This is a genomic window from Streptosporangium sp. NPDC002524, assembly GCF_040295985.1.
Classification (GTDB): Bacteria; Actinomycetota; Actinomycetes; order Streptosporangiales; family Streptosporangiaceae; genus Streptosporangium.
In genome coordinates this window covers 57,672-114,259 of the sequence record NZ_JBEOWK010000003.1, presented here as the reverse complement: position 1 = coordinate 114,259, position 56,588 = coordinate 57,672, and the positions used below count along the sequence as shown (strand labels likewise).

52 protein-coding genes (1 of these 52 only partly in view) are annotated in these 56,588 nt (G+C 71.1%); 25 read left to right on the top strand and 27 right to left on the bottom strand.

Features of this window, described 5'->3' with window-relative positions; all coding sequences use genetic code 11:
* Positions 1-16 precede the first annotated feature (16 nt).
* From ABT053_RS05380 to ABT053_RS05320, 13 genes are all read right to left on the bottom strand, one after another.
* On the bottom strand, positions 17-2,947 hold the full coding sequence (locus ABT053_RS05380; RefSeq protein WP_350967638.1) for a helix-turn-helix transcriptional regulator: 2,931 nt from the start codon (positions 2,945-2,947) through the stop codon (positions 17-19).
* 384 nt (positions 2,948-3,331) lie between these two features.
* Positions 3,332-5,020: a phosphoenolpyruvate--protein phosphotransferase gene (ptsP, locus tag ABT053_RS05375; protein ID WP_350967637.1), complete on the bottom strand. Its 1,689-nt coding sequence runs from the start codon at positions 5,018-5,020 to the stop codon at positions 3,332-3,334.
* Positions 5,013-5,360, bottom strand: a complete 348-nt coding sequence (locus tag ABT053_RS05370) for an HPr family phosphocarrier protein (RefSeq protein WP_350967636.1) — start codon at positions 5,358-5,360, stop codon at positions 5,013-5,015. Before ABT053_RS05370 ends, ptsP begins: the two co-directional genes overlap by 8 nt.
* 289 nt (positions 5,361-5,649) lie before the next feature.
* Complete coding sequence (locus ABT053_RS05365) at positions 5,650-6,681, bottom strand: zinc-dependent dehydrogenase (protein ID WP_350967635.1); 1,032 nt, start codon at positions 6,679-6,681, stop codon at positions 5,650-5,652.
* Positions 6,681-7,136, bottom strand: a complete 456-nt coding sequence (locus tag ABT053_RS05360; RefSeq protein WP_350967634.1) for a PTS mannitol transporter subunit IIA — start codon at positions 7,134-7,136, stop codon at positions 6,681-6,683. Before ABT053_RS05360 ends, ABT053_RS05365 begins: the two co-directional genes overlap by 1 nt.
* Positions 7,129-7,437: a PTS sugar transporter subunit IIBC family protein gene (locus ABT053_RS05355; RefSeq protein WP_350967632.1), complete on the bottom strand. Its 309-nt coding sequence runs from the start codon at positions 7,435-7,437 to the stop codon at positions 7,129-7,131. Before ABT053_RS05355 ends, ABT053_RS05360 begins: the two co-directional genes overlap by 8 nt.
* 3 nt (positions 7,438-7,440) lie before the next feature.
* The gene (mtlA, locus tag ABT053_RS05350) at positions 7,441-8,556 is read right to left on the bottom strand and encodes a mannitol-specific PTS transporter subunit IIC (RefSeq protein ID WP_350967631.1); all 1,116 of its coding nucleotides are present in this window, start codon (positions 8,554-8,556) and stop codon (positions 7,441-7,443) included.
* A 63-nt stretch (positions 8,557-8,619) separates the two neighbouring features.
* Positions 8,620-9,561, bottom strand: coding sequence for a 1-phosphofructokinase (gene pfkB, locus ABT053_RS05345; protein WP_350967630.1), 942 nt, complete (start codon positions 9,559-9,561; stop codon positions 8,620-8,622).
* Between the two features lie 121 nt (positions 9,562-9,682).
* Positions 9,683-10,444, bottom strand: a complete 762-nt coding sequence (locus ABT053_RS05340; protein WP_344744161.1) for a DeoR/GlpR family DNA-binding transcription regulator — start codon at positions 10,442-10,444, stop codon at positions 9,683-9,685.
* Between the two features lie 241 nt (positions 10,445-10,685).
* The gene (locus ABT053_RS05335; RefSeq protein ID WP_350967629.1) at positions 10,686-11,228 is read right to left on the bottom strand and encodes an RNA 2'-phosphotransferase; all 543 of its coding nucleotides are present in this window, start codon (positions 11,226-11,228) and stop codon (positions 10,686-10,688) included.
* A gap of 270 nt (positions 11,229-11,498) precedes the next feature.
* Complete coding sequence (locus ABT053_RS05330) at positions 11,499-11,942, bottom strand: type II toxin-antitoxin system PemK/MazF family toxin (protein WP_350967628.1); 444 nt, start codon at positions 11,940-11,942, stop codon at positions 11,499-11,501.
* A gap of 288 nt (positions 11,943-12,230) precedes the next feature.
* Positions 12,231-12,434, bottom strand: coding sequence for a DUF5302 domain-containing protein (locus tag ABT053_RS05325; protein WP_350967627.1), 204 nt, complete (start codon positions 12,432-12,434; stop codon positions 12,231-12,233).
* Between the two features lie 195 nt (positions 12,435-12,629).
* Complete coding sequence (locus ABT053_RS05320) at positions 12,630-12,812, bottom strand: hypothetical protein (RefSeq protein ID WP_350967626.1); 183 nt, start codon at positions 12,810-12,812, stop codon at positions 12,630-12,632.
* Between the two features lie 88 nt (positions 12,813-12,900).
* Between ABT053_RS05320 and ABT053_RS05315 the strand changes: the two genes are divergently transcribed.
* Both ABT053_RS05315 and ABT053_RS05310 read left to right on the top strand, forming a co-directional pair.
* Entirely contained in the window at positions 12,901-13,338 is a 438-nt protein-coding gene (locus tag ABT053_RS05315) for a MarR family winged helix-turn-helix transcriptional regulator (RefSeq protein ID WP_350967625.1), read from the top strand.
* A gap of 49 nt (positions 13,339-13,387) precedes the next feature.
* Positions 13,388-13,615 carry an HGxxPAAW family protein gene (locus ABT053_RS05310; RefSeq protein WP_350967624.1) on the top strand — a complete coding sequence of 76 codons (228 nt, stop codon included), beginning with the start codon at positions 13,388-13,390 and terminating at the stop codon, positions 13,613-13,615.
* On the opposite strand, the gene ABT053_RS05305 is transcribed toward ABT053_RS05310, so the two are convergent.
* The 3 genes from ABT053_RS05305 to ABT053_RS05295 form a co-directional block, all read right to left on the bottom strand.
* Positions 13,616-13,960, bottom strand: a complete 345-nt coding sequence (locus tag ABT053_RS05305; protein ID WP_350967623.1) for an STAS domain-containing protein — start codon at positions 13,958-13,960, stop codon at positions 13,616-13,618.
* A gap of 81 nt (positions 13,961-14,041) precedes the next feature.
* Positions 14,042-14,713 (bottom strand): response regulator, encoded by a 672-nt coding sequence (locus tag ABT053_RS05300; protein WP_350967622.1) that lies wholly within the window; start codon positions 14,711-14,713, stop codon positions 14,042-14,044.
* Complete coding sequence (locus ABT053_RS05295; RefSeq protein WP_350967621.1) at positions 14,710-16,590, bottom strand: sensor histidine kinase; 1,881 nt, start codon at positions 16,588-16,590, stop codon at positions 14,710-14,712. Before ABT053_RS05295 ends, ABT053_RS05300 begins: the two co-directional genes overlap by 4 nt.
* Before the next feature lie 87 nt (positions 16,591-16,677).
* Between ABT053_RS05295 and ABT053_RS05290 the strand changes: the two genes are divergently transcribed.
* Entirely contained in the window at positions 16,678-18,036 is a 1,359-nt protein-coding gene (locus ABT053_RS05290; RefSeq protein ID WP_350967620.1) for a cation:dicarboxylate symporter family transporter, read from the top strand.
* 201 nt (positions 18,037-18,237) lie between these two features.
* A complete protein-coding gene (locus ABT053_RS05285; protein WP_350967619.1) occupies positions 18,238-19,080 on the top strand; it encodes an amidohydrolase family protein in 843 nt (280 codons plus the stop codon).
* A gap of 270 nt (positions 19,081-19,350) precedes the next feature.
* Here ABT053_RS05285 and ABT053_RS05280 read toward each other — a convergent pair whose 3' ends face one another.
* Together ABT053_RS05280 and ABT053_RS05275 are read right to left on the bottom strand one after the other, a co-directional pair.
* On the bottom strand, positions 19,351-20,118 hold the full coding sequence (locus tag ABT053_RS05280) for a hypothetical protein (protein ID WP_350967618.1): 768 nt from the start codon (positions 20,116-20,118) through the stop codon (positions 19,351-19,353).
* 2 nt (positions 20,119-20,120) lie between these two features.
* On the bottom strand, positions 20,121-20,348 hold the full coding sequence (locus ABT053_RS05275) for a helix-turn-helix domain-containing protein (RefSeq protein ID WP_350967617.1): 228 nt from the start codon (positions 20,346-20,348) through the stop codon (positions 20,121-20,123).
* 149 nt (positions 20,349-20,497) lie between these two features.
* On the opposite strand from ABT053_RS05275, the gene ABT053_RS05270 reads away from it, so the two are divergent.
* Positions 20,498-20,860: a DUF2203 domain-containing protein gene (locus ABT053_RS05270; RefSeq protein WP_350967616.1), complete on the top strand. Its 363-nt coding sequence runs from the start codon at positions 20,498-20,500 to the stop codon at positions 20,858-20,860.
* Positions 20,861-20,891: 31 nt separating this feature from the next.
* Here ABT053_RS05270 and ABT053_RS05265 read toward each other — a convergent pair whose 3' ends face one another.
* Positions 20,892-21,302, bottom strand: coding sequence for an organic hydroperoxide resistance protein (locus tag ABT053_RS05265; protein WP_350967615.1), 411 nt, complete (start codon positions 21,300-21,302; stop codon positions 20,892-20,894).
* 79 nt (positions 21,303-21,381) lie between these two features.
* Here ABT053_RS05265 and ABT053_RS05260 point away from each other — a divergent pair, with 79 nt between their 5' ends.
* On the top strand, positions 21,382-21,813 hold the full coding sequence (locus tag ABT053_RS05260) for a MarR family winged helix-turn-helix transcriptional regulator (RefSeq protein ID WP_350967614.1): 432 nt from the start codon (positions 21,382-21,384) through the stop codon (positions 21,811-21,813).
* A complete protein-coding gene (locus tag ABT053_RS05255; protein WP_350967613.1) occupies positions 21,810-22,175 on the top strand; it encodes an MmcQ/YjbR family DNA-binding protein in 366 nt (121 codons plus the stop codon). Before ABT053_RS05260 ends, ABT053_RS05255 begins: the two co-directional genes overlap by 4 nt.
* On the opposite strand, the gene ABT053_RS05250 is transcribed toward ABT053_RS05255, so the two are convergent.
* Complete coding sequence (locus ABT053_RS05250; protein WP_350967612.1) at positions 22,176-23,189, bottom strand: D-alanyl-D-alanine carboxypeptidase family protein; 1,014 nt, start codon at positions 23,187-23,189, stop codon at positions 22,176-22,178.
* Positions 23,190-23,505: 316 nt separating this feature from the next.
* On the opposite strand from ABT053_RS05250, the gene ABT053_RS05245 reads away from it, so the two are divergent.
* From ABT053_RS05245 to ABT053_RS05220, 6 genes are all read left to right on the top strand, one after another.
* Positions 23,506-24,714: an LLM class flavin-dependent oxidoreductase gene (locus tag ABT053_RS05245; RefSeq protein WP_350967611.1), complete on the top strand. Its 1,209-nt coding sequence runs from the start codon at positions 23,506-23,508 to the stop codon at positions 24,712-24,714.
* A complete protein-coding gene (locus ABT053_RS05240; RefSeq protein ID WP_350967610.1) occupies positions 24,711-26,036 on the top strand; it encodes an NtaA/DmoA family FMN-dependent monooxygenase in 1,326 nt (441 codons plus the stop codon). The genes ABT053_RS05245 and ABT053_RS05240 overlap by 4 nt, the downstream gene beginning before the upstream one ends.
* Positions 26,033-27,178 carry an LLM class flavin-dependent oxidoreductase gene (locus tag ABT053_RS05235; RefSeq protein WP_350967609.1) on the top strand — a complete coding sequence of 382 codons (1,146 nt, stop codon included), beginning with the start codon at positions 26,033-26,035 and terminating at the stop codon, positions 27,176-27,178. The genes ABT053_RS05240 and ABT053_RS05235 overlap by 4 nt, the downstream gene beginning before the upstream one ends.
* Positions 27,175-28,308 (top strand): LLM class flavin-dependent oxidoreductase, encoded by a 1,134-nt coding sequence (locus ABT053_RS05230; RefSeq protein ID WP_350967608.1) that lies wholly within the window; start codon positions 27,175-27,177, stop codon positions 28,306-28,308. The genes ABT053_RS05235 and ABT053_RS05230 overlap by 4 nt, the downstream gene beginning before the upstream one ends.
* A gap of 112 nt (positions 28,309-28,420) precedes the next feature.
* Positions 28,421-28,543 carry a hypothetical protein gene (locus ABT053_RS05225; RefSeq protein WP_350967607.1) on the top strand — a complete coding sequence of 41 codons (123 nt, stop codon included), beginning with the start codon at positions 28,421-28,423 and terminating at the stop codon, positions 28,541-28,543.
* A gap of 8 nt (positions 28,544-28,551) precedes the next feature.
* Positions 28,552-28,947, top strand: a complete 396-nt coding sequence (locus tag ABT053_RS05220; RefSeq protein WP_350967606.1) for a VOC family protein — start codon at positions 28,552-28,554, stop codon at positions 28,945-28,947.
* A 51-nt stretch (positions 28,948-28,998) separates the two neighbouring features.
* Here the strand turns inward: ABT053_RS05220 and ABT053_RS05215 are convergent, their stop codons facing one another.
* On the bottom strand, positions 28,999-30,156 hold the full coding sequence (locus ABT053_RS05215) for a cation:proton antiporter (RefSeq protein WP_350967605.1): 1,158 nt from the start codon (positions 30,154-30,156) through the stop codon (positions 28,999-29,001).
* Positions 30,157-30,164: 8 nt separating this feature from the next.
* A complete protein-coding gene (locus ABT053_RS05210) occupies positions 30,165-30,647 on the bottom strand; it encodes a cation:proton antiporter regulatory subunit (protein WP_350967604.1) in 483 nt (160 codons plus the stop codon).
* 165 nt (positions 30,648-30,812) lie between these two features.
* On the opposite strand from ABT053_RS05210, the gene ABT053_RS05205 reads away from it, so the two are divergent.
* The 5 genes from ABT053_RS05205 (at position 30,813) to ABT053_RS05185 (ending at position 36,707) form a co-directional block, all read left to right on the top strand.
* A complete protein-coding gene (locus ABT053_RS05205) occupies positions 30,813-31,643 on the top strand; it encodes an ABC transporter permease (protein ID WP_350967603.1) in 831 nt (276 codons plus the stop codon).
* Positions 31,644-31,942: 299 nt separating this feature from the next.
* On the top strand, positions 31,943-32,797 hold the full coding sequence (locus ABT053_RS05200; protein WP_350967602.1) for an ABC transporter ATP-binding protein: 855 nt from the start codon (positions 31,943-31,945) through the stop codon (positions 32,795-32,797).
* Entirely contained in the window at positions 32,794-33,792 is a 999-nt protein-coding gene (locus ABT053_RS05195; protein WP_350967601.1) for an ABC transporter substrate-binding protein, read from the top strand. Before ABT053_RS05200 ends, ABT053_RS05195 begins: the two co-directional genes overlap by 4 nt.
* A 124-nt stretch (positions 33,793-33,916) precedes the next feature.
* Positions 33,917-35,026 carry an LLM class flavin-dependent oxidoreductase gene (locus tag ABT053_RS05190; RefSeq protein ID WP_350967600.1) on the top strand — a complete coding sequence of 370 codons (1,110 nt, stop codon included), beginning with the start codon at positions 33,917-33,919 and terminating at the stop codon, positions 35,024-35,026.
* A 334-nt stretch (positions 35,027-35,360) separates the two neighbouring features.
* Entirely contained in the window at positions 35,361-36,707 is a 1,347-nt protein-coding gene (locus tag ABT053_RS05185) for a saccharopine dehydrogenase family protein (protein ID WP_350967599.1), read from the top strand.
* A gap of 344 nt (positions 36,708-37,051) precedes the next feature.
* On the opposite strand, the gene ABT053_RS05180 is transcribed toward ABT053_RS05185, so the two are convergent.
* Positions 37,052-38,119, bottom strand: a complete 1,068-nt coding sequence (locus ABT053_RS05180) for a TetR/AcrR family transcriptional regulator (protein ID WP_350967598.1) — start codon at positions 38,117-38,119, stop codon at positions 37,052-37,054.
* Between the two features lie 83 nt (positions 38,120-38,202).
* On the opposite strand from ABT053_RS05180, the gene ABT053_RS05175 reads away from it, so the two are divergent.
* From ABT053_RS05175 to ABT053_RS05160, 4 genes are all read left to right on the top strand, one after another.
* A complete protein-coding gene (locus tag ABT053_RS05175) occupies positions 38,203-39,966 on the top strand; it encodes a right-handed parallel beta-helix repeat-containing protein (protein ID WP_350967597.1) in 1,764 nt (587 codons plus the stop codon).
* A 272-nt stretch (positions 39,967-40,238) separates the two neighbouring features.
* Positions 40,239-40,961 carry a lysoplasmalogenase gene (locus ABT053_RS05170; RefSeq protein ID WP_350967596.1) on the top strand — a complete coding sequence of 241 codons (723 nt, stop codon included), beginning with the start codon at positions 40,239-40,241 and terminating at the stop codon, positions 40,959-40,961.
* Positions 40,962-41,213: 252 nt separating this feature from the next.
* Positions 41,214-41,498 (top strand): DUF1540 domain-containing protein, encoded by a 285-nt coding sequence (locus ABT053_RS05165; protein ID WP_350967595.1) that lies wholly within the window; start codon positions 41,214-41,216, stop codon positions 41,496-41,498.
* 457 nt (positions 41,499-41,955) lie between these two features.
* A complete protein-coding gene (locus tag ABT053_RS05160; protein ID WP_350967594.1) occupies positions 41,956-45,456 on the top strand; it encodes an NACHT N-terminal Helical domain 1-containing protein in 3,501 nt (1,166 codons plus the stop codon).
* Positions 45,457-45,568: 112 nt separating this feature from the next.
* Here the strand turns inward: ABT053_RS05160 and ABT053_RS05155 are convergent, their stop codons facing one another.
* The 3 genes from ABT053_RS05155 to ABT053_RS05145 all read right to left on the bottom strand — a co-directional run bounded on the left by ABT053_RS05155 (position 45,569) and on the right by ABT053_RS05145 (position 50,473).
* Entirely contained in the window at positions 45,569-47,020 is a 1,452-nt protein-coding gene (locus tag ABT053_RS05155; protein WP_350967593.1) for an MFS transporter, read from the bottom strand.
* Between the two features lie 392 nt (positions 47,021-47,412).
* Complete coding sequence (locus tag ABT053_RS05150) at positions 47,413-49,017, bottom strand: M4 family metallopeptidase (protein ID WP_350967592.1); 1,605 nt, start codon at positions 49,015-49,017, stop codon at positions 47,413-47,415.
* 484 nt (positions 49,018-49,501) lie between these two features.
* The gene (locus ABT053_RS05145) at positions 49,502-50,473 is read right to left on the bottom strand and encodes a GlxA family transcriptional regulator (RefSeq protein WP_350967591.1); all 972 of its coding nucleotides are present in this window, start codon (positions 50,471-50,473) and stop codon (positions 49,502-49,504) included.
* A gap of 98 nt (positions 50,474-50,571) precedes the next feature.
* On the opposite strand from ABT053_RS05145, the gene ABT053_RS05140 reads away from it, so the two are divergent.
* Both ABT053_RS05140 and ABT053_RS05135 read left to right on the top strand, forming a co-directional pair.
* Positions 50,572-50,979: a hypothetical protein gene (locus ABT053_RS05140; protein WP_350967590.1), complete on the top strand. Its 408-nt coding sequence runs from the start codon at positions 50,572-50,574 to the stop codon at positions 50,977-50,979.
* 182 nt (positions 50,980-51,161) lie between these two features.
* Complete coding sequence (locus ABT053_RS05135) at positions 51,162-51,650, top strand: hypothetical protein (RefSeq protein ID WP_350967589.1); 489 nt, start codon at positions 51,162-51,164, stop codon at positions 51,648-51,650.
* A 149-nt stretch (positions 51,651-51,799) separates the two neighbouring features.
* Here ABT053_RS05135 and ABT053_RS05130 read toward each other — a convergent pair whose 3' ends face one another.
* Positions 51,800-51,994: a hypothetical protein gene (locus ABT053_RS05130; protein ID WP_350967588.1), complete on the bottom strand. Its 195-nt coding sequence runs from the start codon at positions 51,992-51,994 to the stop codon at positions 51,800-51,802.
* Between the two features lie 252 nt (positions 51,995-52,246).
* Between ABT053_RS05130 and ABT053_RS05125 the strand changes: the two genes are divergently transcribed.
* Positions 52,247-56,588, top strand: the 5' portion of a protein-coding gene (locus tag ABT053_RS05125) for a hypothetical protein (RefSeq protein ID WP_350967587.1). Its footprint extends 1,739 nt past the window's final position; only the first 4,342 of its 6,081 coding nucleotides appear in the window; the start codon lies at positions 52,247-52,249; its stop codon lies off the right edge, out of view.

The following is a 56,588-nucleotide window of genomic DNA, read 5'->3' as shown; positions in this document are numbered from 1 at the left end:
TACACCAACCGGTGAATCACGACATCAACCGCACCAGTTCCACCCGGGAGCGGATGTCGAGCTTGGCGAAGATGTTCCTGAGGTGGTGCTCGACGGTCCTCGGGCTCAGGAAGAGCCGGGCCGCCACCTCCCGGTTGGTGGCGCCGTCCGCGACGATGCGCGCGATCTGGTACTGCTGCGCGGTGAGCTTCTCGGTGGCCTTCGGGCGGTGCGACCGGACGGCCTCTCCGGCCCCGCGCAGCTCGGCGCGGGCCTGCTCGGCCCAGAGCCGCGCGCCGGAGCGCTCGAACGTCTCCAGCGCGCTGTGCAGGTGCTCCCTCGCCGCGCCCGGACGCCGGTTCCTGCGCAGCGCGCTGCCGAAGAGCAGCTGGGTGCGGGCCGTCTCGAACTCGGAGAACCCCTGGTGGTGCAGGTCGAGCGCGGCCCTGAAGTACTCCTCGGCGTCGCCGGGGGCGGCCAGGAGCGCGTGGCAGCGCGTCGCCAGCGCGCGCCGGTCGGGGCTGCGGGTGCTGCCCACCCAGCGGTCGAGCACCCGCAGCGCCTCCCTGGCCCGTTCCCGGTCACCCGTACGGGCGCTCGCCTCGACGAACAGCGGGGTCGCCATGACCCGTACGACGAGGTGGCCGTTGGTCCCGTCCGTCCTGGCCGTGGTCCGCAGCCGCTTGGCGGCGTCGGCGTGGCGGCCCGCCGCGAGGTCGAGGTGGGCCAGTGCCCAGTTGCCGATCGCTCCCGCCACGCACACGCCGTGGGCGCCCGCCAGCTCGATGGCGCTCGCCGCCCTGATCGCGCAGGTCTCCGCGTCCCCCTCCACGGCCGCGGTGAGGGCGAGCCACCCCAGGTGCTGGCCCGCGCTGTTGGGCCGGCCGCGCTCCTGGGCCAGCCGGAGCCCCTCGATGGCGCTGGCGGTGATGGAGGCGTAGCGGCCCATCCAGAGCTCGGCGTGGATCATGAACTCCAGGACCTGCGGCACGGTGGAGACCGCCCCGCGGGCGCGCGCCGTCTCCACCGCCCGGCCGCACAGCCTCGTCGCCTGCGCGTCGTCGCCGAGCAGCAGGCTGGCCACGCCCGCCCACACCAGCACCGAGGGGGTCCGCACCGAGGGCGCGAGCTCCAGCACCCGGCGGAGCGGGTCGGCGGCCTCCCGGTGTCGGCCGTCGAAGGTCGCCGCTGTACCGGCCAGATACTCGAACATCAGCTGGGTGGCCGCCGGGTCGTCCGGGCGGCGCAGCGTGGCTGCCCACCGCGCGATGTCCAGGTAGCGAGGGTTGTCACCGGCCATGTAGCTCGCCTCGCCCGCGCGGATGAGGACCCGGACCGCCTGCCCCCGGTCCCTGTCCAGCAGCGACTCGGCCGCCGCCATCAGGTCGTCCCCGGCGCTGCCGGTCTTCCCGCTGCGCAGCTCCAGGCTGCCGCGGATCAGCTCGGCCTGGCTCCTTACCTCCTCGGAGATCGTCAGCGACTGCAGGCGGGTGAGCAGCGTCCGGGCCCGCCGGGGCAGGCCCGCGTGCCAGGCGCGGTTGGCGGCGGCGGCCAGGCGCGCGGCCTTGACGTCGCCGTGCTCGGTCAGCTCGGCCGCCCGCTCGAAGGCGAGGAAGGCCGCGGGATGGCCGCCGTGGGAGCTCGCCGCCGCCGCTGCCGAGGCCAGCTCGTCGGCGAGCGCTTCGGCGGGGCCGTCCATCGCGGCGGCCCGGTGCCAGGCCCGCCGCAGCCGCTGGTGGTCGTGGGGCAGCTTGCCCGCGAGCAGGCGGTGCGCGGCGCGGCGGCGGGCGAGGGAGGCGCCGGTGTAGACGACCGTCCGCATCACCGGCTCGCGGAAGTCGTAGCGGTCACCGTCACCGTCACCGTCCCCGTCGGCACCGGCGACATGGACGATCACCCCCGCCCGTTCCGCCGGTTCCAGGGCGGTCAGCGCGCACTCCGGCTCCGCGGCGCCGACCAGGGTGACCGTCTCCAGGCCGGGATCCGCCGCGAGCAGCAGGAGCATGTCCGCGGTCTCGCGCGGCAGCCGTGCCAGCCGGTCGGCGTACGCGCGCCAGAGCCGCCCGCCCCTCGGCAGGGTCGCGGGCGGGGCGGCGGCGCCGGAGACCTGCTCGGGGCTCAGCGACCCGGCGAGCTCCCCGAGCGCGAGCGGGTTGCCGCGGGCGATCTCCAGCAGCGCCGCCCGTACGTCGTCGGCCAGCCCCGGCACCAGGTCGTCGGCGAGCCGCCTGGCCGCCTCCTCGTCCAGGGGGCCGAGCTCGAACGCCGGTATGTCGTCGGGAGCGGCGGTGCCGTCACCGTCGCCGTCGCGGTCGTCGGTCCCGAACAGCAGCACGACCGGTTCCCCCGCCAGCCGTCTGGCCGCGAAGAAGAGCGCCTCGCGGCTGGGCGCGTCGAGGTGGTGGACGTCGTCGACGCAGGCCAGCACCGGGCCACCGGCGGCCACCAGGAGATTGAGCACCGCCGCGGGAAGCGCCAGCCCGCCGTCCGCCGCGCCCAGCTCCAGCGCCCGGGTCAGCGCCTCCGCCTGCGCCGGGGGGAGCGCGGGGAGCCGGTCCGCGACCGGCCTGAGCAGGCCGTGCAGCCCGGCGTACGGCAGGCGCGACTCCGCCTCGGTGCCGCGCACCCTGAGCACGACGAAACCACCGGTGCCGTGCGTGCCGTTCGTGCTGTTTGTACTGCCAGTACTGCCTGTACTGCCTGTGCCGTTCGTGTCGCGGGTGCCGCCGGTGCCGCCTGCGCCGTTCGTGTCGCGAGTGCCGCTCGTGTCGTCGCCACCGCCGGTGCCGGCCGCGTGGGCCGCCACGAGGTCGAGCAGTGCGGTCTTTCCCGTACCCCGCGCCCCTCGCAGGATCGCCGCGCCCCCGGAGCCGCCGCGGGCGGCGTCGAGTAATCGCAGCAGCGCGTCCTGCTCCGTGTCACGGCCGTGCAGCGCCGGTGACCGGGTGGCGGCGGAGGGGGAGGGCATGCCCCAGTGTTACGCGCGTGTGTCGCGCCTGGAAAGAGGGGGTGACGGGGTTCCCCACCGGCCTCCGCTGGCCTGCGCCGGTGTACCGGTGCACTCGGAAAGACCGGTGATTTCACCGATGCGCGCTGGAGGGCGCGCCGGGCCGAAGGATGCGTCGCGCTTGATGGTGAGCCGGGCTGAAGGGCGCGCCGGAGGGTGCTCCGCGCTGGAGGGTGTGCCGGGCCGAAGGGCACGCTGGGCCGGAGGGGGCGCTGGGCCGGAAGGTGCGCCGGCCGGAGGGAGGGCCAGTCCGAAGGGTGCTCCGTGCCGCAGGGTGCTCCGCGCTGGAGGGTGTGCCGGGCCGGGGGGAGGGCCGGCCCGGCAAAGGGGCGAAGGCCGAGAGGTTCAGCGGTCCGGGACGATCGCCTTCCTGGCCTGTCCGGGGTCGTCGGCGGCCAGCGCGATCCGGGCGTTGTCACGGCACCGCTCCAGGGAGTGGGCGGCGAGACTCTCCCGTACCGGGGAGATCCCGGGTGCGGACATCGACAGGCTGGTGACGCCCAGCCCGACCAGGACGGTCGCCAGCAGCGGGTCGGCCGCCGCCTCGCCGCACACGCCGACGGGCTTGCCCGCGGCCCGCCCGGCCGCCGCGCAGTCGGCGATCAGCTGGAGCAGCGCGGCCTGCCAGGGGTCGAGCAGGTCGGCGAGCTCCCCGTGCTGCCGGTCGGAGGCGAAGGTGTACTGGCTCAGGTCGTTGGTGCCGATGCTCAGGAAGTCGAGCTCCTCCAGCAGACGCCCGGCGCGCAGCGCGGCGGCGGGTACCTCGATCATCGCCCCGACGCGCGCGATGCCCCGGGCACGGGCCCGTCCGGCGAAGTCGGCGGCCTCGGCCACCGTCGTCACCATGGGTGCCATCACCCACGGCTCGGTCCCGGTCTCACGGGCCGCCTCGGCGATGGCGTCGAGCTGGGTGTCGAGAACCTCGGGCCTGACCCGGGAGACCCGCAGTCCCCGTACGCCCAGCGCCGGGTTGGTCTCCTCGGCGAGGCCGAGGAACGGCAGCGGCTTGTCCGTGCCCGCGTCGAGGGTGCGGACCACGACGTGCCCGCCGGGGGCGGCGCGGAGGACCGCGGCGTAGGCGGCCACCTGTTCCTCGCGGTCCGGCTCCTCGCGCCGGTCCAGGAAGAGGAACTCGGTGCGGAACAGCCCCACCCCCTCCGCGTCCACTCCCTCGGGTCCCTGTGCTCCTTCCGGCGAAGGGGCCCGGTCCCGTGGCGCGAGGTCGGCCGCCGAACCGATGTTGAGCAGCAGCTTGACCGGATGGCCGTCGGAGGTCCTGCCGGGGCCCCGGACGGTGCCCGCTCGGCGGCGGTCGGCCTCGGCCCGGCGCTGGATCCCGGCGGCGGCCTCCTCGCCGATGCCGACCTCCACCTCGCCCCGCAGTCCGTCGACCGCCACCCACGTCCCCTCGCCGATGTCACCCGCCCCCCGGCAGGCGACCACGGCGGGCAGGCCGCGGGCGCGGGCCAGGATGGCGGTGTGGCTGGTCGGGCCGCCCTTCTCGGTGACGAGGGCGAGGACGGTCCCGGGATCCAGGTTCACCGTGTCGGCGGGGGACAGGTCCGCGGCGACCAGGACGAACGGGTGACCCGGGTCGGGCAGCCCGGGGACGGGCAGGCCCAGCACCGACGCCACGGCCCGGTTGCGGATGTCGTCGAGGTCCGCGGCGCGCTCGGCGAAGTAGCCGCCCGCCGCCAGCAGCGCGCGCCGGTGGTGGGCGCAGGCCTCGTCGATGGCGTGCGCCGCGTCCTTGCCCGACCTGATGTTCGTCTCCACGGACTCGTGCAGGCCGGGGTCGTCGGCGATGAAGGACTGCGCCTCCAGGATCGCCCTCGCCTCGGCGTCCGGCGCCTTCTCCGCCCGCGCCTCCAGCTCGAAGACCGTGGCCCGCAGCGCGTTCATCGCCCGGCCGAGCTCGGCGTCGGCGTCGGTGACGGGGGACGGCGCGGGCAGCTCCGGCGGGCCCGCCATCCGGCAGACCCGCCCGGCGGCGCGGCCCGGGCTCACGCCCAGGCCGCTCAGCGTCTCAGCCACGGGAGGTCTCTCCGGTGCCTCGGGAGGTCTCCTCCGCGCTGCGGGAGGTCTCTTGAGCGCCTGGGGAGGTCTCCTCGGCGTCGAGGTCGCGGGCGAGCAGCTCGGCGAGGGAGTCGAGCGCCTCGTCGGCCCCCGGTCCCTCCGCCTCGATCGTGACCTCCGTGCCGTGCGTGGCGCCCAGGGCGAGCACGGCGAGCATGCTGTTGGCGGGTACGGGCTTGCCGTCCCCGACGCGGATGCGGACGGGCATCCCCTGCCTGGCCGCGGCCTGCACGAAGATCTTCGCGGGCCGGGCGTGAAGGCCCGTGCTTGAGGCGACGACCACTGTCCTCTCCGGCATCTCCGGTTCTCCTTCCGCGCGCTGCGCGTTCTGCGAGTGGTGCGAGTGGTGCGAGCTTGACGGGGCCTGGTGCGGGCCGGTGCGGGCCTGACGGGGCTCACGCGAGCCTCGTGCGGGCCTGCCCGCGCTGGTGCGGACTTCGTACGAGCCCATGGAGCGAGCCCGGTCCGGTCCGGTCCGGTCCGGCCCGGTCTGGTCAGGCCTGGTCCGGGCCTGCGGGCCGGGCCCTCCCGCCGGGATCGCCGGGATCGCCGGGATCGGCGGGAGGGGGCCGGGAGAGCGGGGCCGGTCAGGGTTCGATGGTCACCTTGATGGCCTCGCCCCTGCTGACGATGTCGATCCCCTCCAGGACCTCCGCGAGCGGCAGCCGGTGCGTGATGAGGTCGGCGACCGGTACCGACCCGTCGGCGATCAGCCGCAGGGCCTGGGCGTTGTGCGCCGGGCTGGACCCGTTGGCGCCGACGATGGTCAGCTCCCGGTAGTGGACCAGGTTGGAGTCGCACCGGATGATCGGGTTGTCCTTGGGCAGGCCGCCGAAGAAGCTGATCCGTCCCTGGCGGGCCGCCATCCGCAGCGCCTGCTCCTGGGCGGCGCCGGAGGCGGCGGCGGTGATGACGACGTCGGCCCCCCTGCCGTCGGTCAGCTTGAGCACCTGCTCGACGACGTCCTCGCCGTGGACGACCGCGTCCGGGTGGACCAGCCTCGCGGCCATCTCCAGCCGCCCGGCGTTGATGTCGACCAGGAAGACCCGCGCCGCGCCCCGCGACCGCGCCAGCCGCACGTGCAGGCAGCCGATCGGCCCCGACCCCATGATCACCACGTCGTCGCCCTCGCCCACGCGGGCCAGTTCCTGGCCGTTGAGCACGCAGGCCAGGGGCTCGGCCACCGACGCCTCGGCGAAGCCGACCCCGTCCGGGACGCGGTTGACGCCGCCGACCGCGAGGACCGACGCCGGGATGATCATGTACTCGGCGAAACCGCCGTCGTAGTGGTAGCCCATCGACTCCTGGTTCGGGCAGACGGTCATCCGGCCCCGGCGGCACTCCGCGCACTTCCCGCAGGGGATCGCGGCGATCACCTGCACCCGGTCGCCCGGGGCCCACTCGCCCGCCTCGGTGACCTCGACCACCTCGCCGGCGATCTCGTGCCCCATCACCCTGGGCGGCTTGATGTGGTGGTGGCCGTGCTTCTGGATCTTCGCGTCGGTGCCGCAGGTCGAGCAGTTGCGCACGCGTATCTTGATCTCGCCTGGTCCGGCGACGGGTTCCGGCGCCTCCTCGACGCGGATGTCGCCGGGGGCGTAGAAACGGGCGACCTTCACTATGCTTCGTCCTCTTCGTTCGGTTGCAGCAGCCGGACCACCTCGGCGACCTCCGTCGCCTCGCGAAGGGCCCTGGCCTGGTCGGGATCCATCAGGATCTGGGCGAGTTCGGCGAGCAGCCGTACGTGGCCGTCGCCCTTGGCGGCGATGCCGATGCACACCGTCACCCGGTCGCCGTCCCAGTCGACGCCGCCGGGAAAGCGCACGACGCTGATGGCGTCGTGCCGGACGGCGTCCTTGGCGGCCAGGGTGCCGTGCGGGATGGCGACCCCCTCGCCGACGTAGGTGGAGATCGAGCGCTCACGTTCGAGCATGGTGTCGATGTAGGCGCTCTCCACCGCGCCGACGGCGAGCAGGGCCTCCCCGCACTGCCGGATCGCGTCGTCGCGGTCGGCGGCCGAGGCCGCCAGCCGGATTGCGCGCGGGTCCAGCGGCAGCGGCGCCGTCTCAGGCATTGACGGTGCCGCCGCTCTTGATCGTGCTGACCAGCTTGGTCACCGCCGGGTCCCCGATGAAGACCTGGAACGGGATCAGCACCTTGTCCGGGGCCCCGGCCCTGGCCCGGTTCGCCAGGCCGGCGTGGCAGACCACCACGTCGGCGTCGGCGGGGATCGAGTTGACCGGGGTGTGCTCCACCTGGACGTTCTGGTCCTTCAGCTGCTTGCGGAGCTGGGTGGCGAGCATGACGCTGCTGCCCATGCCCGCGTCGCAGGCCACGACGATCTTGTGGATGTCCTTGCTCTCGATGCTGGCCATAGGTCAGGCCTCCTTGACGACGGGTGCGGTCTCGGTCTGTGCGGGGGGCTCCTCGGGGGTCTCCTCCGTCTCGTCCTTACCCCTGCCGAACCCGAGGAGCGCCGAGGCGACGGCGAAGGAGACGAGGGTCGCGGCGAGGACTCCGGCGATGGTGCCGAACCACCCGCCCCTGGGGGTCACGGCGATGAAGGCGAAGATGCTGCCGGGCGACGGCGTGGCCACCAGCCCGGCCCCGGTCATGAGGAAGACCAGGACGCCCGTGGCGCCACCGGCGATGACCGCGAGGATCAGCCGGGGCTTCATGAGCACGTACGGGAAGTAGATCTCGTGGATGCCGCCGAAGAACTGGATGATGATCGCGGCGGGGGTGCTGGGGCGCAGCGCGCGGGGGCCGAAGAACATGAAGGCGAGGAGCAGGCCGAGGCCGGGGCCGGGGTTCGACTCCAGCATGAACAGGATCGACTTGCCCGTCTCGGCCGCCTGCGCCACGCCCAGCGGGCCCATCACGCCGTGGTTGATGGCGTTGTTGAGGAACAGCACCTTGGCGGGCTCGATCACGACCGACGCCAGCGGCAACAGGTTGTTGCCGATCAGCCAGGCGACCGCGTCGCTCGCGACACGGGTGACGTTGGCGACGATGGGGCTGATGGCCAGGACCCCGACCAGGGCCATGGCGCCGCCGATGATGCCGGCGCTGAAGTTGTCCACCAGCATCTCGAAGCCGGACTTGACACGGTCGGCGACGAGCCCGTCGAACAGCTTCAGGACGTACGCGGTGAGCGGCCCTATGATCATCGCGCCGAGGAACATCGGGCTCTCGGCGCCGGCGACGACGCCCATGGTGGCGACGGCGCCGACCACGGCGCCGCGCTGGCCGTGGACCATCCGCCCGCCGGTGTAACCGATCAGGATCGGCAGCAGCACCTTCACGATCGGGTCGACCAGGACGGCGAACTTCTCGTTGGGCAGCCAGCCGGTGGGGATGAACAGGGCGGTGATCAGGCCCCAGGCGATGAACGCGCCGATGTTCGGCATGATCATCCCGGCGAGGTACCCACCGAAACGCTGGATGCTCGCTCTCGCCCCGGTTCCTGTGACGGTTGGGGTGTACTCGCTCATGTGTGCTGCTCCTTCCGGGGTGGCCGGCGACCGGCCGGCCAGGGGGGTGGATCTGCGCCGCTGTCAGCCCCCGGACCGCAGCGGCAGGGCAGGATCGGCTCCGGTGACACGGACGTCGTCACGATGGATGTGGTGGGGGGAGGGCATCCGGCTTCCCGGCAGCCCGACCGCGGCGGTCGCCCAGGCCAGCGCCTCGACCAGCGCGCTCTCGCCGCGCGCCCCGCCCGCGAGGAACCCGGCGAGCATGGCGTCACCGGCTCCGACGGTGCTGCGCGGCTCGGCCACCGGGCACTGGCCGTGCCAGATCTGGTCGTCCTGCAGCAGGATCGCGCCGTCGGCGCCCAGGCTGGCCAGGACGGCGCCCGCGCCCCGGGCCCGCAGGTTCTCCGCGGCCTTGATGGCGTCGCCCAGGGACGAGATGACGATCCCGGTGGCCTCGCCCAGCTCCTCCCGGTTGGGCTTGACCAGGGCGGGGGCCTCGGCGAGCGCCGAGACGAGCGCGGGACCGCTGGTGTCGACCGCGACGTTGATGCCCGCCTCGCTGAACCGCTCGCACAGGCGGGCGTACACGTCGGCGGGCACCTCGGGCGGGAGGCTGCCCGAGGCGACCACCCAGTCCGCGGAGCTGGCCGCCCCGAGCACGGCCTCGGCGATGGTGTCGAGCTCGGCCGGCGACAGGGCCGTCCCGGGTTCGTTGATCTTGGTGACCGTGCCGTCGGGCTCGGCCAGCGCGACGTTGGACCGGGTGGTCCCGGCGACCGGGACGGTGATCATCTCGATGCCCTCGGCCGCGAGCAGGCTCACCAGCCGCCGTCCCTCGTCGCCGCCGAAGGGGACGACCGCGCACGAGCGGACTTGGTTGGCCAGCAGCGCCCGGGAGACGTTGACGCCCTTGCCGCCGGGGTCGAGGTGGGCGGCGGCGGCGCGGATGACGGCCCCGCGGGTCAGCGACCCCACCTCGATCGTGCGGTCCAGGCTGGGGTTGAGGGTGAGGGTGACGATCACGCCGGGATCACCTCGATCGTACGACCGGGGCCAAGACCGAGACCGAGACCGAGACTGAGGCCGGGGCCGGGGCCGGAGCTGGGGCTGGGACCGATGCCGGGGGCGGGGGGAAGGGGGACGGTCACGCCCGGACCACCTCCGGGCCGGCGGCGGCCATCTCGGCCGCGACGCCGGTGTCGAGTCCCGTGTCGCTGATCACCACGTCGATCTCCTGGATCGAGGCGAAGCGCGCCAGGTAGGTGTTGGCGAACTTGGTGTGGTCGGCGAGCAGCACGCACCGCTGCGCCGCGCCGATCATCGCCCGCTTGATGGCGGCCTCGGCCGGGTCGGGCGTCGTCAGCCCCTTGGCCACCGAGCACCCGTTGGCCGCCATGAACGCCACGTCCACGTGCAGGTCGGCGAGGGGGCGTAGGGCCCAGTCGTCGACGGTGGCCAGGGTCCGCCCGCGCACCCGCCCGCCCAGCATGATCACCGTCAGGTTGGGGCGGGTGGCCATCGCCGTCGCCAGCGGCGGGGAGTTCACGATCACGGTCAGCTCCCGGTCGACCGGGAGCGCCTGCACCAGCCTGCCGGTCGTCGACCCGGCGTCGATGATGATCGCGCCGTCCTCGGGGAGCTCGGCGAGCGCCGCCTTGGCGATGCGCTCCTTCTCCCCGATCATCACCTCGTCGCGGGCGGCCAGCTCGGGTTCGAACCCCAGCCGCTCGACCGGGATCGCACCGCCGTGCACGCGCCGCAGCATCCCGGAGCGCTCCAGCGCGGTCAGATCGCGGCGGATGGTCTCCGTGGTGACGGCGAACTCCTCCGCCAGCGTCACCACGTCCACCCGGCCGACGGTCCGCGCCCGGCGCAGGATCTCCTGTTGCCGTTCCTCGGCGTACATGCTGTTGATTCACCACCGTTTCAGTGTTGTTTCAGCTTTATTTACACCCGTATGTGTTGGAACGTCAATGGGTTGACTTCACACCAAACCAGCATGAACATGAAAAAACCCCAGGTGCTTGCCCGGGGGTGCGCTGAGGGGTGGGAGTGGCCTGCGGTTGGCCCAGATTTTGGAATGCGTTGGAAATCCTGTGGTCTCCGGGGTGAGGTGAGGCGGGGATCCGGGTCTCTCCCGGCGCGGATCAGCCGGGGAACGAGATGTGGGCGGCCGGCACGTGGGTGGCCAGCCAGACGCCGTTGGCGCTGATCTGGAACTCGTGACCCGCCCGGTGCATCTCCCCCGCGCGGACGACCAGCACGACAGGCCTGCCCCGGCGCGCGCCCACCCGGGTCGCGGTCTCCCGGTCGGGGGACAGGTGCACGGCGTGCCGGTTCATCGGCCGCAGGCCCTCCTCGCGGATGGCGTCCACGGACGAGCCCACCGTCCCGTGGAACAGGAACTCGGGCGGCTCGGCCGGGAGGAGGCCCAGGTCGACGTCGATCGTGTGGCCCTGGTTGGCGCGGATCCGGCCGTCCTCGACGACGAAGCGCCGCTTGTCGTTGCCCTCGACCACCCGCGCGAGCTCCTCAGGGGTGATCGCGAAGCCGTGCCGCGCCGCGGCGGCCAGCAGGGCGTCGATGCCGGTCCAGCCCTGCGCGTCGAGGACCAGCCCGATGCGTTCGGGCTGGTGCCTGAGGTGCTTGGAAAGATACTTGGAGACTCGAACGAGCCGTCTGTCGTCCATGGGACACCAGGATGCTGGCTCGCCCCGCCGTTTTCCACCGGATTCACGCCCGGCGCCCCGGGCCGGAGCACGCGTCCGGACGCCTTCGCCTGCCTGAGTCCTCGCGCGTCCGCACGTCCGTGCGCCCGTGCCTTCGCGCGTCCGGCGCGTACCTGAGTCCTCGCGTGTCCGCGCCTTCGCGGGTCCGGACGTCGTCTTCGTGTGTTCGTACGTCCTCGCGTGTCCGCGCCTTCCCCCGGAACGGCCGCCCGGGGCCGGTGCGGGACGGGCTCAGCCGTCGGCGGCCCAGCCGTGGGTGCGCTTGAGGACGGCGGCCACGCGGGCGAAGCGGGCGCCGTCGAGGACGGAGCCCTCACGCCGGATGTCGCCCTCGGCGAGGGCGAAGACCCGGTCCAGGCGCAGGTAGGAGACCCGGTTCTCCCGGTCCCACTGGCCGGGGCCGATCTCCAGCCAGTCGTCGGGGTCGCCGCCACCGGCCCGGCTGGACAGCATCAGCGCGAGCAGCTTGCGCCCGTGCCGGCCGACGACCAGCAGCGGCCGGTCCTTGCCCCGGGCCGGATCCTCCTCGTAGGGGACCCAGGCCCAGACGATCTCGCCGGGGTCGGCGAGCCCGTCGAGGTCGGGGGAGTAGTGCAGGGTGGCGCTCCGGTCGACGCGGCGGACCTCGCTGACCGCGCCTCGGGCCGGTCGGGGGTCCTCACCAAGATCACGCACGTGCACAGCCTATTGCAGACCCCGCGCGCTTCCAAGGGGCTGCCGGGAGCCGGTAGAGGGAGCCCGTGGAGGGAGCGCCGCGAGAGGGAGCTGGCGAGCCGGGAGAGGGAGACGGTGAAGAGAGAGCCGATGGAAGAAGCGGTGGTGGAGGGAGCGGTGGTGGAGGGAGCGCGCCGCCCGCTGGCCGGGGCCAGCAGGGCGGCCGAGACCCGGGTGGGCGGGTGCCCTGGTCCGAATCTGGTCCGGAGGCGGCTCAGCGTCCGGAGACGGCTCAGCGTCCGGAGCGGCTCAGCCGCCGCTCTTGCGGCGGAAGGAGCGCTTGGCCGCAGCCGGGCCGTGAGCACCGTGGATCTTCGAGGAGTTCTTCCCCTTGCCCCCGGAGCCCGCGTCCGCCTGGGCGAGCTTCTTGCGCTCCAGTGCCTCGCGGAACTTGCGCTTCAGCTCGTCGTCGGAACTTTCGGAACCTTCGGGCTCCGGCGTGACGTCAGACATTACAGACCTCCTGATCTATCGGGCGGTCCAACCCCGACCAACAGGATCATCATCCTCTCATCCGGACCCTTCCGGCGTGCAGGCCCCCCGCTTCGGCTCTGAGAGGAAGCCGCAGGAGGGAGTCCCGGGACGAGGCCCGGAAAAGCCCCGGGACGAGGGGGCGTGCCGCGAACGCCGCTACGCCGTCCGGCCACGTCAGTGCATGCCCAGGGCCATCATCAGCAGCAGGCCGGCCAGGTGGCCGACGACCACGAAGACGATCACGAAGACGAAGACGAACTTCGCCGGGCCGTGCTCGAAGTGGCGGCCCTCCTTGAGGGTGGAGCGCTCGGCCTGGCGCTCCGCGATCCGCTCCTCGATCGGCTTGCTGTGAAACATGGGGATCCTTTACTCGCCAACGGTTGGGGCGATAATGATTTGTGTACTAATTATCGTACTATGTCGGTTGGAGGCGCGCGTGAGTGACATGGCTGATCCCCTGAGCCTGGACCGTCAGGTGTGCTTCGCCCTGGCGATCGCCTCGCGCAACGTGATCGGGCTCTACCGGCCACTGCTGGAGCCGATGGGACTCACCCACCCCCAGTATCTGGTCATGCTCGCCCTCTGGGAGCGGGCTCCGCTCTCGGTCAAGGAGCTGAGCAAGCTACTGAGACTCGACCCCGGTACGCTGTCCCCGCTGCTGAAGCGTCTCGAGGCCGTCGGCTACATCCGCAGGCGGCGTGACAGCCAGGACCAGCGTGTCCTGGCCGTCTCGCTCACACCGGAGGGCCACAGGCTGCGGGACGAGGCGGAGAAGGTTCCGCCGGCGATCGTCAGGCGTCTGGGTATGAACCTGGAGGAGCTCCAGGAGCTCCACCGGTCGCTGACCCGGGTGATCGCGGCGGCGGACGGCGCGCATCACTGATTCGCGAAGAATCAGAGGACGAATCAGAGGACAGGGAGAGGAAAGACTCATGGCCGGAAGTCACGGGGGAAGCCCCAAGTCTTGGCTCGCGGTGATCGTCATCCTGCTGGGGTTCACCGTGGGGGGTGTCGCCCTGTGCCTGGGCCCCAACTGGACGTTCTTCTGGGTCGGGGCCGGGATCATCGCGATCGGCGGCGTGATCGCCCTGGTGGTCGACATCTTCTCGGACGTCATCATCGACGCGCCCCGCGTGCCGATGGACCAGGGCAACGGCTGATCAGGTTTTCTGCAGCGCCTCCTCGACGGAGGCGAGGACCTCGAAGGAGGCGCGCAGGCCGGTGATGGCGAGGATCCGCTCCAGGGTGCCGTGCACGCCGACGAGGACGAGCCGGATGCCCAGGGTGCGGCTCCGCCGGAGCGCCAGGATCAGCTCGGCGACCCCGGTGGAGTCACAGAAGGTGAGGCCCGCGACGTCGGCCACGACCATGGAGGGCGTCTCGGCGGCCCACGCCTTGTCCATCTCCGCACGCAGGACGGGGGAGTTCTGATAGTCGAGCTCTCCGAGCGCCCGGACGACGAGGACCGTCCCGAGCAGGCTCGATGAGACCGTGAAAAAGACCATGCTGCGCTCCTTTGCCCGCGGGTGGCAGGGCGGGCTGCCTTTTTACTACCAGTTCCGGGACCATCCCGCCTCGACGGGGCCTCAAATGATCCGGTAGAGCAGTTCGGGCCGGCCGAGGCCACCGTACTGGGGCACCCGGTGTGTGATCCCGTTCTCCGTCAGATGCTCCAGGTAACGGCGGGCGGTCACCCGGGAGACGCCGATCGCCGCCCCGGCGGTCTGGGCCGACAGGCCGCCGGGGGACCTGCGCAGCTCCGCCAGCACGGCGTCGAGGGTGGCCTGCGTCATCCCCTTTGGCAGGAGGTTCTGCGCCGGGCCCCGCAGCGCCGCCAGCGCGCGGTCCACCTCGACCTGGCCGCTCGCCTCCCCCGCGCCCTCCACCGACGACCGGAACTCGGCGTAGCGGGTGAGCTTCTCGTTCAGCGAGGCGAAGGTGAACGGTTTGAGCAGGTACTGGGCCACGCCGACGGAGACGGCCGACCTGACCACCGACAGGTCCCGCGCCGAGGTGACCGCGATGACGTCCGACATCACGCCCGCCGCCCGCAGCGCCCGGCACACCTCCAGCCCGTGCATGTCCGGCAGGTAGAGGTCGAGCAGGATCAGGTCGACGGGGTGCCGCCGCAGGAAGCGCAGCGCGTCGCCGCCGGACCTCACCACCCCCGCCACCCGGAAGCCGGGCACCCGCTCCACGAAGACCCGGTTCGCCTCGGCGGTGATCTCCTCGTCCTCGACGACCAGTACCGAGATCATGAGGCGCCCTTCCCGCGCAGCGGCAGCCGTACGGTGAACACCGCGCCCGTACCGCCCTCCACCGGCCGGCCGGCACCTTCCTCGCCCGCGAGCACGCGAACGGCTCCCACGGCCGGGCCCGCCTCCTCCGGCAGCCCCGCCCCGGCCGGGCCCGGCCCCGCCACCGGGTCCCGATCCGTCACCGGATCCCGATCCCTCACCCGGTCCCGTTCCGTCGCCAGGTCCCGATCTCTCACCCGGTCCCGATCCGTCACCGGGTCCCGTGCAGTCACCGGGCCCCGATCCGCCATCAGGTCCCGCTCCCTCGCCCGGTCCGGCTCGGCCGCCTCGCCGACCTCGACCTTCTCGCCGACCTCGATCGTCCCGCCCATGCGGCGGACCGCCTGGCCGACCATGGCGAGGCCGAGGCCGCGGCCGTCGCCCTTGGTGGTCCAGCCCCGCCGGAAGGCCTCGCCCGCCGTCGCCGGGTCGAGGCCCGGCCCGCTGTCCGCCACGCTGATCACGAACGTCGTCTCGTCGGCGCGCAGCCGCACCTCCACCCGCGCGGGCCGGGAGCCCGACATGGCCGCGTCCGCCGCGTTGTCTATCAGGTTGCCGACGATCGTCACCAGGTCGCGGGTGTCCAGGCCGAGGTCGTCGAGCTCGCTGTCCGGGGTGATCGACAGCTCCACCCCCCGCTCCCCGGCCTCGGCGGTCTTGCCCAGCAGCAGCGCGGCGAGCACGGGTTCGCGTACGGCGCCCACCACCCGGTCGGTGAGCTGCTGCGCGGCCTTGATCTCCTCGGTCGCGAACGCGACCGCCTGCTCGGCGCGGCCCAGCTCGACGAGGGTGATGACCGTGTGCAGCCGGTTGGCCGACTCGTGCGCGGCGGCCCGCAGGGAGTCGGCGAAGCCGCGTTCGGCGTTGAGCTGCCCGGTCAGGGACTGCAACCGCGTGTGGTCGCGAAGGGTGATCACGGTGCCGAGCGAGCGGCTGCCGGAGCGGACCACCGCCACGTTCACCACCAGCGTCCGCTCCCCGGTCATGTGGATCTCGTCGGTGCGGTTCTCGGTCGCCGAGAGCCGCTCGCCGAGCGAGGGGGGAAGGCCCAGCCGGGTGACGTGCCTGCCGTTCACCTCGCCGGACAGGCCCAGGAGCTCCCTGGCCCCGTCGTTGCAGAGTGTCACCGTGCCCGCGTTGTCGACGAGCAGCAGCCCCTCCCGTACGGCGTGCAGGATCGCGTCGTGGTACTCGTACATCCGGCTCAGCTCGGCGGGGCCCATCCCGTGCGTCTGGCGGCGCAGCCGGGCGCCGACCAGGTAGGTGCCCACCCCGCCGACGGACAGGCCGAGCAGGCCGATCAGCACGGCGCCGGTGATCTGCCCGCGGAGCCTGACGCTGATCTTGCTGATGGTGATGCCCCCGCTGACCAGGGCCCGTACCCTCCCGTCGGCGTCGCGGACCGGGGCGACGGCGCGGACCGAGGGGCCGAGGGTGCCGGTGTAGGTCTCGGTGAAGACCTGCCCGGCCAGGGCGGGCGCGGTGTTGCCGAGGAACCGGCGGCCGATCTCGGCGGGGTTGGGATGCGTGTAGCGCACGCCGTCGAGGCTCATGATCGTGATGAAGTCGACCCCGGTCTCCCGTCTCACCCGTTCCGCGTACGGCTGCAGGACCGCGGAGTCGCCCAGGGAGGCGAGGACGGAGGGGGAGTCGGCCACGCTCACGGTCACCGCCCTCGCGGTGCCGAGGGCCTCCTCGACGAGCAGGTCGCGCATCTGCAGGAACGCCAGCAGGGCGCCACCGGTCACGGTGACGCCCACGACGACGATCTGGAGGGCCAGCATCTGCCTGGCGAGACTCCAGTCGCGTATGCGTCTGGGAAGTTTCCGCAAGTTCACGAACGAAATGTACGCAATGGTGACTTAGATCACAGGGCCGGGGCATAGTCGCTCGACCGGATTTTTCCTCTAGCGCGTGGAGCACGCATGAGCGCGGCCCGAGACAAAACACATTACCTGTACATTGCCGTCATCGTTGCCGTGGTCCTCGGTATCGCGATCGGGTTCATCGCCCCCGACGTCGGCGTGGCGCTGAAGCCGCTCGGCACCGCCTTCGTCGCCCTGATCAAGATGATGATCAGCCCGATCATCTTCTGCACCATCGTGCTCGGGGTCGGATCGGTCACCAAGGCCGCCAAGGTCGGCCGGGTCGGCGGCCTCGCGCTCGGCTACTTCGTCGTCATGTCGACCGTCGCGCTCGGCATCGGCCTGCTCGTGGGCAACCTGGTCGACCCCGGACAGGGCCTGCAGCTCACCGACGAGCTCCGCAAGGCCGCCGAGGCCGAGGCGGCCAAGGGCGGCGAGACCGACACGGTGTCGTTCCTGCTCGGGATCATCCCCACCACGCTGGTGTCGGCGTTCACCGAGGGCCAGGTGCTGCAGACCCTCCTGGTCGCGCTGCTCGCCGGGTTCGCCCTGCAGGCGATGGGCGAGCGGGGCAAGCCCATCCTGGACGGCATCACGCACATCCAGCGGCTCGTCTTCCGGATCCTCGCCATGATCATGTGGGCCGCCCCGATCGGCGCCTTCGGCGCGATAGCCGCGGTCGTCGGGGCCACCGGCATGGACGCGCTCAGGAGCCTCGGCGTCATCATGCTCGCCTTCTACCTGACCTGCCTGCTCTTCGTGTTCGTCATCCTCGGCCCGATGCTCTTCCTGGTGGCGCGGGTCGGCCTGTTCTCGCTGCTGCGCTACCTGGGCAGGGAGTTCCTGCTGATCCTGTCGACCTCGTCGTCGGAGTCGGCCCTGCCCCGCCTGATCGCCAAGATGGAGCACCTCGGCGTGAGCAAGCCCGTCGTCGGCATCACCGTGCCGACCGGGTACTCCTTCAACCTGGACGGCACGGCCATCTACCTCACCATGGCCACGCTGTTCGTCGCGAGCGCCACCGGCGCCCCGCTCGCCTTCGGTGAGCAGGTCTCCCTGCTGGTGTTCATGATGATCGCGTCGAAGGGCGCGGCCGGGGTCACCGGCGCGGGCCTGGCCACCCTCGCGGGCGGCCTGCAGTCCCACCGCCCCGACCTGGTCGACGGCGTCGGCCTCATCGTCGGCATCGACCGCTTCATGTCCGAGGCGCGGGCGCTGACCAACTTCGCGGGCAACGCGGTCGCCACCGTGCTGATCGGCACCTGGACGGGCGAGTTCGACCGGGAGCGCGCGACCGAGGTCCTGGCGGGCAGGGCGCCGTTCGACGAGACGACCCTCCTCGACGACGAGCACGGCGGCGACGACCCGCCGCCCCCGCCCGCCTCGAAGACGGACGACCCGGCCCTGTCTCCGGTGTAGCCGGTGCGGTGACGGCGGCGTACGGGCCGGTGGCGGGCACTCCTCTCCGGGGAGCGTCCAGCACCGGCCCGTACGCGTGAGGGCACGCCGTCCGTGCACCTCCGGGCGGTTCCCGCAGGCCGGGGCGTTGACACCCCTGCCGCCGCGCCCTAGTTTGTGCAGGCTCAGACGATCTATCGAGGAATCGAAGGGGAGCGGTGGATGGCCGTCATCGATGCCCACCAGCACTTCTGGAACCTGGAGACGGGCTCCTACTCCTGGCTGACGCCGGAGGCGGGGCCGCTCTACCGCACCTTCGCCCCCGAGGAGCTCCTCCCGCAGCTCGCCGCCGCCGGTGTGGAGAGGACCGTGCTGGTCCAGGCCGCCGACACCTACGCCGACACCGACGCGATGCTGGCGCAGGCGGACGCCTACGACGTCGTCGCCGCCGTGGTGGGCTGGGTGCCGCTGAACCGGCCCGACGAGGCGGCCGGGGCCCTGGAGCGCTACGGCAGGCACCCGGGGTTCGCCGGGGTCAGGCATCTCATCCACGACGACCCCGACCCCGACTGGGTTGTCCAGGACACGGTGGTCGAGAGTCTGGGCCTGCTCGCCGAGGCCGGGCTCCCGTTCGACGTGGTCGCGGTGCTGCCCAGGCACCTGGAGCACGTGTCGTTCCTCGCCGAGCGCCTCCCCGGGCTGCGGCTGGTCATCGACCACCTGGCCAAGCCGCCGATCAGGGAGAAGGGCTGGGAGCCGTGGGCGTCACTCGTCGCCCGCGCCGCCGAGCACCCCAACGTGTACGGCAAGGTGTCCGGTCTCAACACCGCCGCCGATCCCGAGACCTGGACGGCCGAGGACCTCCGTCCCTACGTCGACCACGCGATCGAGGTGTTCGGCCCCGACCGGCTGATGTTCGGCAGCGACTGGCCGGTGGCCGTCCTCGCGGGTGACTACGCCAAGGTCTGGCGGGAGACCGGCGTGCTGCTGTCGGGTCTCGACGAGACCGGCAGGGACGCCGTCCTCGGCGGCACCGCCGCGCGCTTCTACGGCATCGAGGTCTGACCGTGACGATGCGGGGGAGCGCCTCCCGGCCGGCCTGACCCCGGCGCCGACCGGCCTCGGGCCGTTTCCGCCCGCCGTGCCCCTGAGCTGGTTCACGTTCCGGGGCGGTCGGCGCGGGAGGCCTCGGGCCGGTTCGTAGGAGAAGTGGCAGGCCGGTTCACGTCCGGGGGCCGGTGCGAGCGTTTCGAGCGTGAAGCCTGGGGTCGGTTCGAGCGGGAGGCCTCGGGCCGGTTCGAGCGGGAGGTCTCAGGCCGGTTCGAGCGGGAGGTCTCAGGCCGGTTCGCGCAGGAAGCCGATGCTCGCCGCGAGACCGCGGAGGTCGACACCGAGATCGCGCAGGATGGCGACCGAGGCGTTCGAGGAGTCGGCCAGCAGGCCCTTCAGCAGATCCTCGTCGGTCACCCCGGAGCCGGTCCCGGTCCCGGTTCCGGTCCCGGTCCCGATTCCGGCGCCGGAGGTGTACAGGGCGACCTCGACGACCTTCCTCGCCCCGGCGGTGAGGAGCAGGTCGCCGGCCGGCCCGCTGAGCGTCACGTTCAGCGGGCGGAGCCGGGAGCGCGTCAGCCGCCACGCCAGGGGATCCTCCCGTCGGGCCGGGAGGCGCCGCCTGATCTCGTCCAGGTCGACGCCGATGGCGGCGAGCAGCTCGCGGTCGCCCGCGCGGCCCTTCGCGGCCTCGCGGTTCCGGATCTCCGCGCCGACCGCTTCCGGCGTGACGGTCCCCGGGATGACGGCCTCCGGTGTGACGGTTCCGGGAGTGCCGGTCTCCGGGGTGCTGGCCCCCGGTGTAACGGTTCCCGGGATGACGGTCTCCGCGCCGGTCGGTTCCGGGGTGGACCCCGGCGGTGTGACCGCCGAAAGGGCGGCCGTCTCCGGTGCGGCTCCCGGCGGGGTGGCCGCCGCTCCCGTCACCGGCCACGACTCGGCCAGGGCGAGCAGGAACATGTCCTCGTCGAGCGTGGTGCGGCCGTGGTCGAGCGACAGCAGTCCGGCGCGGACCGTGGTCCGCCGGGCCTCGGGGGTGAATCTCGCGAACATCGTCAGCTCCCGCCATCGGTGGTTCGGTGTGCGTGCTTGCGGTGCGCCGTCTGCCGCCTGACTCCGAGAGCGGCGGCGATGACCTCCCAGGACGAGCCCCGGTTCCTGGCCTCGATGACGTGCGCGGCCTCAAGCTCCTCCAGGAGCCTGCGCAGCGCCGCCACGGCCGCCAGCGCCACCACCGGATCCTCGCCGTCGACGGCCTCGGTGAACTCGCTCAGCGATCCCATGCCGTCAGCATAAGCTGACAAACCCGTGGCTGTCAGCATTTGCTGACACTATTTTCGTGCCTCCCGAAGGCCTCCTGACGCTTCCTGACGCCTCCTGGTGCTCCCGGTGCCTCGCCACGTTCCGGGTGGGGACGCGCTAGCGTGCAGGGGTGGACAGGATCTTCACCGTCGAGGAGGCGCGGGCGCTCATGCCCGTCCTGCTGGAGCGGGCCGCCGCGTTCGTGGCGATGCGGGGTGAGCTGGCCGAGCTCGCGTACGAGCTCCGCAGCACCGGGGCCTCCCCGGCCGGGGGGCTGGCGGAGGCGAAGGCCTACGAGGCCAGGCTGGAGGAGATCCTCGGCTGGTTCGAGGAGCGGGGCATCGAGGTCAAGGGCGTCGCGCCCCTGCTGGTCGACTTCCCCGCGGTGCTCGACGGGGTACGCGTACGGCTGTGCTGGCTCGAAGGGGACCGCGAGCTGGTGTGGTACCACCGGGACGAGCTCGGCTTCGCCGGTCGCAGGCCCCTTCCCTGACCTTCCCTGACCGCGATCCCCGGGAGCCCCGTTACTCGATCACGAGGTTGACCGGGATGTTGCCCCGGGTGGCGTTGGAGTAGGGGCAGACCTGGTGGGCGGCCTCCACGAGGGCGGTTCCGGCCTCCCCGTGCAACGCGTCGGGGAGCTCGACGCGCAGCGTCACGGAGAGCGCGAAACCCTTGCCCTCGGGGGAGAGGCCCACCTCGGCGGTGACCGAGGCCTCCGAGACGTCGGCCTTCCGCTTGCGGGCGACCAGCTGGAGCGCGCTGGCGAAGCAGGCGGCGTACCCGGCCGCGAACAGCTGCTCGGGGTTGGTGCCCTCGCCGGAGCCGCCCATCTCCTTCGGCGGGGCGAGGGCCACGTCGAGGCGCTTGTCGGACGAGACCGCCCGGCCTTCCCTGCCGTTGGCGGTGGCGATGGCGGTGTAGAGCGTACTCATCGTGATCCCCTTCTCGGTTGCGGACAACTTAATTGTGCGCAATTTAGTTGATAACAGTCAAGTTCGGTACAATCGCGACGTGAAGATCTCCGTCGAGAACCTGGTCTGCTTCGACGTGCACGCGGCGTCCCGCGCGCTGGACGCCGTCTACCGCAGGGTGCTGGCCGACCTCGGGCTCACCTACCCCCAGTACCTGGTCATGATGGTTCTCTGGGAGCGCGAGCCGGTGACGGTCAAGGATCTCGGCGTGAGGCTGCGGCTCGACTCGGGCACCCTGTCGCCGCTGCTGAAGCGGCTGGAGGCGGCGAGCCTGGTACGCCGCGAGCGCAGCGCCGACGACGAGCGCTCCGTGGTGGTGCGGCTCACGTCCAAGGGGATCCAGCTGGGGGAGCGGGCGTGCGACGTCCCCGCGCAGATCTTCGAGGCGGCCGGTCTCGCCCCCGCAGAGGTCCTCGGCCTGCAGCACACCCTGCGCCGCGTCATCGCCTCCCTCGACGAGGCGGCACGGTGACCACGGCCGACGACGTGCGCCGCGTCGCGATGGCGCTGCCCAGGACCGAGGAGAGGCTCGTCAGGGACCGGGTGACGTTCCGGGTGGGCCGGATCGTCTACGTCGCGATCTCGCCGGACGAGACCTCGATGGGCTTCGCCTTCCCCAAGGAGGAGCGGGCCGCGCTGGTCGCGGCCGAGCCGGAGAGGTTCCACATGCCCCGGCCCTCCGACGAGCGTTACAACTGGGTGCGGGTGTGGCTCGCGGCGATCGGCGAGACCGAGACGAGGGAACTCGTCGAGGAGGCCTGGCGGATGGTCGCGCCCAAGAGGCTCGCGGCCGCCCATCTCGGAGAGCGGCCGCCCACCTCGGGGAGCCGGTGATCAGGAGGTTCCGCTGAGGTGGACCTCCCGGGCCAGCTTCGTCGTCTGGGCGGTGGAGCGCTGCCAGGTGGTCCCCGCCGGGTGGGCGGTCAGCAGGACCACGATCCAGCGCTCCTTGGGGCCGACGAGCCCGGTGGTGTGCAGAACCGGGCGCCCCAGATCGGGCACCGGCCCGGCCTGGGCGGACGTGACCTGCTCAGCGGGCACGACCTGCGCGGCAGGCGGGACGCCGCCGGACGCGGGCCGAGCCACTGACACGGGCGCGGACACAGACGCGGGCACGGACCCGGACCCGGATGCGGACACGGGCACGGATGCGGACTCGGAGGCGGCGAGGGACGCGGGACGGCCGGCAGGCACGGGAGCCCCGGCCGGGGAGGTCGTGGGGCGGCAGCGGACCGGGGGCGTGGAGCCGTACCCCGACCAGCCCTGCTTGATCGCCCACGGCCCGCGCACCGCGCGGGGGATGCCGAAGTGCTGGTCGAAGCCGTCGGACCCACACTGCCCCGACCTGCGCAGATGGCCCAGGATCAGGTCGCGGACCCCGGGGGCGGCCCGGTCGAGCAGGTAGCGGTAGGTCGTGACGACGTCCATCGCGCTGAGCGAGGTGTAGCCCCAGAAGCCCGGCTTGTCGGCCGGTGGGGGAACGGTGTCGGTGAGCCGCAGCTTGCGGGCCATCCGCTGGACGATTCTCCCCTGGCCGCCCCGGGTCCAGAAGGACGTCGCCGCGCCGTCGTCGCTGACCCGCAGCATGACCTTGAGCAGTGCCAGGTCCCTTGAGGAAACGCTCTTGCGCGACTCCAGGAAGTCGATCGCGATGAGGATCTTCACCACCGACGCCGACCGGAACCGCCGGTGCGCGTTGCGGTACTCGGTCACCTTCGCCGCCTGCCGGTCGAAGACCACGTACCCGGCGGTCACCCCCGCCGGGACCCGTGGCTTGCCGGGGGCCGCGGCCGAAGCCGGAGTCACGGCCGAGGCCGGGGTCGTGGCCGCCATAAGCGGAAAGACCATCGCGAGGACTGCCAGAAAACGCATCACGGGACGAATGCCTATCAGATCTCGGCGCCTGCGTCAGGAGGACGCCCTCCCCGGGCGTTCCGGCGCGGCCCGCCCTCGACGGCCCGCGCCGAATCCCGGCGGGGCGATCGAAGGGGCCGAGGGGTGCGAGAGCGAGTGAGGGGGTACGTCCTCGGATGCCCGTTCGGTGTGGTCCGGCCATCCGGAGGTCTGTCCAGGTGACGAGGGACGACAGGCTCGGCGGGCGGACTCCGGCGACATAACCGACTAAACATGTAGAGATTAAGGGTTTTGGTGTTATTGTCGTTATATGTCGGCAGTTCCCTTGCATCTCGCCGTCGCTCTCGACGGCGCCGGATGGCATCCCGCGGCCTGGCGTGACCCCGCCGCCTCCCCGAAAGCCCTGTTCACCGCCGCCTACTGGGCCGCCCTGGTGGCCGAGGCCGAGCACGGCCTCCTCGACTTCGTCACCATCGAGGACTCCCTCGCCCTGCAGACCACGCGCCTGGACGGCCACGACGGCCGTACCGACCAGGTGCGCGGGCGTCTCGACGCCGTCCTCGTGGCCTCCAGGATCGCCCCGCTGACGGGCAGGATCGGGCTGGTGCCCACGGCCACCACCACGCACACCGAGCCCTTCCACGTCGCCAGCTCCATCGCCACCCTCGACTACGTCAGCTCCGGGCGGGCCGGATGGCGCGCCCAGATCTCCGGGCGCCGCACCGAGGCCGCCCACTTCGGCCGCCGGGAGGTCCCCGAGCTGAGGCTGGAGGACCTCGCCGACATCGACGAATCCCCCCTGGTGCGGGAGCTGTTCGGCGACGCCGCCGACGCCGTCGAGGCGGTGCGGCGCCTGTGGGACAGCTGGGAGGACGACGCGGTCATCCGCGACGTGGCCACCGGCCGGTTCGTCGACCGCGACAAGCTGCACTACGTCGACTTCGAGGGCGAGCGCTTCACCGTCAAGGGGCCGTCCATCGTGCCGCGGCCGCCCCAGGGGCAGCCGCTGGTCACCGCGCTGGCACACGCCCGGCTGCCGTACGAGTTCGCCGCCCGCGGCGCCGACGTCGTCTACGTCACGCCGCACGACACCGAGCGGGCACGGGCCATCGTGGCGGAGGTACGCGAGATCGAGGGCGAGGTGCGCGCCCCGGACGCCGGAGAGCTGAAGATCTTCGCGGACCTCGTCGTGTTCCTGGGGGAGAACGGGGACGAGGCCCGCGAGCGCAAAGCCCGGCTCGACGGGCTCGACGGCGCCGCGTACACCTCCGACGCCGCGATCTTCACGGGCACGCCCGGCGAGCTCGCCGACCTGCTCCTGGAATGGCGCGCGGCCGGGCTGGAGGGCTTCAGGCTCAGGCCCGCCGTGCTGCCGACCGACCTGAACGCGATCACCCGGGGCCTGGTGCCCGAGCTCCGGGCGCGCGGCGCCTTCCGCCGCGCGTACGAGGCGGACACGCTGCGCGGCCACCTCGGCCTGCCCCGACCCGTCAGCCGCTACGCAGGGAGCCGACGATGAAGCAGATCATCCTCGCCGCCCACTTCCCGGGCGTGAACAACCACACGGTCTGGAGCGATCCCGCCTCGGGCAGCCAGATCGACTTCGCCTCGTTCGCCCACCTGGCGCGGACCGCCGAACGCGGGAAGTTCGACTTCTTCTTCCTCGCGGACGGGCAGCGGCTGCGCGAGCAGCGCGGGAGGATCCACGACCTCGACGTGGTCGGCCGCCCCGACTCGCTCACCGTGCTCTCCGGCCTCGCCGCGGTCACCGGCCACCTGGGCCTGGCCGGGACGATCAACGCCACCTTCAACGAGCCGTACGAGCTCGCCCGCAAGCTCGCCACCCTCGACCACCTGTCCGGCGGCCGGGCCGGGTGGAACGTCGTCACCTCCTCCGACGCGTTCACCGGCGAGAACTTCCGCAGGGGCGGCTTCCTGGAGCACGCGCAACGTTACGAGCGGGCCGAGGAGTTCGTGCGGACCGTCAACGAGCTCTGGGACTCGTGGGCCGCCGAGGACCTCGTCGCGGACCCGTCGGCGGGCACGTTCGCCAGGCGGGAGGCGGGGGAGTTCGCCCACCGGGGCACCCAGTTCGACATCGGCGGCCACTTCACCGTGCCGCGCAGCCCGCAGGGCCGCCCGCTCACCATCCAGGCCGGGGACTCCGAGGGCGGCCGGGCCTTCGCGGCGGCCACCGCCGACGCCGTCTTCTCCCGGCACAGCAAACTCCAGGACGGGCAGGCCTTCTACCGGGACGTCAAGTCGAGGCTGGCCGCGCACGGCCGGTCGCCCGACTCCCTGAAGATCCTGCCCGGCGCCACGTTCGCGCTCGGCGACACCGACGCCGAGGCCCAGGAGAACGCCGACCACATCCGCCGCCAGCAGGTCAGCCCGCAGACCGCGATCCTGCTGCTGGAGCAGTTGTGGAACCGCGACCTGTCGGCCTACGACCCCGAGGGCCCGCTGCCCGAGATCGACCCGGACGTCTCGGACGACTCGATCATCAAGGGCCGGACCCGGATGTACCGCGACCCGCTCAAGACGGCGGCGGAGTGGCGGGCCCTGGCCGAGTCCAAGAAGCTCGGCATCCGCGACCTGATCATCGAGGTGACCGGCAGGCAGTCCTTCATCGGCTCGCCGTCGCGCGTCGCCGAGGAGATCGACGAGTTCGTGCAGGGCGACGCCTCCGACGGCTTCATCCTGGTGCCGCACCTCACCCCCGGCGGCCTGGACGACTTCGTCGACAGGGTCGTACCGCTGCTGCAGGAGCGCGGCGTCTTCCGCGCCGACTACGAGACCACCACGCTGCGCGGACACCTGGGCCTGGAGAGCGAACGATGAAATTCCTTGCCATCACCCTGATCGTCCACGGCCCCGACCCCATCACCGGCGAGCTCAAGTCGACCAACGCGCGCCTGCGCGAGGTCGTCGAGAACGCCGTGCTCGCCGAGGAGCTCGGCTTCGACGGCTTCGGGGTCGGGGAACGGCACGAGCGCCCGTTCATCTCCTCGTCCCCGCCGGTGGTGCTCAGCCACATCGCGGCCAGGACGTCGGCGATCAGGCTGTTCACCGCGGTCACCACGCTGAGCCTGCTGGACCCCGTACGCGCCTACGAGGACTACGCCACCCTCGACCACCTCTCCGGCGGACGCCTGGAACTCATCATCGGCAAGGGCAACGGCGCCGCGCAGGCCCAGCTGTTCCACGTGACCGGCGAGGACCAGTGGGAGCGCAACCGGGAGGGTTACGAGCTGTTCCGCCGCCTGTGGCGGGAGGACAAGGTGACCTGGTCGGGCACGTTCCGGCCGTCCCTGACCGACGCGGAGACCTGGCCGCGCCCGCTGCAGAGGCCCATCCGCGTCTGGCACGGCAGCGCCACCAGCAAGGAGTCGGTGGAACTCGCCGCCCTGTACGGCGACCCCCTCTTCTCCGCCAACGTCAGCAACCCGGTCGAGCCGTACGAGGAACTGGTCCGCCACTACCGGGAACGCTGGGAGTTCCACGGCCACGACCCGGCCGACGCCCTGGTGGGCGCGGGCACCGCGGGCTACTACGCGACGAAGAACTCCCAGGAGGCGATCGAGACCTACCGGCCGATCTTCAACGCCCGGCTGAAGCTGTTCAAGAAGGTCGGCGTCGAACCGGTCTTCCACACCCTGGAGGACGCGATCGAACGCAGCTCGATCCTGGTCGGCAGCCCGCAGCAGATCATCGACAAGGTCCACCGCTACCACGAGCGGCTCGGGCACGAGGTCATGCACCTGCACGCCGACGCGGACGGCCTCACCGACAAGCAGCACCGGGCGGCCCTGGAACTCTTCCAGAGCGACATCGCCCCCGTGCTGCGCGCGGAGATCCCCAGCAGGCCGTTCCCCCGGCACGAGGACCCCGAACACGGAACCCCAAGCCAGAGTCAGAGTCCGGACGGCGCCCGGCGCGAGAGCTCGCAGGACGGCGACGCGCGGGACGGAGGGCGGCCGTGACCTCCCTGTCGATCCTCGACCTCGCGCCCGTCCCCTCCGGAGGCACCCCCGGCGACGCGCTGCGCAACACCCTCGACCTCGCCAAGAGGGCCGAGGAGTTCGGCTACCGCCGCTACTGGGTGGCCGAGCACCACCTCGCGCCCGGCGTCGCCAGCGCCGCCCCCGCCGTGCTCATCGCCCTGGTGGCCGCCGCGACCAGCACGATCAGGGTCGGCTCGGGAGCCGTCCAGCTCGGCCACCAGACGGCGCTGTCCGTGGTCGAGCAGTTCGGCCTCGTCGACGCCCTCTACCCGGGCCGTGTCGACCTCGGCCTGGGCCGCTCCGGCCAGCGCAAGGCCGAGTTCGCGGAGCTGGCCAGGAGGACACCGCCCCCGCCGAAGCCCGCCAGGGTCGTGGACGGGCTGCTCATCCCGGAGGCCTTCTCCTTCGCCGCGCTCGCGAAGTCGCCGCTGTTCTCCCTGTACGGCGCGCTGCTGCAGCAGCCGGGCGCGGAGAGCCCCGACTTCGCCGACCAGGTCGACGAGATCGCGGCGCTGCTGGCCGGGACCTACCGCTCCCCCGAGGGGGTGGCCGCGCACGCCACACCGGGCGAGGGCGCGGATCTGGCGCTGTGGATCCTGGGCAGCAGCGGCGGGCAGAGCGCTCAGGTGGCGGGGGAGCGGGGGCTGCCGTTCGCGGCGAACTACCACGTCAGCCCGTCCGGGGTGCTGGACGCCGCGGAGGCGTACCGGGAGGCGTTCAAGCCCTCGGAGGTCCTCGCCGAGCCCTACCTGGTCGTCTCGGCCGACGTCGTCGTGGCGGAGGACGACGAGACGGCCGGGGAACTCGCCTCCCCGTACGGGCTCTGGGTCCGCAGCATCCGCAGCGGCGCCGGGGCGATCCCGTTCCCGACCCCGGCCGAGGCCGCGGCCCACGAATGGACGGAGGAGGACCGCGCGCTGGTCGCCGACCGGCTCGCCACCCAGTTCGTCGGCTCCCCGGGGACCGTCGCGGAGAGGCTGCGCGTGCTGCGCGACGTCACCGGCGCCGACGAGCTGCTCGTCACCACCATCACCCACGACCACGCCGACCGGGTCCGCTCCTACGAACTGCTCGCCGAGGAGTGGGAAGGAGGCGCCGTCACGGACTGAGCCCGCGTCACCCACGCCTTTTCCGGCACCCGGCGATCGTCGCCGGGTGCCGGATTCCTTTCCGGGAATCCGCGGGAGACGTCGAGAACGCGCCGCGGGCTCCGACGACCCCGTGAGGCGCCCAGCAGGGGGAAAGGGCGAGACCAGGCTGTCCGGCGTTCCGGCCGACCCGGACGGCGACCGTCTTCAGATGGTCGGGCTCGGCCAGGAGTATCTCGCCGCCGCGCGGCGATGACCTGTCGGGTGGACGACGAAAAGGAGAAGGACATGTTCCGGCAGACCAAGGCGTTCAGCGGGTTCGCGGTGGACGACGTCGAGACGGCGAGGAGGTTCTACACCGAGACCCTGGGACTGGAGGTGTCGGAGAAGAACGGCATGCTGACCCTGCACCTCGCCGGGGGCGGGATCGTGCTGGTCTACCCGAAGCCCGGCCACGTCCCGGCCTCGTACACCATCCTCAACTTCCCGGTGGACGACATCGACGCCGCCGTCGACGGGCTGGTCGGGCGCGGGGTGGTCTTCGAGCGGTACGACGGCTTCCCGCAGGACGACAGGGGTGTCATGCGGGAGGAGGGTCCCCCCATCGCGTGGTTCAGGGACCCGGCGGGCAACATCCTGTCCGTGCTCCAGGAGGGATGACCGGCCTGTGGCGTGAGTTGTCCCGCCCGGCCCGGCGGGCCGGGCGGGATCTCAGGCGCGCTTGGCGATGGCGGTGATGAAGGGCTGGACGAGCCGCGCGGCCAGCGGGCCGAACGCGGCGAGGATGAGGACGTACGCGGCGGCGAGCGGCCCCAGGTCGGGATGGACCCCGGCGGCCACCGCGAGCCCGGCGATCACGATGTTGAACTCGCCCCGGGGGATGAGCGCGATGCCCGCCCGCGCCTGACCGGCCTTGGCGATGCCCGCCCGGCGGGCCGCGTAGGCGCCGGTGAGCAACTTCGTGATCATGCTGATCAGGGCGAGCAGCGCGGCGAGCCCGGCGACCGGCAGGATCTTGGTCGGGTCGGTCTGCAGGCCGAAGAAGACGAAGAACACCGCGGCGAACAGGTCGCGGATCGGGGTGAGCAGCGCCTGCGCGTCCTCGGCCAGCTCGCCGGAGAGCGCGATGCCGACCAGGAAGGCGCCGACCGCGGCCGAGACCTGCAGCTGCTGGGCCACCCCGGCGACCAGCAGCGCGAGCCCGATGACCTTCAGCAGCAGCACCTCGGAGTTGGGGCTGGAGACGAACGCCTCGATGGCCTTGCCGTAGCGGAGCGCGACCAGCAGCACGACGCTGACCGCGGCCAGCGCGATCGCCACGGTGACCGCGCCGCTGGCGAGGCTCAGCCCGGCCAGCACCGCGGTGAGGACCGGCAGGTAGATCGCCATCGTGAGGTCCTCGAAGACCAGCAGCGACAGCACCACCGGCGTCTCGCGGTTACCGATCCACCCCAGGTCGGACAGGACCTTCGCGGTGATGCCCGAGGAGGTCGCGTACGTGACACCGGCCATGGCGATGGCGGCCACCGGGCCCCAGCCCAGCAGCAGCGCGGCGATCGCGCCCGGCGCGGCGTTGAGCACCAGGTCGACGACGCCCGCGCGCGCGTTGCCCTTGAGGCTCGTCACGAGCTCGTCGGCGTTGTACTCCAGGCCGAGGGTGAGCAACAGCAGGATGACGCCGAGCTCGGCGCCGACCGCGATGAACTCCTCGCTGGTGGCGAGGGGCAGGATGCCGCCGGTGCCGAAGGCGAGGCCGGCGATGAGATAGAGGGGGATGGGCGAGATGCCCACCTTCAGGGCGAGTGCTCCAAGTATGCCGAGCCCGAGAAGGACAGCACCGAGCTCAAGGAAGAGGATCGCAGTGTGCACCCGGTGCCCTACCCGCCGGAAAGGATGTCGGAGACGGCGGACGTGCTCTCCGGGCTGCCCACCACGACCACCACGTCGCCCTCGGCCAGGCCGAAGTCGGGGGCGGGGCTGGCGAACACCTGACCGTCGCGCACCACGGCCACGATCGAGGCGCCGGTGCGCGTGCGGACGCGCGCGTCACCCATCGGGCGGCCGGCGTACGGGGAGCCGGGCAGGATCGGCAGCTGCAGGCTGACCAGGCCCTCGACCTCGCGGTGCAGGTCGTTGAGGCGCTGCACGATGCGCGGGGCGCCGAGCAGCTCGGCGAGCGCGTCGGCCTCCTCGTCGTTCATCTTGATGGTCTCGCACGCGCGGTCGGGATCGTCGGGGTCGTATATCACCAGGTCGCGGCGGCCGGTGCGGTGAGAGACGATCCCGATGCGCCTGCCCGACCGCGTCGTGAACTCGTGTCGCAGTCCTATACCGGGCAGTGCCGTCTGCTCGACCTCCACCGTGCCAGCTCCTCCGCTTGCGTATGCGTTCGTCCTTTGCGGAAAACCTACCAACCGGGGATCGGCGGCGCGTTATCGGCTAAATCATGTATTTCCGATTGACTTTGTGGGTTATTTGCCGGACGATGAACGGGAACCCAGCCCCCGCCGTGAATGAGGTCTTCCGTGTCCGCTCCCGCCGTCGACGCGGGGATGCGACAGCGGGCCGTGCCGTCGCGGTCACGCGTCCCCCTGTCCTCCGCCGCCGCCTGGCAGCGTCTCGTCAGCCCCCTGGTCATCGTCGTCGTCTGGCAGATCGTCAGCGCCACCGGGCTTCTCCCGGAACGGCTCCTCGCCTCGCCCCTGAAGATCCTCACCACCGCCGCCGGGCTCGTCCAGGAGGGCGTCCTGCCCGAGGCGATCGCCGTCTCGCTCCAGCGGGCCGCGATCGGCTTCACCCTGGGCGCGGTCGCCGGAATCGGCCTGGCCCTGGTCGCGGGGCTCAGCCGCGTGGGCGAGAACGCCGTCGACCCGCCGTTGCAGATGCTGCGGGCGCTCCCGCTGTTCGGGCTGATCCCGCTGTTCATCCTCTGGTTCGGCATCGGGGAGATCCCCAAGGTGGCCCTGGTCGCCCTCGGCGTGCTCTTCCCGCTCTACCTCAACACCTTCTCCGGAATCCGCGGCGTCGACGGCAGGCTCGCCGAGGTGGCCCGGGTGCTGCGGCTGAGCCGTACGGAGACGGTCACCCAGATCGTCCTGCCGGGCGCGCTGGCCCAGACCCTCGTCGGCCTGCGGCAGAGCCTGGGCGTGGCCTGGCTGGCGCTGATCGTGGCCGAGCAGATCAACGCGGACGCCGGACTGGGATACATGATCAACAACGCCCGGGAGTTCCTGCGCACCGACGTGGTCGTCGTCGGCCTGATCGTCTACGCGATTCTCGGCCTGCTGACGGACGCGGTGGTACGCCTGCTGGAGAGGAGGGCCCTGTCATGGCGGCAGAATTTCCTGTCACGCTGACCTCGTCCCGTACCGAGGCTCCTGACCGGACCGAGGCTCCTGACCGCACGGAGACTTCCGGCCGCACGGAGACTTCCGGTCGGACCGAGGCTTCCGGTCGGACCGAGGCTTCCGGCCGGACCGAGGCTTCCGGTCGCACGGAGGCCCTTGACCGTATGGAGGCTCCCGGTCGTACGAAGGCCCTCGACCGTACGGAGGCTCCCGGTCGTACGGAGGCCCTTGACCGTATGGAGGCTCCCGGTCGTACGGAGGCCCTCGACCGTACGGAGGCTCCCGGTCGTACGGAGGCCCTTGACCGTATGGAGGCTCCCGGTCGTACGGAGGCCCTCGACCGTATGGAGGCTCCCGGTCGTACGGAGGCCCTCGACCGTGTCGGGCCCCGATCCGGTGCGGGGACCCGGCCCTCCGGGGAGACCTCGTCCGTCACCGAGACCCCGTCCCGTACGGCGGCCCCGGTGGCGGCCGTGCGGGGGCTCACCCGGGCCTTCGGGGAGCGGCGGGTCCTCGACGGGATCGACCTGGAGATCGGCCGGGGCGAGTTCGTCGCCCTGCTCGGCCGGAGCGGCTCGGGCAAGTCCACCCTCCTGCGGGTGCTCGCGGGGCTCGACCCCGGCGCCGAGGGCGAGGTCGAGGTCGGCGACACCGTCGCCGTGGCCTTCCAGGAACCCCGGCTCGTGCCGTGGAAGCGCGTCCTGACCAACGTCGCCCTCGGCCTGCGCGCCCCCGACCCGCGCGCCGCCGCGCTCGCCGCGCTGGAGGAGGTCGGCCTCGGCGGCCTGCGCGACGCCTGGCCGCTCACCCTGTCGGGCGGCGAGGCCCAGCGGGCCTCCCTGGCCAGGGCGCTGGTCCGCGAGCCCGGCCTGCTCCTGCTCGACGAGCCGTTCAGCGCCCTGGACGCGCTGACCCGCATCACCATCCACCGGCTCGTGCTCGACCTGTGGGCGAGGCACCGCCCCGGCATCCTGCTCGTCACCCACGACGTGGACGAGGCCATGCTGCTGGCCGATCGCGTCCTGGTGCTCGACGGGGGCGCCATCGCCCACGAGTCCAGGGTCGAGCTGCCCCGGCCCCGTCACCGTGACCACCCCGATCTTGTCGCACTGCGCTCCACCCTGCTCGACCAGCTGGGCGTCACCCCGGAAGGAACCGCATGAAACGTCGTCTCACCGCCCTGATCGCCGCCGCACTGCTCCTCACCGTCACCGCCGCCTGCGGGGCGGGGGAGGAGCAGAGTGTCCGCGCCGACGGCTCGGTCGATCTGTCCCAGGTGACGCTGCGCATCGGCGACCAGAAGGGGACGGGCCTGCAGGCGCTGCTGACCGCGGCCGGACAGCTCGACGACGTCAAGTACAAGGTGACCTGGTCCCAGTTCACCTCGGGGCCGCCGATCCTGGAGGCCATCAACGCCGGTTCCCTGGACTTCGGCGCGGTGGGCAACGCCCCGCCGGTCTTCGCCGCCGCGGCCGGGGCGAAGATCGCCGTCGTCGCGGTCGCGGAGAAGGGGGTCGGCGGCCAGGCCGTCGTCGTCCCGGCCGACTCGCCCATCAAGGCCCCCGCCGACCTGCGCGGCAAGCGCGTCGCCGTGGCCAAGGGCAGCTCCGCGAACTTCCACCTGCTGGCCGTGCTGAAGAAGGAGGGGCTGAGCTTCGAGGACATCCAGCCCCAGTACCTCCAGCCGCCGGACGCCCTCGCCGCGCTCTCCTCCGGCAAGATCGACGCCTGGGCCATCTGGGACCCCTACACCGCCCAGGCCGAGGCCCAGACCAAGGCGCGCATCCTGGTCGACGGCGAGGGCTACGCCAACGGCTTCGAGTTCCAGATCACCGGCAAGGACACCCTCGCCGACCCGGCCCGCACGGCGGCGCTGGGCGACTGGGTGGGACGGATCCGCAGGGCGCACGAGTGGGCCAACGGTCACCAGGAGGAGTGGACCAAGGTCTACTCCGAGCTCACCGGCCTGGACCCGGGGATCGTCGGCACCGCGATCAAGCGCAGCTCGTTCAAGGACCTCAAGCTCGCCGGGGACGTCGTCGAGCGCGAGCAGCTGGTTGCCGACGCCTTCAGCGAGGCCAAGCTCATCCCGGTGCCGGTGAAGTTCGCCGACGTCGTCGACACCCGCTTCGACGCCACCCTGGAGAACCCCTCGTGAGGCCCCTGGCGACGCCCCTCGCGACGTCCCTCGTGACGCCCTGCGCGACGTCTCTTCCGGGGTCCCTTCCGAGGTCCCTTCTGAGGTCCCTTGCGGGGTCCCTTTCGAGGTCCGGAGGCATCCTGTGAAGTTCCACTGGTTCCTGCCCACCGCCGGTGACAGCCGGGTCCTCACCGGGGGCGGCCACGGCCTCGCCAGAGGGCACGGCCGCTCCGAGGCGGCGGCGTTCCGCCCGCCGGACATCGAGTACCTGGCGCAGGTCGCCCGCTCCGCCGAACAGCTCGGCTTCGAGGCCGTCCTCACCCCCACCGGCACCTGGTGCGAGGACGCCTGGCTGGTCACCGCCGCGCTGACCCGCGAGACCGAACGGCTGAAGTTTCTCGTCGCGTTCCGGCCGGGCTTCATGTCCCCGACGCTGGCCGCGCAGATGGCCGCCACCTACCAGCGGCTCTCGCGCGGCAGGCTCCTGCTCAACGTGGTGACCGGCGGGGAGACCGTCGAGCAGGCCAGGTTCGGCGACCACCTGTCCAAGGACGAACGCTACGAGCGCACCGACGAGTTCCTCTCGATCGTGCGCGGCGCCTGGAGCGGCACCCCGTACGACTTCGAGGGCACGCACTACCGCGTCGACGGCGCGATGGTGTCCGAGACGCCCGACCCCGTCCCGGAGATCTACTTCGGCGGCTCCTCGCGGGCGGCGGGACCGGTCGCGGCCAAGCATGTGGACGTCTACCTCACCTGGGGCGAGCCCCCGGAGCAGGTGGCGAGGAAGATCGAGTGGGTTCGCGAGCTGGCCGAGGAGCAGGGCCGCAAGCTCCGCTTCGGCATCCGGCTGCACGTGATCACCCGCGACACCGAGCGCGACGCCTGGGCGGAGGCGGAACGGCTGCTGGCCGCCATCGACCCGGCCGACATCGTCTCGGCCAGGAAGCTGCTGAGCCGCAGCGAGTCGGTCGGCCAGAAGCGCATGCTGGAGCTGCACGAGGGCTTCGCCGGTGGCACCGCTCGCGACCTGGAGATCCACCCGAACCTCTGGGCCGGGGTCGGCCTCGTCAGGGGCGGAGCCGGGACCGCGCTGGTCGGCAGCCACTCCCAGGTCGCCGAGCGGATCGAGGAGTACGCCTCGCTCGGCATCGAGGAGTTCGTCCTGTCCGGCTACCCCCACCTGGAGGAGTCGTACTGGTTCGGCGAGAACGTCCTCCCCCGGCTCGCCACCGCCCCGGCCCCGAGATGAGAACGGAGCTCGCGACGGTGCTCGTCTCCGTCCGGTGGTGAGCACGGCCGTCATACCCGTTTTGAGATGAGGGCGGGGTGGTCGCTCGTCTTCGTCCGGGGTGAGCATGGCTGTCATGCCCGCTTTGAAGTGAGGGCGGAGTGGCTGCGGCGCTGCTCGTCTTCGTCCGGGATGAGTACGGCCGTCATGCCCGTTTTGAGGTGAGGGCGGGGTGATTGCGGCAGTGCTCGCCTCTCTCTGGAGGTGAGCACGTCCGCCACGCCCGCCTCGGGGACAACGCGACACCCGGGCGGTACGCCTTGCGCCCGGCTCCGGCAGGGAGGATTCTCGGCCCATGCCTGACGACCGCCCGTACGACATCGTGCTGTTCGGCGCCACCGGGTTCACCGGGGCGCTCACCGCGGACTACCTCGCGCGCCACGCCGGCCCCTCCCTGCGCTGGGCCCTGGCCGGGCGCAACCGGGCCAAACTCGAAGCGGTCAGGGAACGGATCGGCCTGCCCGAGCTGCCACTGCTGCACGCCGACGCGACCGATCCCGCCTCCCTGGTGGAGATCGCCAGGCAGGCGAGGGTCGTCGCGACCACCGTGGGTCCCTTCGTCTCCCACGGCGAGCCGCTCGTGGCCGCCTGCGCCGACGCGGGCACCCACTACGCCGACATCACCGGCGAGCCCGAGTTCGTCGACCGCATGTTCATCCGCCACCACGAACGGGCCAGGCGGACCGGGGCCAAGCTCGTGCACTCGTGCGGTTTCGACTCGATCCCGCACGACCTCGGCGCCTACTTCACCGTCAAGCATCTGCCCCAGGGCGTGCCGCTGGAGGTAAGCGGGTTCGTCCGGGCCTCCGGTGCCCCGTCGGGCGGCACCATGCACTCCGCCGTGATGGCGATCTCCCGCTTCCGGCAGTCGTCCGAGGCCGCGCGCCTGCGCCGCGAACTCGAAGAGCGCCCCTGGGCACGTCCCGGGGCCGGTTCCGGTTCCGCTTCCGAAGCCACGGCGAGATCCGAGGCCGCGATCACAGCGAATCCCGAGACAGAGACGGAGACGGAGACGGAGACCGAGACGGAGACGGAGACGGAGACTGCGGCCGGAACCGCGGTGGGGTTCGCACCTTCGGTCGAGGTCGCAGCGGCCTCCGGGGTAAGGAAGGTGCGCGGTTTGCCCGGATCGATTCGCTATGTCGGAGGCTGGGCCCTGCCGCTGCCCACGCTCGACCCGCAGGTCGTCGCCCGCTCGGCCCGCGCGCTGGAGTGCTACGGTCCCGACTTCACCTACCGCCACCATTTCGCGGTCAAGCAACTACCTGTCGCGCTGGGCATCGCCGCGGGGGCCGGGGCGTTCGCCCTGCTCGCCCAGATCCCCCCGGCACGGTCCCTGCTGCTGCGGAGCTTCGCCTCCGGCGACGGCCCCGGCGTCGAGCAGCGGGCCAGGAGCTGGTTCAAGGTCACCTTCCTCGGTCAGGGAGGTGGGGCGCGCGTCGTCACCGAGGTCGCGGGCGGTGATCCCGGCTACGGGGAGACCGCCAAGATGCTCGGCGAGTCGGCGCTCTGCCTGGCGACCGACAACCTGCCCGACGTGTCCGGCCAGGTCACCACCGCCGTGGCGATGGGCGACGCGCTGATCGACAGGCTCGTGCGGGCGGGCATCACGTTCAGGGTGCTGAGCGACTCGCGGAAGTAGGCGCCCGCCCGGGACCGGAACCCGCCATCGTCGGCCGGGCCGCTTCGCCGGAACGCGCCCGGCCGGAACCCACCGGGCTGGAACCCACCCGGCCGGAACCCACCCGGCAGGGAACCCACCCGGCCGGAACCCACCCGGCAGGGAACCCACCCGGCCGGAACCCACCCGGCAGGGAACCCACCCGGCCGGAACTCACCCGGCCGGTGACCCGCCCAGCAGGTGACCCGCCCGGCAGGGGACTCGCCGGGCTGGAAGGTGACCGGCCGGGACCCGCCGAGCAGGACTCGGCACGGCCGGGATTCGGCTCGACCGGGCCGAATTCGGCTGGAGCCCGTTTGGGCCCGTCACCCCTGGCCCGGAGGGTCACTCGGTCGCGGTGTGGAGCGGTGGCGCCTGCGGTAGGCGCGCTGCTGGCAGGCCCGTGAGCAGTAGGCGCGCGGGCGGCCCGCCTCCGCCCGGTCCATGCTCGTTCCGCACATCACACATGAGGCAGTTTCATCACGCTTTACATCACGCTCACGGACCAGTGTCTCGATGCCGTCCAGTACGCGCCGCAGGCCGAACTCGAAGGAGTCCTCCGGCTCGTCGTAACCACCGGCCTCCCAGATGTGAGTCAGCGTGGGGTAGTGGTGGAGCTTCTCGTACAGGGAGTCCCTGGCGCCCCACCACTCGTCCTCGGAGACCCCGGTGTGCCGCTCGATCCTGGTGGTCTCCGCGGCCCTGGCCGCCTCGCTGTCCACGAACCGGCCGACGAGGCCCACCACGGCGATCATCTCGGCGGGTCTCAGGCCGGTCCCCGCCACGGTGCTGAGCGCGTACTCGAAGTGGGCGATGGAGTTCGGGCCGGGGACGTGCCGGGTGCCGCGTGCTTCGGCCAGCCAGGGATGGCGGCGGCACAGCGCCCACCCGCGCCGCGCCCACCCCTCAAGCGCCTCGCGCCACCCCCGCGACGTGTCCGCCGAGACCCCGGCCGCTGTCCCGTCCGAGGTCCCGGCCGGTGTCCCGTCCGAGGCCCCGGCCGGTGTTTCGACCGAGGTTCCGGCCGGTGTTCCGACCGAAGTTCCGGCCGGTGTCCCGGCTGAGGCGCCGACCGGGGTCCCGGCAGGGGAGCCAACCGGGGTCCCGGCGGGGGAGCCCGCCGTGACGTCGCCCATCACCGCGTCGCACATCAGGTCGACGAGCTGTGTCTTGCCCGGTACGTGCCGGTAGAGCGACATGCTGGTGAAACCGAGCCGTTCGCCCACCCGGCGCATGGACAGCGCCTCGATCCCGTCGGCGTCGGCGATCTCGACGGCGGCGCGCACGATCGCGGCGACGCTCAGCCCCTGCCTCGGTGCCTGCCTGGGCGCGGCGTCCCATGACTCCCGCCACAGCAGCTCGACCGTCCGGTCCGGATCCTCCTTGGCGACCATCCGTCCTCCTTCGGTTTGACGCTCGACCCCAATATATGTTTATGCTGTATATCACTGTTTACATTATAAACGAGGAGTGCTCCTTGAACGAGCTCTACGTCTCCCCCTCGGGCGACGACGCCTGGCCCGGCACCCGGGAACGACCGCTCGCCACCCTCGCCCACGCCCGCGACCTGGCGCGTGACCTGGCCCGTGGCGCGGGCACCGTGGTCACCCTGCTGGCGGGCACGCACCGGCTCGCCGACACCTTCCGGCTCACCGAGGCCGACTCCGGCGTAACCTACCGGGCCGCGAGCGAGGCCGACGAGGCCGGCAAGATCGGCGAGGCCGGTGAGGTCGTCGTCAGCGGTGGCCGCAGGATCACCGGCTGGCGCGAGCAGGACGGCGCCTGGGTGGCCGAGGTCGGCGACCTCGACACCCGCCAGCTCTACGTCGACGGCCGCAGGGCCGAGCGGGCCTCGATCGACGCCCTTCCCGGGAACGCCACCAGAACCGACACGGGTTACGTCACCGACAGCACCGCCCCGCAGAGCTGGGGAAACCCCGGTGACGTCGAGTTCGTCCTGCGGGGCGTCTACCCGTGGACGGAGGCCCGCTTCGGCGTCGCCGCCGTCGAGGGGGACGAGCACTCGACCACCGTCACCATGGCCGAGCCCGCCTTCGGCTGGGCGGTCGAGCTCTACAACTCGGTCGTCCCGTGGGAGGGCGGCGGCGAGTCCTACGGCCCCGGCCTGCCGACCCGGGTGGAGAACGGCGCGGGCTTCCTGACCGAGCCCGGCACCTTCGTCCTCGACAGGTCCCGCCCCGGCCACCACCTCCTGCGCTACCGGCCGCGCCCCGGCGAGGACCCCGCGCGGACGGAGGTCGTCGCCCCCGTACTGGAGGAACTGGTCACGGTCACCGGTGCCCGCGACGTCGCCTTCCTGGGCATCACCTTCGCCGACGCCACCTGGATGCGGCCGAGCCGCCCCGAGGGCTTCCTGCACTACCACGGCACCGGCTACTACGACGGCGGCACCATCGAGAAGGTGTCGTTCGCCGAGGGGGCGTGGGTGACGGTGCCCGGCGAGTCGCTGACGATCCCGGCGAACGTCGTGTTCGAGGGCACCGAGCGGGTCACGATCGAAGGCTGCCGTTTCACCAGGCTGGGCGCCACGGCCCTGCGGTTCTCCGGCGGCGGCGGCGAGGTCCTGGTGCGGGGGAACGTGTTCGAGGACGTCTGCGGCGGTGGCGTCTCGGTCGGCGAGAGCCGCGGTGTCACGGTCGAGAACAACTGGGTCCACGACATCGGCCTGGAGTACTCCGGCTCGCCCGGCATCGCGGTGTCCGCGAGCGAGGACTCCACGGTCGCGCACAACCAGGTGAACGACGTCCCGCACTGCGGCATCGTGCTCGGCCCCGGCAAGAGCAGCCGGGTCCTGCGCAACCTCACCTTCAACACCCTCAAGGTGCTCGCCGACGGCGGCGGCGTCTACCTGTCGGGCCCGCAGGGCGACTCCCACGACAACGGCGCGGTGATCCGTGGCAACGTCGTGCGCGACACGCTCACGCCGTACAACTTCGCGCTCTACACCGACTACGGCGCCGCCTGGGTCACCGTCGAGGACAACGCCGTCCAGCGCGCGGACAACACCGCCACCCTGCAGGCCTGGCCGCCCCTGGAGAACGTCGTCTTCCGCGGCAACGTCTGGGACGCCGATCCCATGGGCTGGGACGCCCCCCCGGAGAGCGTGACCCTGGAGGGCAACGTGACGGTGGCCGACGAGAAGGACTTCGAGGCCCGTACGGCGGAGATCGCCGCGCGGGCGGGCCTGGAGCCCGGCTACACCCACCTGCTCGACCGGTAACCACCGGGGCCTCCGGGGCTCTCCGGCACTCCGGTCCCTCTGCCATCCCGGACTCTCCGGCACCCGGCGCTCTCCGGCATCCCGATCCCTCCCACCCCGGCCCCTCCGGCATCCCGGTTCCTCCGGCCCCGGTTCCTCCGGCATCTCGGATTTTCCGCCCCCCGGGCTCTCCGGCACCCGGGCCCCCGCCACCGGGGTGTGCCCGGGGCCGGGGTCTCCCGGATCGCACCGATGGCACGCCGATGGCACACCCTGCCATCTACCATTCAGCTGTGCAGAATGATGTTCTAAGGGCCGGGTCGCTCTCCCGTGCCGTGCTGGTCGCCTTCTGGGTCTGTTGCGCGGTGCACCTGGCCCTGGGGGTCGCCGGTGCCGCCCCGCTGGACTCCGTGACCAAGGCGCTGCTCATGCCGCTGCTCGCGGCCTGGGTGCTGGCACGGCGCGGGCCGCGCCCGCTGGTTGCGGCGCTCCTGCTGTCCTGGGGCGGTGACGTGGCCCTGGAGGTCGACGGCCTCTTCCTCCCGGGCATGACCCTGTTCGCCGCGGCGCACGTCTGCTACGTGACCTACTTCGTCCGGGAGGGAGCCCTCGGCGCGTTGCGGCGCCGCCCGGCGGTCCCGGTGGCCTACGCCGCCCTCTGGGTGGTCCTGATCCTCGTCCTCTGGCCCGGCCTCGGCGACCTGCGCCTGCCGGTGGCCGCCTACTCGCTGCTGCTGACGGCCACCGCGGTGACCGCGGCGGGCCACGGCCGGTGGATCGGGGCGGGCGGCGCGCTGTTCCTGCTCTCCGACACGCTGATCGCGTTCGAGCTGGCGGGCCTTCCCCGCCTTCCGGCGCACGGTTTCCTGATCATGGCCACCTACCTCGCGGGCCAGTACCTGCTCGCCTCGGGCATCGTCGGCCGTTCCCGTTCCCAGCCCCTTCCCCCTCCCCGAAACCCGCCCGCGCGGAACGAACGCCCCGGCTCTCTTGGAGAAGCCTTGGGGCCCGTATGAGCGTGAAGGCGAGCCGGGCGCGGTAGGAGACGGAGTAGTCCCGGCGCCCGTACGCGGGCACGGGCCGCGCCACGTCCGGTCGCGAGTTCCGGCGACCGTGACACGGCTCGGCGCGAGGCGAGCCGACGCCCCGGGCGCCAACCGGGAAGCGCCGGAGTCGCCACCGGGTGACACCGACAAACCAATGGGCGACAGGCCCCGGCGACGGCTCGTCGAGTCCGGGACCGGCCCGAGCCCTAGGAGAGTTCAGCCATGCAAATGCCCGCGGTCAACGAGTGTCAGGTCGAGGCGTGCGCGTACAACACGGCGCACACCTGCCACGCCCTGGCCATCACGGTCGGCAACAGCAGCCACGCGGAGTGCGAGACCTTCTTCAAGGTCGACTCGAAGGGCGGTGACCCGTCCGCCACCGGTCACGTCGGCGCCTGCAAGATGGCCAAGTGCCAGCACAACGTCCAGTACGAGTGCCAGGCCTCCGGCATCGTCGTCGGCTACGCGCAGAACGACATCGACTGCCTCACCTACGCGCCCGCCTGACGACCGGCGTCGGGCAGAGCGTCCGGATCCGCATGCGGCACCGCTCCCCACCCGGCTGGGCGCGGTGCCGGAAGTCGTCCACGCACGGCTCCGGCGCCTTTCGAAGCAGGAGGCGGTCATCCGGGTACGGTCCGCGCTCACCGGAGCGCGGGACCATGTCGACGGCGTCGAGCGGGCGTGTGCAGGCATGTGCGGGCGCGTGCGGGTCGTCATATCAGGTTCGCCTCTCGCGGATGCCCGGCAGGTCATCCCCCTGCGCGACGGTCGGGCCGCCACGTTGACAGGTGTCGAAAACAAATCTCGACCGAATTCGTCAGTCGCCCACACGGAGGTTACGAAAGGCCGTGGCCGGGGATTGTCGTCTCCGATGCTCCCGATACAACCTGGTCTCCAGCTTGACGCGAGATAAACGCGTTATGAGACACTAAAAGGCCAACTCTCCTGTCGAGAGGTGAGCGTGGCCGTCAACGATCGCAGTAAGAAATTAGCGAATCAGATCATCCTCGCGGTCTTCCGTGTCTTGCTGCCGGGCACGGCGACCCGGGTCCAGGGTCTCTCCGACATCGCGAATCTGGTCTTCACCGGCCAGGAGGAGAAAAGGGCGAGGGCGGCGTTCGAACGTAGTCTGCGTGATGCGAAGGACCTGCTGGTCGAGCGCCTGAACAGGTTCGAGCTGGTGGAGTTCAGGCGGTTGGAGACGGCCGAGAGGGATCTGGCGATAGAGGGTGTGTGCGAGGCGCTGGAGTCCTTCAGGATCGACCGTGATGATGTCATCAGGCTGAGGTTCGTCCACGGCGACATCGCAGCCCGCCTGCGACCGGCCGTACACAAAAAATGGCGCAGGGACCTGCTCTCGGAGGACGCCACCGAATACGGTGAATGGTTTCTGCAGTTCGCCTGCCAGTACATCGTCGCACTGACCAAGAAGTTGCCCGATTTCCACAACGAGTTGATCGTCGACACCTTCGTTCTGGCGCAGAAAACCTACGAGCTGCTTGAGGACGGGATAGAAGGCGTCGTCCTTCCGCATTTCCGGCAGGGCACACCGAAAGAGACGAGCGCGTTCGAGGCGCACTACGCGTCGGACATCATCCACACCTACAAGAACATGGAGCTGTTCGGTCTCGATCTGCCGCTGGAGCTGCAGAAGCGACCGATCGACATCGGCTACATCATCCTCATGGCGGAGACGGAGAGCGCGCACGCCGCCCCTGTCGACGAGTGGATCGGCGAGATAGCCGCTCATCCGAAGACGTTGCCACGGATCGTCATCAGCGGCGCGGCGGGCTCGGGAAAGACGACGATCAGCCAGTGGCTCGCGGTGTGTGCCGCGCAGCACTCCTTCCCCAGGGCGCTGCAGAACTGGAACGGCCTGGTCCCGTTCGTCGTTCAGCTACGCGTGGTCTTCTCCGGAGCCGGGCGGATCTACCCGAAAGAGGAGGCGCTGATTCTCGCCTCGTCGCACCGGGGGAGCGAGGTGCCCGGCGACTGGGTCTCCTCGACGCTGAAGTCGGGCAAGGCGCTGATTATTCTGGATGGTTTCGACGAGCTCTCCGAACTGCACCGGAGCGATTTCTTCATCTGGCTGGAGAAACTGCTGACCGAATATCCGGACGTGCGTTACGTGGTGACCTCGCGCCCCGAGGGAATCAGCCTGCCCTGGTTCACCAGGCAGCGTTTCTCCCTGCTGCGGCTGCTTCCGATGCAGCTCGGGCACATCAAGCTGTGCGTGAACGCGTGGTTCGACTCGCTGGTGGCCTACGAGTCCCAGGAACGGCGCGACCATTATCGCGGGAGGCAGCAGGCGCTGCTCCGGGACATCAGCAGCCGTATCTCCGTGCGTGAGATCGCCGAGACGCCGCTGTTGTGCGCGATGCTGTGCGCGTTCTACGCCGACAACCTCTCCGACAACGCGCCGAAGAGCCGTGGTGAACTTTACGAGAGGGTTATCAAGGCGCTCGTCGACAAACGCGAGAAAGGTCGCAGATCACTGCGCGGTGTGGCACTCGAATTCAGCGAGCGGGACAAGCTCGACCTGCTGGAGTCGATCGCCTGTCATCTGACCGAACACTCGGCGACGAGCATTCTCACCGACGACCTCAAAACGACCCTCGGTCCGGTCCCGTCACCGGCTGTCGGCGGTCTCCTCCCGGCCGAACGGCCACCCCTGCTGCTGCCCGCCAAGACCGTGCTGGAAATCGTCGAGGAATGCCTTCCCGGCATGATCAACATCACCGTCGGCGCCAAGGAGGCGGTGCGAATCCTGGTGAACAGGACAATCGTCTTCCGTGAGGTCTCGCCCGGCGAGGCCCAGTTCTCCCACCGCAGTTTCCAGGAGTATCTCAGCGCGCTCGGGTATGCCCACGCGGGTCGGACCGACAGCCTCGTCCGACACATCACCGACCCCGGCTGGCACCGGGTGATCGCCTTCGCCGCCGGAGTGTTCGACAGACCCTCGGTCAACCTGCTGATCAACAGCATCCTCGATGTGGCGGAAGACTCCTACGACGACCAGCGGCGGTCGCTGCTGCTGTTGGCCGCCGAGTGCATCTCCGTGGGCCGCCGGGTGGAGAACGCCAGCGCGGCCAGGGCGCGTGAGGCGCTCACCGCGATCCTTCCGCCCCGTTCCATCGAGGAGGCCGAACTGATCGGGGGAGGCGGTGAGGGCATGATCCGGTGGCTGTCCAGATATACGGACCAACCACCGCAGACCCAGGCCGCGTGTGTTCATGCCGCCGCCGTCCTGGGCGGTGACGACGGCCTGGAGGTCATCGCGCAGTACGCGCGGACAGCGGGCGAGCAGGACGTGGTCGACGAGATCATCAGGTGCTGTGAGCGGTTCGAGGTCGACGACTACGTCGACCGGGTGCTTTCGCACCTGCCGCTCGACGACGTGACCGTACACGTCACGTCGGAAAAGCTGCTCGCCCGCGTGGGCCGCCTGGTCGGGCTCACCCGGCTGCACGTCGACGTGGGCCACGGGCCCCTGGACTTCCGGCGGTGGCACGCCTTGACCAACCTCACCGAACTCGACTGCGGCGGACATCGGGAGATCGCGTCGCTCGCGGGCATCGAGCGGTTGAGCGCCCTTCGCAGGCTCAACCTGTCCGGCGTCTCCGGGCTGGACGAGCTGCGTTCCCTGGTTCACCTGGAGGAGCTCTATCTGGCCGGATGCGGCAAGCTGAAGGATCTGGGCCACTTGTCGGAATTGAGTAGATTGCGCATTCTCATTCTCGACGGCTGCACCAGGATCCAGGACTTCAGCGCCATCCGCGCCATGCATGAGCTGCGCACGCTCTCGCTCAACGGCTGCGGATTGACCTCGCTCGACTTCTGCCATGACCTGCCGGAGTTACGCACGCTACGCGCGATGAGCCGTACGGGTGTCTCCGACACCGGGGAGTTGGATCGCTGCCAGAACCTGCACCGGCTGGAGCTCCGGCTGGCCGGGAAAAGAGAGACGCCGTTGCGTTTACCCGGCAGCGGCAGGCTGAGGAGCCTGATCCTGAGAGGCGCGGTGACAGCGGCCGACCTCACCGCACTGGCCTCAACCCCGAACCTGATCGAGTTACAGGCCGACGACGTCGAGGGGCTGTTCAGCCTCTCGTGCCTGTCCGAGCTGAACGGCCTGAGGAAGCTCATCCTGACCGACTGCCGCACCCTGCGTGACTGCGAGGGGATCAGCCACCTCACGAATCTGGTCGAACTGGATCTCAGCGGCTCGGGCATCCGGCATCTGGAGTTCGTGCGGCACATGACGGCCCTCACCCAGATCCGCCTGGACGGCTGCGAACGCCTCGAAGACATCAGCGTCCTCCGTGAGGCGCCCAACCTCCGGCACGTCAGCCTCAGGGGCAGCCTCGTCGCCGAGATCGACACGATCCTCGACCGCGGCCAGGTGGTCGTCGACTACGACCCTTACTACTCCATAATCACCGCTGACACGAACACCGGCTGATGACCCCTGACCCCTGACCCCTGACCCCTGAAGCCGACCGGACCGCTGCCGCGCCGGACCGCTGCCGCGTCCGGCAAAGGAAGAACCGCGACCATCTCCCCGCCGTCCTCGTTCAGGACCGGGCGGCCCGGCGTGAGGTGATCACGTCGATGACGGCCACCACCAGCGCGACCAGCACGAAGGCGATGGTGACCAGCAGCGAGTGCCGGAACGCCGTCGCGTAGTCGCCGTGCGAGGAGGCGACCTGGGAGAAGAACACCGAGCCGATCGCCGCGATGCCCACGGCGGCGCCGATGCGCTGGCCCGTCTGGAGCACGCCCCCCGCCGAGCCCGCCCTGGCGACCGGCACCTCGGACAGGGTAAGCGTCTGGTTCGGGGAGATCACCAGGCCGCTGCCCAGACCCGCGACGAGGAGCGGCAGCGCGATGGCCCAGGCCACGTGCGTACCGGGGACCAGCTGTACGGCGAGCGCCGTGACGGCGAGGAAGACCGCGACCAGCACCAGCCCGGCCACCACCAGGGGACGGCCCAGCCGGGTGACGATCCGGCCGCCGAACAGGGCCGCCACCGCCGACCCCCCGGCGAACGACGTGGTCGCCAGCCCCGCCTCCAGGGCCGAGTAGCCCAGGCCGTTCTGCAGGTACAGGGTGAGGATGAAGAAGATCGCGGTGAAGCCCGCGAAGTAGAGCGCCCCGACCAGGGCGCCGAGCGCGTACGAGCGCCTGCGGAACAGGGACAGGTCGACCATCGGCTGGTGGTGCCGCCCGTAACGGCGCTCCCAGGCCGCGAAGACGGCCAGCATGGCGAGCCCGCCGAGCAGGGACGGCCACTTCGCCGAGGCCCCCCACTCGTGCCCCTCGACGAGCGGCAGGAGCACCAGCACGACGCCCGCGGCGAGCAGCAGCACGCCCACGGGGTCCATGCTCTCCCTCGGCCGCGGCTCCCTCGCGGCGGGCCGGATGTAGCGGTACGCCAGGAGCACGGCCAGGACGCCGATCGGGATGTTGACATAGAAGACGAGGCGCCACCCGTCGGTGCCGCCGCCGAGGTTGATGAGCACCCCGCCGAGCAGCGGGCCGATCGCGGTCGAGACGCCGATCACGGTGCCCAGCATCCCGAACGCCCTGCCTCGCTCCGCCCCCCGGAAGAGCTGCTGGATCAGCCCGCTCACCTGCGGATTGATCACCCCGCCCGCCAGCCCCTGCACGAGTCTCGCGACGACCAGCAGGGTCGGGTTTTCGGCGATCCCGGCCGCCGCGCTGGCCAGGGTGAACAGCACGACACCGAAGACGAACGCGTTGCGCCGCCCGTACATGTCGCCGAACCGCCCGGCGGGGACCAGGATGAGCCCGAAGGTGAGCGCGTACCCGGACACCACCCACTGCAGGGCGCTCTGCGGGGCCTCCAGGCCGGTACGGATGGAGGGCAGCGCCACGTTGACGATGCTGACGTCCAGCAGGGTCATGAAACCGGCGACGAGGCAGACGCTCAGCGCCTTCCAGCGGCGCGGATCCGCCCCTTCCCGATCCTGGGTGGAGGTCGCCCCGTCAGGTCCGGTGCTCATCGGGCCGCGCGGGGGAGCGGTGTCCCGGTCCGTGAGCGGCTGAGGATCGTCATGACCGCATCGTTCCCCGTATCGGGGCGGCCTCTCCAGATTTCAGCAGCGCATACGTGCCCTTTTCTGACTTCCGAATCACCGTTCGTCATCCGGGCCGGAACGGCTCCGGCCCTCGCGGTCGCGTCCGCGAGGGCCGGAGCCGTCTCACCCGGGTGATCGTCTCACCCGGATGAGCGGGTCACCCGGGTGAGCGGGTCACCGAGAAGCGCGGCGGGCGGCCCCATCACCGCCCGCCGCACCGGTCCGTCCGGGTATGGCCACACCTCGGCCGGTGAACCCCCCGGCCGGTCGATCTCCCGGACGGCGTGGTCACCGTCGGCGCGGGAGGCCGTCCCGTGTCACGGGCACGACACCTCGCCGCTGGTGGCCGGGACGTTCACCGCGCTCCAGGCGGCCTTGACCGCGTTGACCTCGACGCAGCCGCTCGGGTAGAGCGACCTGGCGGCGGCCACGGTGGCCCTCCGCGCCTTGGCGTGCGTCCACGGGGCGGTCTTGGTGTTCAGACCGGCCTGGAAGATGCGGCCGGCCTTCTGGATGCCGATACCGGTCAGGCTCGTCGGACCCGAGCAGACGGAGCTGGCCGGCTTGCCCACCGGGTTGGTGCCCTCGGCGAGCAGGTAGAACCAGTGGTTCTGCGGCCCGGCCGCCGCGTGCACCGCGGTGGAGGGGATGGACGAGCTGTAGCAGTTCGGGTGCCCCTTGGCCGAGGGGTTGTACATGTTGCGGATCTCGCCCGAGCCGCTCAGGTTGACCTCCTCGCCCACCAGGTAGTCCGGCGGGTCGAGGGAGGCGGGCTGGTTGGCGTAGTGCTCGGTCAGCGCGCCGAAGATGTCACCGGTCGACTCGTTGAGGCCGCCGGACTCGTTGCCGCTGCCCCCGCTGCCGCCGGAGTACTGGAAGATGCCGTGGCCGTACTCGTGACCGACCACGTCCATCGGGGTGGCCTGCCTGGTGTTGGCGCTGTTGCGCCCGAAGCTGGTGTAGCTGCCGTTCCAGTAGGCGTTGACGGCGCTCAGGCCGACCCGGGCCGGGAAGGCGCCGCCCGAGCCGTTGAACCCGTTGCGGCCCAGCCAGGCGCTGAGCATGTTCCATTCCGTCTGGGCCGCGTACAGCGCGTCGACGCAGGCGGTCTCCAGGTTGGTGCCCGAGCCGTTGCCCCACGAGTCGTCGGTCCCGGTGTAGGCCGAGCCGTTCTGGCCTCCGCAGCGCAGGCCGGGGCGGGTGGTGTCGGTCATCGAGTACGAGCTGCCCGAGCCCGAGGTCTGGATGGTCACCGGGTTGCCGTTGTAGTAGCTGTTGCCGGTCCCGGCGTGCACGTCGTCATAGGAGTCGACGATCGACCCGTCGAGGGCGTCCACGAAGACGTGCAGGACGCTCGGAGCCTCGGCGGTGGCGCCGGTGACGACCACCTCCCAGGCCAGTTTGGGCGTCGTGGTGGTCGCGTGCACGAGCAGCTTGGGCGCGGCCACGCTCTCCACGGTGGGCAGTTGCGCGCGGGCGGTGGCGGCCGCGGTCGCGGCGTCCACCTTGCTCGTGACGTCGATCGTGATCCTGGCCTGCTGGCCCGAGGTCACGGACCCGACGAGCTCTCCGGCACGGTCGGTGGAGACGACCACCTCACCGCCGTAGACCGGCAGCCCGCGGTAGGTGCGCGCGTAGGTCAGGTACTGCAGGCCGTAGGCGCCGGAGATGTTCCTGGACAGGGTGAACTTCTCGTTCTGTCCCTTGAGAACGGCCTCCGACCTGGCGGCGAGGGTCGCGTTGGCGGTGGTGACCGCGCGGCTGCGCGACTCCGCGTCCGGCGGTGCGAACACCGGCGGCTCGGCGGAGGCGGTACGGGCTGCGGCGGCGTCCGCCGGGGTGGCGGCGTTCACCGCCGTGGGGGTGGTCATGGCGGCGACGGCCAGTACGGCCACGGCGCCAAGCTTGACCTTCGGATTCACGCGGGGTGACTCCTCTCGGTGTCCCTTGGGGGGTAGGAGGGATGCAAGGAGCCCTAAGAGTCCGGGCTCCATAAAGTTGGCATCGAGAAGGGCCGCTGAGTACCTAGCAAAATTCCATAACGCGGTGATATGGGCTGGGATACACCCTCCGGTAGCCCGCTCACCTGCGCGGGAGCGTCACATGCCGCCCGCGGCGTACGCAACGATGGCCCGTTCCGGAAACGCGCCGGGCCGCACGGCGGACGCCGCCGTCCCCGAAAAGCGGCGAGGTCGTGTGATGTACGTCGCAATTTCGGTAATGCGTCAGGGCCGGGTGGCGGGTCGCCTTTCCGGGAACGTGCCAGGGCCGTATACGTCGTTTCGGAAACGCGTCGGGGTGGTGTGGCGGGTTGTCGCGGTCTCGGAACGCGCCGGGGTCGTGCGGCGTCGCAGTTTCGGGGGCGCACCGGGGACGTGCGGCGGGCGTCGCCGTTTCGGGGGCGCGTCAGGGCCGTGCGGCGGACGTCGCGACGGACCGGTATCGCGAGGGCGGGACCCCGTACCGGTCGACGAACGCCTGGCGCAGGGTCTCGGTCGTCCCGAAGCCGCAGCGGACCGCCACGCCGGTCATCGGCAGGGAGGTCGAGGTCAGGAGGTACGCGGCGGCCTCGGTGCGGACCTGCCGCACGAACCGTCCCGGCGCCTGCCCGAGGTGCTCCATGAACAGCCGGGTCAGATGCCGCTCGCTCACGCCCGCGCCGTGCGCCAGCGCGGCCGTGCTCAGGTCGGCTCCCAGGTGCCCCGTGACGTACTCGGCAACCTGTTTGACCAGGCTGTTCTCGGGCGAGGGCGAGGCGGTGAACATGCTCATCTGCGCCTGGTCGCCGGGTCGCTGAAGGTAGGTGACCAGGGAGCGCGCCACCCGCCGCGCCAGCTCGGCGCCGTGGTCCTCCTCGACGAAGGCGAGGGTGAGGTCCAGGGCGCTGGTGACCCCGGCCGCCGTGTAGGTGTTCCCGTCACGGATGAAGATCGGGGCGGGGTCGACGGAGACCTTCGGATGGCGGGCGGCGAGGATCTTCGCCGACTGCCAGTGGGTGGTGGCGCGCCGCCCGTCGAGCAGGCCCGCGGCGGCCAGCACGGCGGCACCCGTGCACACCGACGCGACGCGGCGGCTCTCGCGCGCCAGGCGGCGGACGTGACCGAGGATCGACCGGTCGCCGGCGGCCGCCTCGTGTCCGACACCTCCCGACACGATGAGCGTGTCGAGCGGCCCGGCGAGCCGTTCGAGCGTCTCCTGGGCCTGGAGCGTCAGGCCGGTGCCGCAGGTGATGGCATTTCCGCCGGGGGTGGCCAGGCGCACGTGGTAGGCGGGGGCGGCACCGTGCAGGTTCGCGTTCACCAGGGTCGTGGTCACGCAGGCGATGTCGAGCAGCTCCGCCGCGTCGTACCCGATGACGGCGACGCGGCGTTCGGACATGGGGGGACCCTATGCCAGAACGGACACGAGTCCCAGATTTCCGGACCTGTGCGACCGCATCCCTTGGAGCGCGTCCGGTACGGCGACACAGTTGGGCCATGACACAGACAGCACCGGCCAACCGCCGCCGATGGGGCCGCTTCGCCTGGCACTACGTCGAGATGGTCATCGCGATGTTCGCCGGGATGTTCGTTCTCGGCATGCTCCTGTCGGCCGCGGGGCTCGGCTTCTCCCACGACCGGCAGCCCGAGCTCGCGTACCTGCTGATGGCGTTCGACATGTCCGTCGGCATGGCCGCGTGGATGCGCTACCGGGGCCACGGCTGGGCTTCCACCCTGGAGATGTGCGCCGCCATGTTCGTCCCCGTCGTGCCGCTCTTCCCGCTGCTCTGGCTGGGGGTCATCGACGGCGGGGCGCTCATGATGATCGCCCACGTGGCGATGTTCCCGCTGATGCTGGCCGCCATGCTCCGGCGCCTCGACGAGTACGCGGGCTGCGCGGACTGAGACCGGTGACCGCCCGGACCGTGTTCCCCGCGGGGGCTGGAACAGCCTCCGGGCGGTCGCCCTCCCGGACCACCCGAACCGCGCCCGTCCGGCAGGGCCTTCCCGTACGGAATCCTGAGCGGGTGCCTTCGGGTGATCCTTCCGTGGGAAGGGCGCGCGGAGGACTCTGCATACTTACGGGCATGGAAACACACGTCACCGACGCGGTCGTGGGAGAGCTGACGCTCACGCTGGATCGAGACGGCGGTACCGTGCGCGTCGAGGGCGACGCGATCCCCCCGGTCGTCGTACGCCGGTCGGACGAGGCCGTCGCGCAGCGGCACATTCCCATCGGCACCCGCGGTCCCGACCGGCTGACCATGACCCTCGGCGGCGCCCCCGTCCCGCTACGCCCGGGGCCCGGCCGCGTCACACGCCACTCCTACCGGGCCGAGGTGGACCACGCGGGGGTCGTCTACACCCTGATCCCCACCTCCGAGGAGTCCAGCTCCCTCTTCCGCGGTGAACACCACCTCGGGAACCTCACCACCCTCGCCGACGGCGAGGTCAGGGCCGAGTGGGTCGCCGCCCCGACCCCGGAGGAGGCCGCCATCGGCTACGCCCTCGCCGTCTCCTTCGGCAGCGGGGCGGAGCATCCCCTGCTGGCGATCGTGAGCATGTTCACCTTCTGAACCGGCCGGTCCGCTCACGCTCCCGGCGCGAACGGCCACGAAGGGACCCACGAGGGGACCCCGACCGATCAGGCGGCGCCAGGCGGTCCGCGTCGGGAGGGGAGGATCCGCTTCACGGGCAGGCGTCAAGGGGCCCGCCGGGCGGGCGCTCAGCCGGTGGCGTGTTCCCAGTAGGGGTCGCGGTAGAGCATGACCGAGGTGCCGCGGAGCAGCTGGTCGGGGGCGGAGATCAGCACGAGCTCGCCTGGCCTCCAGGCCGCGTAGCAAGACAGCGGGGGGTGCGACTGAGCCGACCGGTTGATGCCCTGGAAGCTGGCGATGGTGAGGTACGCCCAAGTTCCCAACGTCCCAAGCTCCGGGTTCACTTGATCCGCACAGATCAACTACAACCGCAGAGCTTGAGCAATCTATCTGTGAACTCGACTCACGATGTCACTGGTTTGTGTTGCCGCTATGCAACGCTTCCTGTACCTTTCCGGTACACAGGAGTTGATGTCCTGGTGTGAGGCTCTCACGTCGCCTGGTTCCACGCGACCGACTCTGTAGGAAATTCCGTCTGTCTACGCCGATTTCCAGCTGTTCCGCTGGAGATGGAGGTGGCCTCGATAGTGAAACGGATCCGTCACAGTGAGTTTGCCGACCTGCACAGTGCGCCACTGGGGTCGCTCTCGACGTTGAACTCTTTCCGGCACCTGGATGGAGTTCTCGCGAGCGCAGCGGCCAGAGTGAGCGCCGACGATTTTCTCACCGCGCTCAGGCATTACCCGCCGCCGGGACGCCAAGCGATCTTTCAGCATGTCGGGTTGCCCACCCAGAAGGCGATAACCCCATCTGTCGCCGCGAACCTCGTTCGCTTGATGCGCGTCTCCGACTCCAGACGGTCCTTCCTGGTCGCTGCCCTGAGCGCGCTTGTCGCGTGGGCGTTCGACAACCACGACGATCTGTCCGCCGAAGACTGTGGCCTTCTGCTGAACGAGCAGACCGCGGAGAAGGTGCTGAAAGAGGCCACCTACATCGGGATGGCCCTGCGCTCTATGGCGCCTCTGCCAGACAGGTTGGCCGATCTTGTTCTTGTGGACATCCTCAGGCAGGATCTTTCACTCTCGCCCGTTGCCCTGGGTCTGCTCGCCGCATCGGCTCACAGGCTGGGAGCCGAGGACAGAGAGATCGTGGAAAAGCTGTGGCGGGAGCTTCGGAGCCGCTCGCCCTGGTTGCCGGAGACCCCGGCCGGAATCGACGTTCTCGGCGTTGTCGCGCTGACGTCCCTGAAGCCGTCTCACGACACCGTGGTGATCGAAGGAGAAAGTACGCCGATGTCCGAGGACCATCAGCCCGCATCTCCCGTTCAGGACCTCCGGCACACTTTGGCGCAGCTCAGGGATCGTTTCGGAACGGCCGCCGGAGCGGCGGGACGAGTCCATGAGGCGCTCTCTGGCGGTTTGCGTCCCTCCGACCTGGACGTCGACATGATCACGCGGGCTTTGGACGAGTTCGACCAGCTCCGGGGGCAGATCCAGCTCATCGGCACCATCGAGCCGACGACCGCGGTGGACGAACTGGAGCGTGCCATTGAGCGGATCGAGATCGCGAAGGCTCGGGATGACCGCGTTGCCATGCTGGCCCACGTTCAGGGGCCTTCCCTTCTCGACGAACTCCTCGCCGAAGTCCGCGAGGCGGCCACGAAAGGTTCTTCGGCCGGACTTGAGGCTCTCGCCGGCTTGATCGAACTTTCCGCGGACGCGGACGCGATCCTTCTGGCGGACGACCTTGAGGCTTCCGCCAGAGAGGAACTGCCCGCGCGATGGCAGCCGGTGATCCGAGCCGCTACGAGTGGACGTCTCAGGGTGGAGCCGCCGTCTGCTGACGAGCCTTCCGCGAAGGTCGTGGCCGAGGAGGAGGGAACGCAGGAAGAGGACGACGGGGAAGGGCACTCGGATAAGGACGAAGGGGGTGTGACACCCCCGAGCCCTGTTCCCGATGCCGGACCGCCGCCGGGGGAAGCCGTCGCGGACTCACACGACGAGGAACCGGTGCCAGATCTGACCGGCCTGGACCGGATGCTGGAAAGCAGGTTCGGGGCGCGACCCGAGGCTCGCCCGCGCGACGTGCGGCCGAAGGTGTCCGTCGTCTCCGAGGTTCCGGCGGCGGAGAAAACGGCGACCGAAAAAACGGCGCTTTCTCCCACGGACCCGGTCGGCGATTTCGAGGAATCGCCTCTCGAGAGGTTCGAGGAGGAGGCCGCGGCGCTCGGCGCGCAGCGTTTCGGGCTCGCGGCCTGGATCCGGGAGGCGGCGGGTCGGCCACAGTCCGAGATCGCGGCACGGCGTTGTGCCGCTCTGGCGGCCGAGATGAGTACGTTCGCGGGGCGGCTCTCCGCGGCGTTCAGCGAGACGGCGAAACAGGTCGTGATCGGTGACCTGAATGACGATCCGGTGGGCCGCCTTCTGGCCTGGGCGGCGTCGATCCGCGCCGGGTTGGTCAATCCCCATCCCGAGTCCGCGCGCCTGGTGGAGGACCTGGCCTCCGCGGTCATGCCGTATCCGGCCATGGCTGCGTGCGGAGAGGCGTTCAGCCAGGCGTTGCGTTCCGGCGTGTACCTGGTCCCGGGGCTTTCCGACCAGATGCGGGACTCCGCTGTGGCTGAACGGGATCAAGAGCATGCTGTCGCGGCCTGTGTACGCCTCCTTGAGGAGGGACCTCACAGAAAGATCAAGTTCGCCCTGGCCACCGACGTGTGGAAGTCACTCATCCAGCCGGATGGAGACGTGGGCAAGCTGGTCGATGTCGCGGCCCGCAACGACGTCGCCCTTCTGAAGGAAACGGTCAGAAGGCTCGACGAGCTTCGTGCGGCGGGCGAGATCGGCCGGCTGATCGACAGCACGAGGAAGCGTTCCCAGGGATCTCGCAACATCAAGATAATCGCGGGTGCGCGCTCCAGGCTGATCGAGATGATCGATGAGGCGCTGGAGCACGTCGCGAGGTGGGCGACCGCCGTGCAGGGAGTCGAGATCCGGCGTACGGACGGCTCGAACGAATGGCTCTTCCAGGGACTGGCGATGCTTCGGCAGTCGGTCGGCTCCCACCGGGCCGCCCTTCACGATGAGCTCGACGCTCTCACCAGGGATCCGATGCTGGCGGTGGCCGCGCCGGGAGTGGCTCGCCTGATCACCGACACGCTCCATCTGCTTGACGGTGAGGCCCTGAGCGAGACGGAGCCGACGGTGGCCGCCGTGCTCAACCAGGACCTTCTCTTCGCCCCCGAGGTGTTGCTCGATCTGGAGGACCTGCGTCCTCGTGAAACTCCGGCGTTGGAAACTCTGGCCCGGATCGCGAAGACAGACGTGTTCGACTGGCGGCAGGTTTTCGACGGCCGGGCCGAAAGAGGTGACCATGAGGGCACGAGCGCCGTGGTCGCGGCGGTCGCGGGGCAGGACCCCGACCTCACGGCGGAATTGCGGCAGCGCAGAGAAACACTCGTCACGAAGGCGAGAGAACACCGCGACCAGCAGGTAGAGGAGGTCAGGGACAGGCTCGCCGACTGGCGGAGGGACGGGGTCCTCACGGAGGCGGACACGACGAGCATCGCGAGCCGGCTCCAGGCGCTGGCCGATCCCGGCAGAGAGGATTTTGGCGTCATCGCGGAGAGTATCGGCGGGCTGAGGTTCGAAGCCGAACGCATCCGCACCGAGCGGATCTCCGCCGAAGAGTGCCGGCTGGACAAGAAGAGCGATGATCACCCTGACGTACGGGCCGCCGCTGACCATATCAGAGAGCACATCCTCAGAGGCGATCTGACAACCGCGCGCGAGTGCCTGGCGCAGGCGGAGGCGGGTAAGCCTCTCCCCACAGCGCAGAAGACCGTCGACCACTTCAGCCACTTCTTCCCGGCTTTCCCTCAGGCGTTCGAGAGCATGTCCGCTCTCTCCTCGGGAGGGCGGGCACGGAAGAGGGAAAGCGACGAATGGGTCAAAAGCCTCATGGAAGCCATCCAGGGTGGCAACGACGTCGCCGATCCGGATCTGCATCGCGCCGTTTCCAAGGCCGGGCTCGACATCCGGACGATGCCTCCCGGCCGCCGAGAGGAGTCCAAGGAGGGGTTGCGCCTGTGGAAGTCCATGGCGCAGGGCCCCAAATCCCTGGGGAACCTGGGCAGCGCGATCAAGACCGTACTGCGGATGATCGGCCTGGAAGGGCGTCAGGAATCCGGAGGTGAGGCACCGAACCGGCTCTGGGTGACCCTGCACGAAGCCCGCTTCGGTGACGCCCTGCTGCCGGAGTTCGGGTCGCGGATGAGCCCGTCGGGAAACAGCCTGCGGCTGCTGTTCGTCTGGCGCAGGCCCGGCCCGCAACAGCTGATCGAATGGCTCAAGGACGAGCCGCATGACCGGACCGTCCTGGTGTTCTACTTCGGAGTCCTCTCTCCGAGCCAGCGCGAGCAGTTGACCACGGCCGCGCGCAGACGCCCCCGTCCGGTCGTCGCGGTGCTGGACGACGCCGCGATCAGCTACCTCGCCGCCCTGCCCGAGGCGAGCTGGACCGCCACCGTCGGCCTGCTCGCACCGTTCAGCGCGGCCAACCCATACGCCCCCACCGGGGACGTGCCCATGGAGATGTTCTACGGCAGATCCTCCCAGTTGGAAGGGGTGACCAGCGCTTCGGGATCCTCGATCGTGTACGGCGGGCGCCAGCTCGGCAAATCGGCGTTGCTGCGCGAGGCGGAGCGAAGCCTCCGCAGAAGCGATCCCGACCGCGTCGTGATCCTGGAGACGATCCAGGAGATCGGAAAGATCGTTCCGGAGAGCGTGCTGTGGCCTCGCCTGGCGGGCAGGCTCGCCGAGGCCGGGGTGCTTCCCCAGTCGGCGGCGGCGATGAAGGACCGTGGGGACATCTGCCGGGCGGTCAGGCACTGGGTGGAACAGGACCCGGCCAGGCAGGTAC

What these genes read in the sequence shown, in the direction of transcription:
- ABT053_RS05185 (WP_350967599.1), top strand. Translation starts at nt 35,361, where the DNA reads ATGCCTGACGACCGCCCGTACGACATCGTGCTGTTCGGCGCCACCGGG.
- ABT053_RS05380 (WP_350967638.1), bottom strand. Translation starts at nt 2,947, where the DNA reads ATGCCCTCCCCCTCCGCCGCCACCCGGTCACCGGCGCTGCACGGCCGT.
- ABT053_RS05145 (WP_350967591.1), bottom strand. Translation starts at nt 50,473, where the DNA reads ATGTCCGAACGCCGCGTCGCCGTCATCGGGTACGACGCGGCGGAGCTG.
- ABT053_RS05280 (WP_350967618.1), bottom strand. Translation starts at nt 20,118, where the DNA reads ATGTTCGCGAGATTCACCCCCGAGGCCCGGCGGACCACGGTCCGCGCC.
- ABT053_RS05285 (WP_350967619.1), top strand. Translation starts at nt 18,238, where the DNA reads ATGGCCGTCATCGATGCCCACCAGCACTTCTGGAACCTGGAGACGGGC.
- ABT053_RS05195 (WP_350967601.1), top strand. Translation starts at nt 32,794, where the DNA reads ATGAAACGTCGTCTCACCGCCCTGATCGCCGCCGCACTGCTCCTCACC.
- ABT053_RS05360 (WP_350967634.1), bottom strand. Translation starts at nt 7,136, where the DNA reads ATGCCTGAGACGGCGCCGCTGCCGCTGGACCCGCGCGCAATCCGGCTG.
- ABT053_RS05290 (WP_350967620.1), top strand. Translation starts at nt 16,678, where the DNA reads ATGAGCGCGGCCCGAGACAAAACACATTACCTGTACATTGCCGTCATC.
- ABT053_RS05315 (WP_350967625.1), top strand. Translation starts at nt 12,901, where the DNA reads ATGGCTGATCCCCTGAGCCTGGACCGTCAGGTGTGCTTCGCCCTGGCG.
- ABT053_RS05275 (WP_350967617.1), bottom strand. Translation starts at nt 20,348, where the DNA reads ATGGGATCGCTGAGCGAGTTCACCGAGGCCGTCGACGGCGAGGATCCG.
- ABT053_RS05180 (WP_350967598.1), bottom strand. Translation starts at nt 38,119, where the DNA reads ATGGTCGCCAAGGAGGATCCGGACCGGACGGTCGAGCTGCTGTGGCGG.
- ABT053_RS05340 (WP_344744161.1), bottom strand. Translation starts at nt 10,444, where the DNA reads ATGTACGCCGAGGAACGGCAACAGGAGATCCTGCGCCGGGCGCGGACC.
- ABT053_RS05135 (WP_350967589.1), top strand. Translation starts at nt 51,162, where the DNA reads ATGGAAACACACGTCACCGACGCGGTCGTGGGAGAGCTGACGCTCACG.
- ABT053_RS05355 (WP_350967632.1), bottom strand. Translation starts at nt 7,437, where the DNA reads ATGGCCAGCATCGAGAGCAAGGACATCCACAAGATCGTCGTGGCCTGC.
- ABT053_RS05165 (WP_350967595.1), top strand. Translation starts at nt 41,214, where the DNA reads ATGCAAATGCCCGCGGTCAACGAGTGTCAGGTCGAGGCGTGCGCGTAC.
- ABT053_RS05305 (WP_350967623.1), bottom strand. Translation starts at nt 13,960, where the DNA reads ATGGTCTTTTTCACGGTCTCATCGAGCCTGCTCGGGACGGTCCTCGTC.
- ABT053_RS05140 (WP_350967590.1), top strand. Translation starts at nt 50,572, where the DNA reads ATGACACAGACAGCACCGGCCAACCGCCGCCGATGGGGCCGCTTCGCC.
- ABT053_RS05155 (WP_350967593.1), bottom strand. Translation starts at nt 47,020, where the DNA reads ATGAGCACCGGACCTGACGGGGCGACCTCCACCCAGGATCGGGAAGGG.
- ABT053_RS05200 (WP_350967602.1), top strand. Translation starts at nt 31,943, where the DNA reads ATGGAGGCTCCCGGTCGTACGGAGGCCCTCGACCGTATGGAGGCTCCC.
- ABT053_RS05240 (WP_350967610.1), top strand. Translation starts at nt 24,711, where the DNA reads ATGAAGCAGATCATCCTCGCCGCCCACTTCCCGGGCGTGAACAACCAC.
- ABT053_RS05235 (WP_350967609.1), top strand. Translation starts at nt 26,033, where the DNA reads ATGAAATTCCTTGCCATCACCCTGATCGTCCACGGCCCCGACCCCATC.
- ABT053_RS05335 (WP_350967629.1), bottom strand. Translation starts at nt 11,228, where the DNA reads ATGGACGACAGACGGCTCGTTCGAGTCTCCAAGTATCTTTCCAAGCAC.
- ABT053_RS05245 (WP_350967611.1), top strand. Translation starts at nt 23,506, where the DNA reads ATGTCGGCAGTTCCCTTGCATCTCGCCGTCGCTCTCGACGGCGCCGGA.
- ABT053_RS05310 (WP_350967624.1), top strand. Translation starts at nt 13,388, where the DNA reads ATGGCCGGAAGTCACGGGGGAAGCCCCAAGTCTTGGCTCGCGGTGATC.
- ABT053_RS05265 (WP_350967615.1), bottom strand. Translation starts at nt 21,302, where the DNA reads ATGAGTACGCTCTACACCGCCATCGCCACCGCCAACGGCAGGGAAGGC.
- ABT053_RS05325 (WP_350967627.1), bottom strand. Translation starts at nt 12,434, where the DNA reads ATGTCTGACGTCACGCCGGAGCCCGAAGGTTCCGAAAGTTCCGACGAC.
- mtlA (WP_350967631.1), bottom strand. Translation starts at nt 8,556, where the DNA reads ATGAGCGAGTACACCCCAACCGTCACAGGAACCGGGGCGAGAGCGAGC.
- ABT053_RS05370 (WP_350967636.1), bottom strand. Translation starts at nt 5,360, where the DNA reads ATGCCGGAGAGGACAGTGGTCGTCGCCTCAAGCACGGGCCTTCACGCC.
- ABT053_RS05300 (WP_350967622.1), bottom strand. Translation starts at nt 14,713, where the DNA reads ATGATCTCGGTACTGGTCGTCGAGGACGAGGAGATCACCGCCGAGGCG.
- ABT053_RS05320 (WP_350967626.1), bottom strand. Translation starts at nt 12,812, where the DNA reads ATGTTTCACAGCAAGCCGATCGAGGAGCGGATCGCGGAGCGCCAGGCC.
- ABT053_RS05250 (WP_350967612.1), bottom strand. Translation starts at nt 23,189, where the DNA reads ATGGTCTTTCCGCTTATGGCGGCCACGACCCCGGCCTCGGCCGTGACT.